Source organism: Angustibacter sp. Root456 (assembly GCF_001426435.1).
Classification (GTDB): domain Bacteria; phylum Actinomycetota; class Actinomycetes; order Actinomycetales; family Angustibacteraceae; genus Angustibacter.
In genome coordinates this window covers 384201-440763 of record NZ_LMER01000020.1, presented here as the reverse complement: position 1 = coordinate 440763, position 56563 = coordinate 384201, and the positions used below count along the sequence as shown (strand labels likewise).

The window sequence follows — 56563 nt, the reverse complement described above, 5'->3', positions numbered from 1 at the left end:
CGTCACCGAGATCGGCGAGCTCGCCGAGCCGCTGCTCAAGCGACTGCCCGGACGGCGCGCGGCGCGGGGCTGAGGCTCAAGTCGGGCCGTGCGCGCGCCGACGTTCCTCAGCATGGTGAGCAGTGACGTCCGGACGCTGTCCGGTGACGTGGGTGGCATCGTCCTGGGTTGGCTGACGCGGCTCACCGTGGTCCTGGCCGTGGTCGCGGTGGTCGCGTTCGACGGCATCTCGATCGTGACGTCGCGCCTGTCGCTCGAGGACACCGGCAACCAGGCCGCGCGCAGCGCCAGCGAGACCTGGCAGAGCACCCACGACATCCGCGCCGCGCTCGCGAGCGCCCAGCGCGCCGCCACCGAGGCCAACGCCGACACCTCCGTGGTCACCGACAGCCTGAGCGTCGACCCCGACGGAACCGCCCACCTCGTCGTCACCCGCGAGGCCAGCACCATCGTCGCGCGGCACATCGGGCCCATGCGCCACTGGTGTGAGCTGCGCGTGCAGGGCGTCGGGAAGAGCACCGCGTGAGCTCAGGTCCGGGGTGCGGCACGGTGCGCAGTCGGCGGGTCGCCGCCCGCTGGGGCGCCGTCGTCGTGTCGGCAGCGTTCGCTGCGGTGACCCTGCAGGTGGCACCGGCCTCGGCCGACCCCGGCGTCGCGCAGCTGCGCCGCCAGGCGGCCGACCTGCGCCGCCAGCTCGACCAGCTCACGGTCGATCAGGGCTTGGCCGTCGAGCGCTACGACGCCGCCCGCGAGGCGCTGATGCAGGCGACCACCGGCGAGGTGGTCGCCTCCACCGCGGTGCTCGACAGCGAGCGCGCGGTGCAAGACAGCGAGGACGTCGCCGCCCGGCGCGTGCGGGCCATCTACCTCAGCGGCGGCCCGATCGGGCTCACCGGCACGATCCTGCACAGCACCTCGCTCGACGACGCGCTCGTGCGCTGGCACGCCGTCGAGACCATCATCCGCTCGGACGGCGAGCGCACGGCCACGCGGCAGGCAGCGGCCCAGCACGAGCGGCAGACCGCGCTGCAGGCCGGCCGGTTGCGCGCCCGGGCGGCGGCCCTCCAGGTCGCCGCAGACCGAGCGGCCGTCGCGGTCACCGCGACCATCGCGCGTCAGCGTGACCTCATCTCGAGGGCCGACGCGCGCGTGGTCGAGCTCGTCGACCAGCAGCGGCGCGAGGCCGAGGCGCGAGCGGTGGCCCAGGCCGCCCAAGCGGCGCGCTCGCTCGGGCTGGGCGGCGTGCTGACCACGGGCGCTCGCGGGCTGGAAGGCCCGTCGTCCGGCAGCACGGCTCTGCCCGACGTCCCAGCACCCAACGCCCTCGCGGCGGCTGCCATCAAGGCCGCAGCCACGCGGCTCGGCCTGCCGTACGTCTGGGGTGCCACGGGGCCCTCCACCTTCGACTGCTCGGGCTTGACCCAGTGGGCGTACGCCCAAGCCGGCGTGCGGCTGCCGCGCACCTCGCGCGAGCAGTACTCGCAGCTCCCGAAGGTGCCGCTCGACCAGCTGGCACCTGGCGACCTGGTGTTCTACGCCGTCGACGTCACGGACCCGGGCTCGATCCACCACGTCGGCATCTACCTGGGCGACGGCCTGTCGTTGTACGCACCGCAGACCGGCAGCGTGGTGAAGATCGGCGCCGTCGGTTACGGCCGCATCATCGGGGCCACCCGCCCGAGCCTGCTCGGGACGTGAAGCGCGCGAGCGCCTCGACCGTCGCGACCGCCCCTCCACCCGCCGTGCAAACCGCCCTTCAACCGTGCCACCCGCGGCCGGGCACCCTACGATGAGCGACGAGGCGGTCACGGGACGTCCGGGCCGCAGGTGGCACCTCGAGGGGAGGCCGACGCTGGACAGGGTGGGACCAGGCAGCTCCCTCGGCGGCCGGTACGTCCTGCGCGAGCGCCTCGAGGACTCCCCGCTGTCGTCCTCGTGGCAGGCGCACGACGACGTGCTCGACCGGAGGGTGCACGTGCGCGCCGTCAGCTCCGACCACCCGCACGCCGCCGCGGTGCTCGACGCAGCCCGACGCGCTGCGGCCGTCGAGGACGCGCGGCTCGTCCGGGTGCTCGACGTCGGGGAGGACGACGCCATCACCTTCGTCGTCAGCGAGTGGCTGCCCGCACCCTCGCTCTCGCACCGCCTGCACGGCGGCCCGCTGCCGCCCTCACAGGCCCGCGCCGTGGTCGGTGAGGCGGCGCTCGCGCTGGAGGCGGCGCGTCACCGAGGGTTGCACCACCTGCGGCTCACCCCCGACCGCGTGCACGTGCTCGACGACGGCACGGTGAAGATCACCGAGCTCGCCACCGCCGCAGCGCTGGACGGCATCGACGTCGGTGACGACGCGGGCAACTCCATGGACGGCGAGCAGGCGACCGCCCTCGACACCCGTGACCTGATCGCTCTGGCCTACGCGACCCTCACGGCCACCTGGCCGTTGCCCACCCCGAGCGACCTGCCGCCAGCCCCTCAGGTCGGCGGGCACCCCGTGCCTCCCTCGCAGATCGTCACCGGCGCGCCCGCCGACCTCGACACGCTCTGCGCGCAGACCTTCGCCGGTGCCGGCGCACCCGACACCCCCGGCGACCTCGCGGGGCAGATCGCGCCCTGGGGTCGTGAGCGCCGCGAGGAGCGGGCCGGCGGGGCCTTCCCGCACCTGCTCGCTCCCACGCCTCGCCCACCACTGCCCACCGCGCCGCCGCTCACCCCGGCCCGGCCCGAGCGCCAGAGCAGCTCGCCCGCCCCGCCGGCGTCGCCCACGCTGAGACTGCCGCCGGCGGCCGCGCCGCCGACGCCACCCACGCCGGCCGCGCCGGCCGCCGAGCCCGTGGCCGAGCCCGTGGCCGAGCCGACGTCGGTGCTGCCGGTGCAGCCCGCTGCTCCCGAGCCAGCCTCGCCCACGGCGCCGGCCGTGCCGCTCGGCGGACTGGACGTGCTCTACGACGACCTCGACCACGAGGACGAGCACCTGACCCCATCGGCTGACCCGCAGGCCCGCAGCCAGACCCGCACGGTGCTCGTGCTGGTGGCGGTGTTCGTCGTGGTCTTCCTCAGCCTCGCCTACTGCGGCCTGCGCGGGCTCGGTGAGAACGCCTTCGTCCCGGCTCCCCACACCCGCTCGAGCGCGTCGTCGTCCTCGACGCCCACGCCCACGCAGTCGACGTCGACCGCGACGACGTCCAGCCCGCCCGCCGGGCCGATCCAGGTCAGCACGGCGTCCGGCTTCGACCCGCAGGGCGACGGTGAGGAGAAGAACGACCTGGCCGCCAAGGCCATCGACGGCGATCCCTCGACCCAGTGGACCTCCGACACCTACAAGACGGCCCAGTTCGGCGGGCTGAAGAAGGGCGTCGGCCTGCTGCTCGACCTCGGCCGACGCGGGCCCGTCACCTCCGTGGCCGTGCGCGTCGGTGCCGGGGGCGGGACGTTCGAGCTGCGCACCGCCAGTGGCGACCAGCTCGACTCCACCGTCCTGGCCGAGGCCACGGACGCGGCAGGCACCGTGACGCTGACGCCCAAGCAGCCGGTCACCGCCGACCGGCTGGTGATCTGGTGCACGCAGGCACCGCAGGTCAGTGGCGGGTTCCGCGTCGAGATCGCCGAGGTGACCGTGCGATGACCGCTCGACCCGTCACCGTCGTGTCGGGCTTGGCGGACGCCGAGCTGCTGGCCGCGCACGTCCAGGGCGATCCCGAGGCGTTCGGCGAGCTGGTACGCCGCCACCGCGATCGGCTCTGGGCCGTGGCGCTGCGCACGCTGGGCGACCGAGAGGAGGCCGCCGACGCCCTGCAGGACGCGCTCGTGTCGGCCTACCGCCGCGCCGAGAGCTTCCGGGGCGAGTCGGCCGTCACGACGTGGCTGCACCGCATCGTCGTCAACGCCTGTCTCGACCGCGTGCGACGGCGCCAGGCCCGGCCCACGGTGGCCCTGCCCGAGCAGGAGCCGGCGGACGCCGTCGACGCCCACGACCGCACCGAGACCGCGATCGACGTCCGCGCTGCGCTGGACCGGCTGCCCGAGCACCAGCGGCAGGCCCTCGTGCTGGTCGACATGCACGCGATGTCGGTGGCCGAGGCCGCCCAGGTGCTCGAGGTCGCTGAGGGCACGATCAAGTCGCGGTGTGCCCGTGGGCGCGCGGCGCTCGCGCAGCTGCTGCGGCCGGGGAACCTCGAGGGCGTCCCTGACGTCCCACCGGTGACGCCTGCGGCTCCCGCACCGGCCGCGGAGCGTCCCCATCCCGGTGACCACGAAGGAGGGCGTGCGTGAACCACCCCGCCCTCGAGTCCTTCGGCGACCTCGACGCGGCAGCGCGTGACCCGCACGTCGCGGCCTGCCCCGACTGCCAGCGTGATCTGCAGACCCAGGTGCAGGTGCGCACGCTGCTGGCGTCGTTGCCTGACCCCGGCCCGACGCCCCCCGACGTCGTCGACCGTCTCGAGGCCACGCTGCGCCGGCTCAGCGCCGAGACGTCGGCCGGACACCCCGAGCAATCGGCCGCCGCGAGCACCGTCGTGCCGCTGGCCCCCGCCCGCGAGCGTCGGCACCGCGGCTGGCTCGCGGTGGCGGCGGCCGTCGTCCTGCTCGGTGCGGGGGGTGCGACGCTCAGCCAGCTGGTGCCTGACGGGGGTCGGGCCGACAGCACGGCAGCAGGCGCGGCCCTGAACGGCACGGCCGAGAAGCGCGTGGCACCGGACGCGGGCCTGCAGGCCACCGCCTCGGGCACCGACTACACCGCCGACCGGCTGGCCACGCAGGTCGACCAGGTCCTGGCCAGCCGCCCGTCCTCCGCCGCGGCCGCGCCCTCCGGGCCGCTCGCCACGCCCGCGGGCGTGGCCGCCTGCCTGGCAGCCATCGGTGCGCCCCGGGCGACGCCCCTGCTCGTCGACGTCGCGCGCTACCAGGGCTCGCCCGCCGCCGTCGTGGTGGTGCCGGCCTCGGGCGGGGGACGCGAGATCTGGGTCGTGTCGACGACGTGCTCGCCCGGAAAGGACGGCACCCGCTACTTCACCCGCACCCGCTGACGGGTTGAGGTCGCCCCGTGCCGCCGGGGCCCCCACGGGGAACATCGGGGCCGTACGATCGCTTGACGCAGGTGCTGTCGCACCACACGCCAGGGCTGCCTCGTCCTGGCCACGACCTTGAGGGAAGGCACCCGTGAACGACGTCCGCAACGTGATCATCATCGGCTCGGGCCCTGCGGGGTACACGGCCGCTGTGTACGCGGCACGGGCCAACCTCAACCCGCTGGTCTTCGAGGGCTCGGTGACCTTCGGTGGCGCCCTGATGAACACCACGGAGGTCGAGAACTACCCGGGCTTCCGCGACGGCGTCATGGGCCCGGAGCTCATGGAGCAGATGCGCGCGCAGGCCGAGCGCTTCGGCGCCGAGCTCGTCACCGACGACGTCGTGGAGGCGCGCCTCGACGGTGACGTCAAGACGGTCGTCACCGGTCGCGGTGAGACCCACCAGGCTCACGCGGTGATCCTCGCCACCGGCTCGGCCTACCGCGAGATCGGTCTGGAGAACGAGAAGCGGCTGTCGGGCCACGGCGTCTCGTGGTGCGCCACCTGTGACGGCTTCTTCTTCCGCGACCAGGACATCGCGGTCGTCGGGGGCGGCGACTCGGCGATGGAGGAGGCGACGTTCCTCACGCGCTTCGCTCGGTCGGTGACGATCATCCACCGCCGCGACGAGCTGCGGGCCTCCAAGGTCATGCAGGAGCGCGCCTTCGCCAACGACAAGATCACCTTCCGCTGGAACAGCGAGGTCGTGGAGGTCGAGGGCGACACCAAGGTCACCGGCCTGCAGCTGCGTGACACCGTCACCGGCGAGCTGAGCCACCTGGGCGTCACCGGCCTGTTCGTCGCCATCGGCCACGACCCGCGCACCGAGCTCTTCCGCGACCAGCTCGACCTGGGGCCCGAGGGCTTCGTCGAGGTCGACGGCCGCAGCTCGCGCACCTCGCTCGCCGGCGTGTTCGCCTGCGGTGACGTGGTCGACCACGAGTACATGCAGGCCATCACCGCCGCCGGCTCGGGCTGCGTCGCCGCCCTGGACGCCGAGCGGTACCTCGCCGACCTGGCCGACCACCCGGTGCCCGAGCGCGAGGAAGTCGTCACCCCCGCCTGACCCCGCAGGCGGCTGTCGTCGCCGCCTGGTATGACTGCTGTGCACCTCACCGACCGGAAGGACCGCCATGGGCTCCCGTGTGACCACTGACGCCACGTTCGACCAGGACGTCCTGGCGAGCGACAAGCCGGTGCTCGTCGACTTCTGGGCGCCGTGGTGCGGCCCGTGCCGCGCCGTGTCGCCGATCCTCGACGAGATCGGCGCCGAGCACGCCGACCGGATCGAGGTCGTCAAGATCAACACCGACGAGAACCCCGCGATCGCCGCGCGGTACGGCGTCACCGGCCTGCCGACGATGAACGTCTACGTCAAGGGCGAGCTGGTCAAGTCCATCACGGGGGCCAAGCCGAAGCCCATGCTCGTGCGCGAGCTGGCCGACTTCATCGGCTGAGCGCGTTCCACGCGCTCGACGTGCCATGACGGACCCCTCGGCGGACCCGAGCGCCCTGATGCGCGCAGGTGATCGCGGCGACGGCGTGCGCGCCGTCCGCGAGCGGCTCGTGGCGGCCGGGGAGCTGCCCGCCTCCGCGGTCGAGGACGACGTCTTCGACGGCACCGTCGAACGCGCCGTGCGCGCGTTCCAGCAGCGCCGCGGCATGCTCGTCGACGGTGTGGTGGGTCCGCAGACCTTCCGGGCGCTCGATGGCGCCCGCTGGCTGCTGGGCGACCGGATCCTGCTGCACACCCCGGGGCACCTCGTGAGCGGGGACGACGTCGCCGCGCTGCAGGACCGGCTGAGCTCGCTCGGCTACCCCTGCGGGCGGGTTGACGGCATCCTCGGCGTCGAGACCGACGAGGCGCTGCGGGACTTCCAGCGTGGCGTGGGTCTGCAGGCAGACGGTGTGGCGGGTCCGAAGACCCTGCGGGCGCTGGCCCAGCTGGGCCGGGCCGTCACCGGCGGCGCGCCTCACGCGCTGCGGGAGGCCGACCGCGTGCGATCGGCCGGCCCCGACCTGCGCGGTCGGCTCGTGGTGCTCGACCCGGGGCACTCCCAGGTCGAGCCGGGTGCGGTCGTCGGCGACGTGCGCGAGGCTGACGTGACGCTCGACCTCGCCCGACGGATCGAGGGCCGGCTCGCCGCGCTGGGCGTCCAGACGGTGCTCACCCGCGGCCTCACGGGCAACCCCACCCAGCTCGAGCGCGCCGAGCTGGCCAACGCGCTCGGAGCCGACCTGCTGCTGTCGATCCACTGCGAGGCCCTCCCCAGCACGCCGCAGGCTCACGGCGTCGCCACCTTCTTCTACGGCAGCCCCGAGGGCGGCAGTGCGTGGTCGGCGACCGGCGAGCAGCTGGCCTCCCTCGTGCAGCGCGAGATCGTGGCGCGTACGGGCCTGCTCGACTGTCGCTCGCACCCACGCACCTGGGACATCCTGCGCGGCACCCGGATGCCCGCCGTGCGCCTGGAAGCCGGCTACCTGTCGCACGAGGCGGACGCCGCCCGGCTGGCCGACCCCGAGTTCCGCGACACCGTCGCCGAGGCCGTCGTGGTCGCCGTCCAACGGGTCTACCTCAGCGACCAGGACGAGGGCGCCACCGGCACGCTCCGCCTCGCCGACGTGCTGGCCCGCGTCCGGGCCCCCTGAGCGCGCCGAGTCTCTGGCTACTCAGCCAGGTGGCCAGAGATCCGGCTGCCTGAAACCCAGTAGGCGAGAAACCCGTTGTGCCCCAACGGTTTTGGCCTGCTAGGGGCCGCTCAGCACGGGCGCGCGCACCGAGCCCAGGATGCGCTCCAGGGCCTGCTCGACGTCCTCGCGCCACGACAGCGTCGTGCGCAGGTCGAGCCGCAGCCGTGGGTGTCGGGGGTGGGGCCGCACGGTCTTGAAACCCACGCTGCGCAGGAAGTCCGCAGGCAGCACGCAGCCACCGGCGCTCTGCAGCCGGGCGCGGTCAGTGGAAGTCTCCCAACCGAAGGCCTCGATCGCCCGCACTCCGCGCCGGGTGAGGTCCTTCGCGACGCCCTGCACCAGCATCCGTCCCAAGCCGCCGCCGGTGTACCCCGCCACCACCCGTCCGGTCATGAGCAGGACCGCGTCGCCGCTCACCGGGGCGGTGGGGAAGGCGATCGATCGCGGCACGAGGTAGGCGGGTGCGTACATCAGGTAGCCGGCCGGCACGTCATCGACGTAGGCGATGCGTCCGACGGAGCCCCAGTCGAGCAGGGCTGCCGACAGCCAGGCCTCCTTCTCGAACGCCGTGTCGCCGGTGCGCTCGGCCTGCTGCGCCGCCACCGGAGCGAGCTCCCAGAAGACGCACGATCGGCACGGCGTGGGCAGGTCGGGCAGCGAGTCCAGGGTCAGCGGCTCCAGGCGACGCCCACTCACCCGACCTCCGCACCGACGCCCGGGGGGACGGGGGCCTGGTAGCTCCCGGCGGGAACGGGGTACCGCCGAGGCAGGACGAGGGCCGCGAGGTAGCCGACCGCGGCACCGGTCAGCAGTCCCCCGACCACGTGACGGGCAATGCGCCAGGCGAGGGCGCGACGCCCGGCGGCCCGGTCGTCGCGGTTGCGGCTGTGCATCCTGCCTCCCCTACGTCGCGCCCCACGGGTTCACCGCTGTGCACCGCCGTGCTCCGCGGTCCGTCGCCGGCCACTGCCGGCCATCAGCAGGGCGCAGCGCGGCGCAGCCCTGGACTGCTCGCATCCTACGACGCGAGGGGTCGCTGCGGACAGACCGTGCCCAGCCGGCGCCGGCTCAGCGCTCCGGCTGGCTGCCTCCACCGAACGCCTCGTCACCCGGAGCCAGCAACGCCACGATGCGGTTGAGGTCCTCGACGCTGGCGAACTCCACGCTCAACCGTCCCTTGCGCCGGCCCAGGGCGATCTGCACGCGAGTGTCGAACCGGTCGGACAGGCGCTGGGCCAGGTCGTCGAGGCCAGCGTGCCGTGAGCCGGCACGCGGGCGCTTGGTGCGCGCGGTGGGTGCGCTGTCACCGCCGAGCGCCACGACCTCCTCGACGGCTCGCACCGACAGGCCCTCGGCCACGATCCGTTGGGCCAACCGCTCGATCGCCGCGCCGTCATCGAGGCCGAGCAGCGCGCGAGCGTGCCCTGCGGACAGGACGCCCGCCGCCACGCGTCGTTGCACCAGCGGGGGTAGCTTCAGCAGCCGGAGCGTGTTCGAGATCTGCGGACGCGATCGTCCGATCCGCTGCGCCAGCTCGTCGTGCGTGCAGCCGAAGTCCTCGAGCAGCTGGTTGTAGGCGGCGGCCTCCTCGAGCGGGTTGAGCTGGCTGCGGTGCAGGTTCTCGAGCAGCGCGTCACGCAGCAGGTCGTCCTCAGCCGTGTCGCGCACGATCGCCGGCACGCGCTCGAGGCCAGCCGCCTGGCTGGCCCGCCAGCGACGCTCACCCATGATGAGCTCGTACTGGTCGGGTGCGCCCGCTACCGGACGCACCACCACCGGCTGCAGGACCCCGATCTCGCGCACCGAGTGCACGAGCTCTGCCATGTCGTCTTCATCGAAGACCGATCGCGGCTGCTTGGGGTTAGGCCGGATCTGGCCGACCAGGATCTCCGCGAAGTGCGCTCCTGGCACCGGCATGAGATCAACGGCGGAGGTTTCACGTGGAACCTCAGTTCCTGTTTCACGTGAAACGGCCGGCTCGGCCTGCTCCACGGTGGTCGACTCCCCCGACGGCGCGTCGGTGGTCTCCGTGGTGGTGCCCGCCGTGGTGTGGGCGCCAGGTTCGGCCTCGGCGACCGGTGCGTCCTTGCCGGGGAAGAACACGTCGACCGGCCGCTGGGTAGCCCCCGAGGAGGGCGGGATCAGCGCCCCCAGACCTCGGCCGAGTCCCCGTCGCTTCTCGCTCACGCGCTCGCTCCCTCTCGTTGCCCGCGTTCTGCCACCTCTTTGGCCGCCTCCAGGTAGGACAGCGCACCGCTCGAGCCGGGATCGTAGGTCATCACCGTCTGCCCGTGGCTCGGTGCCTCCGAGATCCGCACCGACCGCGGGATGCTCGCGCGCAGGACCACCTCGGGGAAGTGCTCGCGCACCTGGTCCGCCACCTCCGCCGACAGCCGCGTCCGGCCGTCGTACATCGTCAGCAAAATGGTCGACACGTGCAGTCGCGGGTTGAGGTGCGCGCGGATCAGCTCGATGTTCTTCAGCAGCTGCGAGAGACCCTCCAGGGCGTAGTACTCACACTGGATGGGGATGAACACCTCTTGCGCGCTGACGAACGCATTCACCGTGAGCAGCCCGAGTGACGGCGGGCAGTCGATGAGCACGTAGTCGATGCGCTCTTCCCCGGCGGCGTCCCTGCTCTCAAGGTAGGCGTTCAACGCCTTGAGCAACCGCGACTCGCGAGCCACGAGCGACACCAGCTCGATCTCGGCGCCGGCCAGGTCGATGGTGGCAGGAGCACACCACAGGTTCTCGATGTCTGGGCACGCCTGCACCACGTCGACCAGGGGCGTGTCCTCGACCAAGACGTCGTAGATGCTGGGCACCTCGCTGTGGTGGTCGATGCCCAGGGCGGTCGAGGCGTTGCCCTGCGGGTCGATGTCGAGCACCAGCACGCGGAGCCCGGACATCGCCAGTGCGGCCGCGAGGTTCACCGTCGAGGTGGTCTTGCCGACACCACCCTTCTGGTTGGCGACGGTCATGATGCGGGTGTGCGTGGGCGCGGGCAGACGCTGACCGTGCAGGACCAGACGGCGCCGCGCATCGTGGGCGACCTCCTGCGCGAGAGGGGTGTCGTCGTCCGCCGTGGGGATGGACTCAGCCAGCTCGGCGGGGTCGAGCCGCACCTCGCGGCGCAACAGCGCGGGCCCGTCCAGCGGCGATGTTTCACGGGAAACATCCGGCCAGCCGAGGGACGAGTGCCGTCCAGGCGCCGGGGGGGTCGAGGGGGCCGGTACGTCAGGCCACCCCAGCCCGCTCTCCTTCCGGGAGGGCGATGCCTCCTGCGCTTCCGTCGTCACGCCAGCCTCCAGGGAAGTCATCTCAACGATCAGTGTCCTCGGCCGGTTCGGTTGATCGGCATCCGGGGGTGCCGACTCCTGCGGGGTGCCAGAGAGTCGGCCGTCGGACCCCGTCTCATCCGCAAGCACCCATCATCCGGCACCCGGCCGACGCCCCGGACCGCGACGCGCTCGGGAGCTGGCACGACCGGCTCGCCCGGGCCGCCCCAGCACCGCGGCGGGATCCGGCACCGTCAGACGAACCACGATCGTGGGGTCGTCCACCAGCCCCGTACCGATCTCGACCACCTCCCCCGTGATCCCCCACCGCCGTAACAGCGCCGCATGGGCGTCCAGCTCAGCGGGCGCGCTGCGCCCCTTGATCGCCAGCATCTCGCCGCCGGGCACCAGCAAGGGAGCGCCCCACCGCACGAGTCGGTCGAGCGGAGCCACAGCCCGCGCGGTGACGAACGCTGCGGTCAGCTCACCCGCCAGGTCCTCGGCTCGCGCCCGGCGCAGCTGCACGTGCTCGAGCGCGAGGTCGGCGAGGACAGTCTGCAGCCAGGTCGCCCGCCGGAGCAGTGGCTCGACGAGGGTCACCACCAGATCCGGACGGCGGACCGCCAGCGGGATGCCCGGTAAGCCGGCGCCTGCACCGACGTCGATCACCGAGGCGCCCGGAGGCAGCAGGTCGCTCAGGAGCGCGCAGTTCAGCAGGTGCCGCTCCCAGAGCCGAGGCACCTCGCGCGGCCCGATCAGCCCGTGACTGACGCCGGTGTCCGCCAGGTGATCGGCATACCGCGAGGCGAGGGCCAAGCGGTCTGCGAAGACCGCACGCGCCGCCTCCGGTGGCGGGGGCGTAGGCGATGCGGGGGGTCGGCCGTCGGGGTGTTCCACGTGAAACGCGGGGATCAACCCGGGAGGACGACGACGTACCGGCGGGGCTCGACGCCCTCGGACTCGGTGGACAGGCCTTCCAGCGCCACGGCGTCGTGAACGACCTTGCGCTCGAACGGCGACATCGGGTCGAGAGCCAGTCGCTCGCCCGTGTCGCGAACCCGAGCGACAGCCTCCTGAGCCTGGGCCACGAGCGATGCGCGGCGGGCGGCTCGATGGCCGGCCACGTCGAGCATGAGCCGGCTGCGCTGACCGGTCTGCGCCAGCACCGCGAGCCGGGTCAGCTCCTGCAGAGACTCCAGCACCTCGCCGTCCCGCCCAACCAGCCGCCGAGGCACGCGGCCCTCGTCGGAGTCCACGATCGCCACCGAAGCGCGGTCGCCGTCGATGTCCACCTCGATGTCGCCGTCGAGGTCGGCGACATCCAGGAGCTTCTCGAGGTAGTCGGCGGCGACGTCACCCTCACGCTCCAGGCGCTCAGCCAGCTCCTCCGTCGTCATAGCGGCCGACGTTTCACGTGAAACAGGCGCCTGCGTCGTCTCGGTGTCGTGCGTCGTCTCGGTGCCGTGCGTCGTCTCGGTGTCGTGCGTCGTCTCGCTCATGGGTACTCCTCTGGGAACGGTCCGGGACCGGGCCGCGTGAGTGCGGCAGGAAAGGGAACGGCGGGCGGCGCTGGGGTCAGCTGCCGGCGTTCGGGCTCTTGGGGGTGCGCTTGCCGCGCGGCGCGCGCTTGGGCTGCTGGCGCTGTCCGGCCGACTGCTCAGGCTCGACGGCCGTGCCACCCTCGGTTGCCGCCTCGACGGCCGGCACCTTCCCGTGCTTGCGCTTGCGCTCGAGCATCGCCTTCTCCGCGGGCGAGCCGGGGGCGGGCATGCGGCGGATCACGTAGAACTGCTGACCCATCGACCACGCGTTCGTGGTGAGCCAGTACAGCAAGACACCGATCGGGAAGTTCACCCCCGAGATCGCGAAGACCAGGGGCAGCACGTACAACAGCAGCTTCTGCTGCTTGGCGAACGGGTTGTCGAGCGCCGCCGCCGGCATGTTCTTCATCATCAGCTGGCGCTGCGTGGTGAAGGTGGTGGCCGACATCAGGATGATGAGCACCACCGTGATGATCTTGGTGTTGATGTTCGTCGAGTGCATGAACGTCGACGACAGCGTCGCCCCGAAGAGCGAGGAGTTGTCGGCCTGCTCGGCGAGCTGGCGAGTCAGCGGGCCGATCGGCTGGGAGTTGCGGACGTACTGGTTGAGGACGCGGAACAGCGCGAAGAAGATCGGCGCCTGCAGGATGATCGGCAGGCAGGACGCAAGGGGGTTGGTGCCCGACTCCTTGTAGAGGGCCATCGTCTCCTGGGTCATCGCCTGGCGGGACTCAGGATCGGTCTTGCCCTTGTACTTCTTCTGGATCTTCTGGATCTCGGGCTGGATCAGCTGCATGCCGCGTGAGGCCTTGATCTGCTTCACGAACAGCGGGATCAGGATGATCCGGATGACGATCACGAGTCCGACGATCGACAGCGCCCAGGTGACGCCCGACGCCTCGGGCAGCCCGATAGCCGACAGGATCCGGTGGAAGCCCACCATGATCCACGCCACGGCGTACTCGAGCGGGTACAGGATCTTGCCCATGCGGTGAGGTCCTTGCTGGCGTCAGGCGGCGGTCGCGGGACCGTCGGCGGAGTGGTCGCCCGGCGCAGGCGCGCTGGACGGAACGTGGGAGTGGACGCGCTTCGGCGCCTTCGGGGGAACGTGGTCGACCCCGCCCGGGTTCCAGGGATGGCACCGACCGAGTCGGCGCACGGCGAGCCACGACCCCTTGAGTGCGCCGTGGCGGCGCAGGGCCGTGACGGCGTACGCGGAGCAGGACGGGTAGAACCTGCACCGTGGTGAGATCCACGGCGAGATGATCAGCTGGTACCCGCGCACGAGCAGCGCGAGCACCGACGCCACCGGCCCGGGACGCTCGGTCTCGCCGTCGCGAACTTCGGTGCTCATCGCGGGGCCACCGCGGGCGACGCACCCAGCACACGCTCGAGGACGCGGTCGACCGAGCGAGCCAGCTCAGCGGAGGTGGCCTCGGCGGCCGCGGGGTTCGCGCGGACGACGAGCAGGCTGCCGGCGGGGAGCAACCCCAGGCGGTCGGCGAGCACCGCCCTCAGCCGGCGCTTGACGCGGGTGCGCACAACGGCACCCCCGACGGCCTTGGACACGACGAACCCCACCCGCGCGTCAACGGGGTCTGGACCCATGCGTGCACTCCGCCTCTCGGCCGGTGACCTCTGCGCCTGTGGCTTCTCGGCATCCACTGCCGCCACGAGCAGGTGCGCGACGACGTGCCGGCTCCCGGCCCGAGTTCCGCGGCGCACCGTCAGCGCGAACTCGTCGCGACGGCGCATGCGGTGCGGGGCGGGCAGCACGCCCGCAACCTCAGGCGGAGAGGGACTCGCGGCCCTTGCGGCGGCGAGCGGCCAAGATGGCGCGGCCGGCGCGGGTCCGCATCCGCAGGCGGAAGCCGTGCGTCTTGGCACGACGACGGTTGTTCGGCTGGAACGTACGCTTGCTCACGGCATCTCCTACGGCTTGCGGTGCTCCCCCCGGGAAGCGTGGGCGTCGGCCACCATCGGACACCAGCACGCGGAGCGTTCGGCACGAGGCCGAACGGGTCGAGCGCGGGCATGCGACAGCGGCCGCCACGAGGGGGACCGCACCACGGTACGGCCCGCTTCGGCTGGGGGTCAAACCGCGAGGCGCGACCGGAGCGACCAGCCTCGTCGAACGACCAACCGAGCATTGTTGCAGAGCGGCGAGGCACGGCTCGGATCCGACACGCCGAAGTCTCCCCCCGTCGGCCTCACCTCGTGTAGCGTCTCGTCGCGGCGTCCGGAGACCACTGTCTCCACCGGCGTCCACAGGCTGTGGATGAACGTGTGGACCACCTGCGTAGAGTGGGTCGCCGCGGCGGCACCCGGCAGCCGTCGGCCGAGGACGAGAGGGGCTGCTCAGGTGCAGGTCTCCGAACCCGACCTGGCCCGCGTCTGGCAGGGCACGGTCGCCGCGCTCGGTGACGCCGGCCTCAACGCCCAGCAGCGTGCCTTCCTGCGCTTGGCCAAGCTGGTGGGTCTCATCGACACCACCGCACTGGTCGCGGTCCCGAACGAGTACACGAAGGACGTCCTCGAGCAGCGACTGCGTGCGCAGGTGGTTGACGCGCTGGGCGCGCAGCTCGAGCGCGAGGTGCTGCTCGCCGTCACCGTCGACCCCTCACTCGCGGCCGACCAGGTGGGCGAGATCACCGTCGAGCACGGCAGCGACAGCACCCACTCCCCGGCGAGCACCGACGCCGACGCGTTGCCCGGGCCCGAGGCGCTCGGCAACGGGTACGCCACCGTCGACGACGACTTCGACCTCGACGAGCCCGTGGCGCCGCGGCCGGCCCTGGCGACGTCCGGTGCGGCCGCCGACGAGGCAGCGGCCTCGCACCTGAACCCCAAGTACGTCTTCGACAGCTTCGTCATCGGCTCGAGCAACCGCTTCGCCCACGCCGCCGCGGTGGCCGTGGCCGAGGCGCCGGCCAAGGCCTACAACCCGCTGTTCGTCTACGGCGAGTCCGGTCTGGGCAAGACGCACCTGCTGCACGCGATCGGGCACTACGCCCGCAACCTCTACCCCGGCGTGCGCGTGCGGTACGTGAACTCCGAGGAGTTCACCAACGACTTCATCAACTCGATCCGCGACGACAAGGCCCAGGCGTTCCAGCGCCGGCACCGCGACGTCGACATCCTGCTGATCGACGACATCCAGTTCCTGCAGGGCAAGGTGCAGACGCAGGAGGAGTTCTTCCACACCTTCAACACGCTGCACAACGCGAACAAGCAGGTCGTGATCACCTCGGATCTGCCGCCCAAGCAGCTGTCGGGCTTCGAGGAGCGGATGCGCAGCCGGTTCGAGTGGGGCCTGATCACCGACGTGCAGCCGCCGGACCTCGAGACCCGCATCGCCATCCTGCGCAAGAAGGCGATCCTCGAGCGGATGACCGCACCCGACGAGGTGATGGAGTACATCGCCAGCCGGATCTCCACGAACATCCGCGAGCTCGAGGGCGCGCTCATCCGGGTCACCGCCTTCGCCAGCCTCAACCGGCAGCCGGTCGACCTGGCCCTGGCCGAGATCGTGCTCAAGGACCTCATCCCCAGCGACGGCAGCCCCGAGATCACCTCGGCGGTCATCATCGGGCAGACGGCGAGCTACTTCGGCCTCACGATCGACGACCTGCAGGGTTCGTCGCGTTCGCGCGTGCTCGTCAACGCCCGCCAGATCGCGATGTACCTGTGCCGCGAGCTCACCGACCTGTCGCTGCCGAAGATCGGTCAGCAGTTCGGCAACCGCGACCACACCACGGTCATGCACGCTGAGCGCAAGATCCGCCAGCTCATGGCCGAGCGTCGCAGCATCTACAACCAGGTCACCGAGCTCACGAACCGGATCAAGCAGCAGAGTCGCTGACCGCGTCGGCTACATCACGTTCTGTAGTTCCCCACCGGGCAGCCGCAGTGGATCCACACGTCATCCACAGGCCGTTTCTCCACACATTGTGGGAAACCCTGTGGATCTGTGGATGCCTTGTGACCCCGTTCACACGCTGTTCCTTCACAGATTGTGAACTCGTCACCCGGCCGGCGCGCAGAGGGCTGCGGATCGCCGGGGAAGGCCCGCGGATGACGTGGATGACCCGGGGATGACATGGATGACTCCGTGGATGACCCCGTGGACGCACCGTGGACGGCCTGTGGATATCGGTGGACGGCCTGCGGACGGCGTCGCTGCGTGCACATCGCGTCCCCGGTCGACGACCGCGCCCTCCACAGCTCGTCAACAGCCCAAATGCCGCGCTGAACTGCACGAACGGGCCCTGATCCACAGCATCCACACGTGCTAAGACGATGATGAGATATCTCTAGGACGAAGAATCCCCACGAACAGCTGGGACGGGCCGATCTGGGGACGAGCGCGCCACCAGGGCACTGACGGGCCCTCGCGGTTCCCCCTGTCACTGCTGCCGGATAGGGTCGCTCCACGCGTGGCAGCACGTCACGTGGTCGACGCACGATGCGTGGAGAGGATCGGTGGCCGGTGAAGTTCCGCGTTGAGCGCGACGTCCTCGCCGAAGCGGTGACCTGGGCAGCACGAGGTCTGCCGACCCGACCGCCGGTGCCCGTGCTCGCGGGCGTCCTGCTGCAGGCCAACGACGACGGCACGCTCGTGCTGTCGGCGTTCGACTACGAGGTGAGCGCGCAGGTCACGGTCGCGGCCGACGTCAGCGAGTCCGGCACGGTGCTGGTGTCCGGGCGCCTGCTCGCAGACATCTCCCGCAACCTGCCGGCACAGCCCGTCGACGTGGTCACCCAGGACTCCAAGGTCTCGGTCACCTGTGGTTCGTCGCGGTTCACCCTGCTGACCATGCCGGTCGAGGACTACCCGGCGCTGCCGCCCATGCCGGAGTCGTCCGGCACCGTCGCCGGTGACGTCTTCACCCTGGCTGTCGCTCAGGTCACCACCGCGGCCGGTCGTGACGACACGCTGCCCATCCTCACCGGCGTCCGGGTCGAGATCGACGGCTCGAAGATCACGCTGCTGGCCACCGACCGGTACCGGCTGGCCATGCGCACCCTGGAGTGGTCGCCCGAGGGCACCGACGCCTCCGCCGTCGCGCTGGTGCCGGCGCGCACCCTCGCCGACACCGCGCGGGCCCTCGGATCCGGCGCGAGCGTCGAGCTCGCGCTCGGCCGCACCGGTCAAGGCGACGGCCTGATCGGCTTCCAGGCCGGCTCGCGGCGCACGACCTCGCGGCTGCTCGACGGTGAGTACCCGAAGGTCAGCTCGATCTTCCCCACGACCAGCGAGGTCACCGCGGTGATCGAGACCGCGACGCTGGTCGAGGCGGTCAAGCGCGTGGCCCTGGTCGCCGAGCGCAACACGCCGGTGCGGCTGCGCTTCTCCCCCGGGGCGGTGGTCATCGAGGCCGGCCAGGGCGACGACGCCCAGGCCAGCGAGCAGCTCGACGCCCTGCTCGAAGGCGAGGAGCTCGAGATCGCCTTCAACCCGCAGTACCTGCTCGACGGGCTCGGAGCCCTGCACCAGCAGTGGGCGCGTTTCGCGTTCACCCAGCCCACGAAGCCGGCGCTGCTCACCGGCCAGGGCGAGCCCGACGCCGCACCGGACGACAGCTTCCAGTACGTGCTGATGCCGGTGCGCCTCGCGGGCTAGCTCCTCGTAAGGTCGACGTGCGGTAACGACGCGCGGCAGCTCAGCGCGGTATCGACGCGACCCGCCCCTCGAGGACGGCGCCAACACAGCAAGGAGCGCAGATGAAGATCGGTCTGGTCGGCCTGGGCAAGATGGGCGGCAACATGCGCGAGCGCCTGCGCGCGGGCGGCATCGAGGTCGTCGGCTACGACCGAAACCCCGACGTCAGCGACGTCGAGTCGCTCGAGGCGATGGTCGCCGCGCTCGAGGCGCCTCGCCTGGTGTGGGTCATGGTGCCGTCCGGTGAGATCACCCGCCAGACCATCGCCGACCTGGGCGATCTGCTCCGCGAGGGCGACCTCGTCATCGACGGTGGCAACTCCAAGTGGCTCGACGACGCCCAGAATGCCGCGCACCTGCACGAGCGCGGCATCGGCTTCGTCGACTGCGGCGTGTCCGGTGGCGTCTGGGGCAAGGACAACGGCTACGGCCTGATGTGCGGCGGCAGCGCCGAGAACGTCGAGCGGGCTATGCCGGTCTTCGACGCGCTGCGCCCCGAGGGCCCGCGCGAGGAGGGCTTCGTCCACGCCGGAGAGGTCGGCGCCGGGCACTACACGAAGATGGTGCACAACGGCATCGAGTACGGCCTGATGCAGGCGTACGCCGAGGGCTACGAGCTGCTGGCCAAGAAGGATCTCGTCACCAACGTGCCGGGTGCGTTCAAGGCGTGGAGCCGCGGCACCGTCGTCCGGTCGTGGCTGCTCGACCTCATGGTGCGCGCCCTCGAGGACGACCCGGAACTCGACCGCATCCGCGGCTACGTCGACGACACCGGCGAGGGCCGGTGGACCGTGCAGGAGGGTGTGGAGAACGCCGTCCCCATGCCGGTCATCTCCTCGGCGCTGTTCGCCCGCTTCGTCTCGCGCCAGGACGACTCCCCCGCGATGAAGGCCGTGGCGGCACTGCGCAACCAGTTCGGCGGGCACGCCGTCAAGGCGGTCGAGGAGGGCCCGTCGGCCCCCGGTTCGCCGTCGCAGTCGGACGCCGGCTGACCGCACGATGACCCGCTGACGCCCAGTGACGACCCGACCCTGACGAACGCGCCGTGCACGTCGCGCACCTGTCGCTGACCGACTTCCGCAGCTACCCCGCGGCCGAGCTCGCGCTCGACCCCGGTGTGACGGCCCTCATCGGACCCAACGGGCAGGGCAAGACCAACCTGGTCGAGGCCGTCGGGTACGTCGCCACGCTCGGCAGCCACCGGGTCGCGCAGGACGCTCCCCTCGTGCGTGCCGGTGCACCGCGGGCCATCGTGCGAGCCTCCGTCGTGCGCGACGAGCGCCCGACGCTGGTCGAGATCGAGATCACCCCGGGCAAGGCGAACCGCGCGCGCATCAACCGGTCTCCGGTGCCGCGCGCGCGAGAGGTGCTCGGCCTGTTGCGCACCGTGCTGTTCGCGCCGGAGGACCTCGCGCTGGTCAAGGGCGACCCCGGTGAGCGACGACGGTTCCTCGACGACCTGCTCGTCGCCCGGGCACCGCGCTACGCCGGCGTGCGACAGGACTACGAGCGCGTCGTCCGTCAGCGCAGCGCCCTGCTGAAGTCGGCGGGGTCGGCGATCCGGCGGGGCCAGGGCGACGTGCGCACGCTCGACGTGTGGGACCAGCACCTGGCCACGGCCGGTGCTGAGCTGCTCGCCGGCCGGCTGCGCCTGGTGGGCGAGCTGGCCGACCCGGTGCGGCGGGCGTACGAGCAGGTGTCGCGCGGTCAGGGCGAGGCCACCTTCACCTACCGGTCGAGCCTCGGTGACGAGCTGCTCGCTGAGGTCGTCGACGCTCCCGGGTGGGGCCGCGAGCTGTTGCAGGCGCGGCTGCTCGAGGCGACGAGCCGGATGCGCGCCACTGAGCTCGAGCGGGGCGTGTGCCTGGTGGGGCCCCACCGCGACGACCTGCAGCTCGCGCTCGGGGCCCTGCCGGCCAAGGGCTACGCCAGCCACGGCGAGTCGTGGTCGTACGCGCTCGCGCTGCGGCTCGCGTCGTACGAGCTGCTGCGCCACGAGGGCGGCGGCGACCCGGTGCTGATCCTCGACGACGTCTTCGCCGAGCTCGACTCCGGGCGCCGTGACCGCCTGGCGGAGCTCATCGTCGACGCCGAGCAGGTGCTGGTGACCGCGGCCGTGCCGGACGACGTCCCCGAGGCGCTGCAGGGGGCTCGGGTCGACGTCATGGCGGGCGAGGTCAGCCGTGTCCGATGACGGCGAGCTCCCCCGACCTGCGGACCTGCCGGTCGAGCCGAGCCCGCACGACCTGACCGACGAGGTCGAGCGCGCGACGATCGCGGCCCGCGAGGCGGTGGCGCGAGCGCGGGCGGCCGCGGCGGCGCGCGGGCTGCGGCCGGGGATGGCGGCCCGACGTCGTCCGCGCGTGGCCGGCGAGTCGCGCTCGAGCGCGCGGTCGGACGACCGCGATCCCCAGTTGTTCGGGGCGGGCATCCAGCGGCTGGTCGCCGACCGCGGCTGGGACGTCGACGTGGCCGTCGGTGGCGTGATGGGTCGGTGGGGCAGCGTCGTCGGCGCGCAGCTGGCTGAGCACTGCACGCCCGAGTCCTTCCACGACGGCGTGCTGGTGGTGCGAGCCGACTCCACGGCGTGGGCGACGCAGGTGCGCCTGCTGGTGCCGACGGTGCTGCGCCGGCTGGCGGAGGAGCTGGGCGAGGGCGTGGTCGAGCAGCTGCAGGTGAAGGGCCCGACGGCGCCGACCTGGCGGCGCGGCTCGCGCACGGTGCGCGGACGGGGGCCCCGCGACACCTACGGGTAGACCCGTGGCGGCACCGGTGCCCGGATGGTCCACATCTGTTGTCCACAGGCTGTGGATCGCGTCGTCGCCGCACGAATCTCGCCGGCTTCGCCGGTGGTGGACGGCGTCAGCAGGGCCGAGCGACGCAGCGGCCGTCTGGGCTCGCTGAACCCCCGCAGGACGTGGGGGGAGTCGTCCTCCCCCACGACATGGCGCCCTAGCGGCCGTTGCAAGCCCACAACACGGCCCTCAGGAGCGCCGCTGGCGGCCGCTGCGGGGTAGGATGACAGCCGAACAACCGCCTCCGACCGTGATGGCGCCCGCGTCCCCGCTCTCAGCCTGGGTCCGACGTGTGCCTGCACCGGCCGGGCTGACCCTGAGGGAGCACGACCTCGTGTCGGATGCCACGTCTGCTGCTGCTTCGCCCGAGCCCGAGGGCACCCCGATCGACCGCGAAGACCTCGTGCCGCTCGACACCGACCGCGAGGCGCCGAGCCTGGCCTCTGAGGGGTCGACGTACGACGCGAGCGCGATCACGGTGCTCGAGGGTCTCGAAGCCGTGCGCAAGCGCCCGGGCATGTACATCGGCTCGACCGGCCCGCGTGGCCTGCACCACCTGGTGTACGAGGTCGTCGACAACTCGGTCGACGAGGCGCTCGCCGGCTACGCCACCCGCATCGACGTGACGCTGCAGGCCGACGGCGGCGTGCGGGTCATCGACGACGGCCGCGGCATCCCCACCGACATCATGCCGGGCGAGGGGCGGCCCGCCGTCGAGGTCGTGCTGACCGTGCTGCACGCGGGCGGCAAGTTCGGTGGCGCGGGCTACGCCGTGTCCGGCGGTCTGCACGGCGTCGGCATCTCGGTGGTCAACGCGCTGTCGCGCCGCCTGGACGTCGCGGTGAGCCAGCGTGGCCACGTGTTCCGGCAGAGCTACGTCGACGGCGTCCCCCAGGCGCCGCTGGAGCAGGGCGAGTCCACCGACCGCACGGGCACGTCCGTGACGTTCTGGCCCAACCCCGACATCTTCGAGACCATCGAGTTCGACTACGAGACGCTGCGCACGCGGTTCCAGCAGTACGCGTTCCTCAACAAGGGCCTGACCATCACGCTCACCGACGAGCGCCCCCAGGAGGCGGGTGCGGAGGCGACCGAGCTCGAGGAGGGCCAGGACCACGAGCCGCGCCACGTGGAGTACCGCTACGACGGCGGCCTGGTCGACTACGTCAAGCACCTCAACAGCAGCAAGCGCGCCGAGGTCGTGCACGCCGACGTCATCGACTTCGAGGCCGAGGACACCGAGCGCCGGCTGTCGGTCGAGATCGCGATGCAGTGGACGGGCGCCTACTCCGACAGCGTCCACACGTACGCGAACACCATCAACACCCACGAGGGCGGCACGCACGAGGAGGGCTTCCGCGCGGCGCTGACCTCGCTGGTCAACCGCTACGCGCGCGAGAAGGGTCACCTCAAGGACAAGGACGACAACCTCTCGGGTGAGGACATCCGCGAGGGCCTCACCGCCGTCGTCTCGATCAAGCTGGGCGAGCCGCAGTTCGAGGGCCAGACGAAGACCAAGCTGGGCAACACCGAGGCCAAGGGCTTCGTGCAGCGCGTGGTCACCGACGGCCTGGGCGACTGGCTCGAGAGCCACCCGAGCGAGGCGCGTGAGGTGATCCGCAAGGCGATCCAGGCCGCGGCCGCTCGCGTCGCGGCCCGCAAGGCGCGCGACGCCACCCGCCGCAAGGGTCTGCTGGAGTCGTCGTCCCTGCCCGGCAAGCTCAGCGACTGCCAGCTCAACGACCCCGAGAAGTGCGAGATCTTCATCGTCGAGGGTGACAGCGCCGGCGGCTCGGCCAAGGGTGGCCGCAACCCGATGACCCAGGCGATCCTGCCGATCCGCGGCAAGATCCTCAACGTCGAGAAGGCGCGCATCGACCGCGTGCTCGGCAACAACGAGGTGCAGGCGCTGATCTCGGCGTTCGGCACCGGCATCGGCGAGGACTTCGACCTGTCGAAGCTGCGCTATCACAAGATCGTGCTGATGGCCGACGCCGACGTCGACGGCCAGCACATCCGCACCCTGCTGCTGACGCTGCTGTTCCGCTTCATGCGTCCGCTGGTCGAGGGCGGCTTCGTCTACCTCGCCCAGCCGCCGCTGTACCGGCTGAAGTGGAGCCAGGGCGCGCACGACTTCGTCTACTCCGACCGCGAGCGCGACGCGCTGGTCGAGGCCGGCCTGGCCGCCGGGCGCAAGCTGCCGAAGGACAACGGCGTCCAGCGCTACAAGGGTCTGGGTGAGATGAACGCCCACGAGCTGTGGGAGACCACGATGGACCCCGACCACCGCGTGCTGCTGCAGGTGAGCCTGGACGACGCGGCCGCGGCCGACGAGTCGTTCTCGGTGCTCATGGGTGAGGACGTCGAGGCACGGCGCTCGTTCATCCAGCGCAATGCCAAGGACGTGCGCTTCCTCGACATCTAGCGCGGACGCCGGCCCGCGCCGCCCGACCGCCGCCCGACCCGTCCGACTCTGACGTCTGACCCTGACGAAGGACCCCCGTGAGCGAACAGCCTCCGACGCCCCCGACCACCGACCGCATCGAGCAGGTCGACCTGCAGCTCGAGATGCAGCGGTCGTACCTCGACTACGCGATGAGCGTCATCGTGGGTCGCGCGCTTCCCGAGGTACGCGACGGTCTGAAGCCGGTGCACCGCCGGGTGCTGTACGCGATGTACGACGGCGGCTACCGCCCCGACCGCGGCTACAACAAGTGCAGCCGCGTCGTCGGTGACGTCATGGGTCAGTACCACCCGCACGGCGACACCTCGATCTACGACACCCTCGTGCGCCTCGCGCAGCCGTGGTCGCTGCGCTACCCGTTGGTCGACGGCCAGGGCAACTTCGGCTCGCCGGGCAACGACCCGGCCGCGGCCATGCGGTACACCGAGTGCCGGATGGCGCCGCTCGCCATGGAGATGGTGCGCGACATCGACGAGGACACCGTCGACTTCCAGCCGAACTACGACGGCAAGACGCAGGAGCCGTTGATCCTGCCGGCGCGCTTCCCGAACCTGCTCGTCAACGGCAGCAACGGCATCGCCGTCGGTATGGCCACCAACATCCCGCCGCACAACCTGCGCGAGGTGGCGTCCGGCGTCCAGTGGTACCTGCAGAACCCGGACGTCGACCGCGAGACGCTGCTCGAGGCGCTCATGGAGCGCATCAAGGGCCCGGACTTCCCCACCGGCGCGCTCATCATGGGCCGGCGCGGCATCGAGGACGCGTACCGCACGGGCCGTGGCTCGATCACGATGCGCGCGATCGTCGAGGTCGAGGAGATCCAGAACCGCCAGTGCCTGGTGGTCACCGACCTGCCCTACCAGGTCAACCCCGACAACCTCGCGCTGAAGATCGCCGAGCTGGTCAAGGACGGCAAGATCGGCGGCATCGCCGACGTCCGGGACGAGTCGTCGTCGCGCACCGGCCAGCGCCTGGTGATCGTGCTCAAGCGCGACGCCGTCGCGAAGGTCGTGCTCAACAACCTCTACAAGCACACCCAGCTGCAGGACAACTTCAGCGCCAACATGCTGGCGCTGGTCGACGGCGTGCCACGCACGCTGCCGCTCGACGGCTTCGTGCGGCACTGGGTCGAGCACCAGATCGAGGTCATCCAGCGCCGGACGCGCTACCGCCTGCGCAAGGCCGAGGAAGAGGCCCACATCCTGCGCGGCCTGCTCAAGGCGCTCGACGCGCTCGACGAGGTCATCGCGCTGATCCGCGCGTCGGCCACCGTCGACGACGCGCGCGAGGGCCTGATGCAGCTGCTCGACATCGACGACCTGCAGGCGCGGGCGATCCTCGACATGCAGCTGCGCCGCCTCGCCGCCCTCGAGCGGCAGAAGCTGCTCGACCGGTTCGAGGAGCTGCAGACGCTGATCGCCGAGTACAACGCGATCCTGGAGTCCCCGGCCCGCCAGCGCGAGATCGTCGGCGACGAGCTCGGCGCGATCGTCGACAAGTACGGCGACGACCGGCGCACCGAGATCCGGCCCTTCGACGGCGACATGTCGATGGAGGACCTCATCGCCGAGGAGGACGTCGTCGTCACGATCACCCGCGGCGGTTACGCCAAGCGCACGCGCGTCGACCAGTACCGCTCGCAGCGGCGCGGCGGCAAGGGCGTGCGCGGGGCGCAGCTGCGCGGGGACGACCTGGTGGAGCACTTCTTCACCACGACGACGCACCACTGGCTGCTGTTCTTCACCAACCTCGGACGGGTCTACCGAGCGAAGGCCTACGAGCTGCCTGAGGGCAGCCGCGACGCCAAGGGCCAGCACGTCGCGAACCTGCTGGCGTTCCAGCCCGGCGAGCAGATCGCTCAGGTGCTCGACCTGCGCGACTACGAGGCCGAGCCGTACCTCGTGCTGGCCACCAAGGCCGGTCTGGTGAAGAAGACGCGTCTGGCCGACTACGACTCCAACCGCAGCGGTGGCCTGATCGCCATCAACCTGCGTGACACCGGGGTCGATGCCGACGGCAACGTCGTGGGCGACCAGCTCGTCGCGGCCCGGCTGCTCTCACCGGACGACGACCTGCTGCTGGTCTCCCGCAAGGGCCAGTCGGTGCGCTTCACCGCCACGGACGAGGCGCTGCGCCCGATGGGTCGAGCGACGTCCGGCGTCACCGGCATGAAGTTCCGCGATGACGACAGCCTGCTGTCGATGGACGTCGTGCGCCAGGGCGAGGACGTCGAGGTGTTCGTCGTGTTCGCCAGCGGTCTGGCCAAGCGGACGCCGGTCGAGCAGTACCGCGTGCAGGGGCGGGGTGGTCTCGGCATCAAGGTCGCCAAGATGTCCGACAAGGGCGGCGACCTCGTGGGCGCGCTGCTCGTGCAGGACGATGACGAGGTGCTCGTCGTCATGGAGAAGGGCAAGATCGTCCGCTCGCGCGTCGACGGCGTCCGGTCGACCGGGCGTGACACGCAGGGTGTGCGGTTCGCGATGCCCGACAAGGGCGACTCCATCATCGGCATCGCCCGCAACGTCGAGCGCGAGGTCGAGGAGGAGGCCGAGGTCGTCGACGGCGTCGACGAGGGCGTTTCGTCCGAGGATGGCGTACCGTCGGACGGTGAGACGGCCGCACCCGCGGCCGGGGACGACGCCGAAGGCGCACCGGGAGGCGAGCAGTGAGCACGCCGGATCACGCGTACGGGTCGGGTACCCGCCCGTTCACGGCGGGTGGCCAGACCGCCACCGCGACGCCTGCGTCGTCCACCAGCGCGCGGCCGGCCGCCGCGGCGGGGGCTCGCCCGGCGCCGCGCGGGCCGCGCAAGGTGCGGCTCACGCTCGGCAAGGTCGACCCGTGGTCGGTCATGAAGATCGGCTTCCTGCTGTCGGTCGCCATCGGCATCGCGCTGGTCGTCCTCGTCGCCGTGCTGTGGATGATCCTCGACACGATGGGCGTGTTCAGCGACGTCAACCGCACGGTGGGCACGGTGCTGGGCTCGTCGTCCGGGTCGACGTTCAACCTGATGGACTACGTCGGCTTCGGCCGGGTCATCTCGCTCGCCACGGTGATCGCGGTGGTCGACGTGTTCCTGCTGACGGCGCTCGCGACTCTCTCGGCGTTCCTCTACAACGTCTGCGCGCAGCTCGTGGGTGGCGTGCAGATGACCCTCACCGACGACTGATCCGGTTTGGGAACAGGGTGCCCGCTGGGGTACCCTCGTGCGGCGCGCAGTGTGCGCCGTTGGGGCCTATAGCTCAGTCGGTTAGAGCGCTTCCCTGATAAGGAAGAGGTCACTGGTTCGAGTCCAGTTAGGCCCACGTCAGCCCGTTCGGGCCCGCGCTCTCGGAGGTGTCCGATGAAGAAGCTGCTGCTCCTCGCCGCCGCAGGTGTCGGTGCCTTCGCCGTCTGGCGCAAGGTCGAGGCCGACAAGGCCGAGCAGAACCTCTGGGCCGAGGCGACCGACGCGGTCTGATGCTTCTCCCCGCGCTTCGGCGCGGACCCGGGGACTGCCCCAGGGGCCATGGCGCAATTGGTAGCGCACCTGCTTTGCAAGCAGGGGGTTAGGGGTTCGAGTCCCCTTGGCTCCACTTCAGGACGACGCGCGCGACCGGTGCCATCGAAGGCACGATGGTGTGGTGATCCCCGCGCGCCTCGTCGACTCACTGCCCGAACGCCTGTGGGCGCCAGGGAACCTCATCGTCCCTCGCTGGGGCGACCGGGTCATCGGTCACTGGCACTTCTGCGTGGGTTCGGGCCACGCCGGTGGGGTGCGCACCATCGAGCGGAACGGGCGAGTCCTGGGTCGGGGAAGGCGCACCTTCTCCTTCTCGGCGCACCGTGATGGTTAGCGCCATCCGACGGAGCCGCTGGTTGAGTTAGTCGTCCTCCCACTGGGACGCCAACCTCCGGCGCAAGAGGTCCACCTGCACCGTTAGCGCCCCCAGAAGCTCTTCGAGGTTCGGCGGCTCCGACGTTCGGAACGACCACGAAACGTCGCCGTCTCGGTCCGGGCACTTGATCAGCGCAAACGTCATGAGCGGCACCTCTCCGTCGTCCAGGGGGTGCAGTCGCTGTCCGGGCAGGACCTGCTCTATGGGAAGCCGCTCGTCAGACATGGAGCCCAGTGTGAGCACTCATGGCCCATGGGTCCGTCATCCGCCGTCAGCCGGGGCCTCGCGGGTGGGCCAGGTCGTAGGCACGGGAGACCTTCTGCGGCACGACCATCCGCCAGGCCTCGACGACGAGCTCGCGGGCCTCGGTAGCGTCCAGCGCCGCGAGGTGGGCGTGGACCCAGTTGAACCGCAGGTCCAACGTCGACGGCAGGTGGAACTTCTGCGGCTCGCTGGCCACGAGCGCCGCTCGCTCCTCTTTCGGGAAGGCGAAGCCCATGACCGTCTCGTCGGCCGAGAACGCGACGTAGACCAGCTGCTTGACGCGGAACTTCAGGCGGCCGTGGACGTACACCTCATACGACCGCTCGAGCTGTTGCCCGAGTGGCCGGACGTCGTCGAGCACCGCCATGCTCGGCCCCCTCTGCCTCCGGTGATGGCACAACCCGTCGCCAGCAGTGATGATGCCCGCATGGGGCAGCTTTCGGAACCACCTCTCTACGCCGCCTTGCGTGCTCTCGCGCAGGATCGGCACCGGGCATTCGCTGTGGCGATCGCGATGGCGGAGATCGTGGAGCCGCTCGGCGAGTTGGCGTCGTTGACACCGGAACCGCTGTCGGAGCTCGCGGGGCGGATCAGGGACGCGACGAACCCCGACCAGGCCACTGCGGAGGCGGCGGTGCTGAGTGCCATCCCCGCCCTGCAGGAGGACGAGGAGCCCGAAGAAAACCCCGCCTGGTTCGCGCTCGGGGCGGTGGTGGCCTGGATCTACGCGGCTGAGTCGTTCGGTGATCCGGCGGGCCAGCGCGTGGTCAACACGTTCGCGCGGGTCGACGACGTGCTGGAGCAGGTCGAAGAGGTCCTGGGCGTGCCGGGCCTGTGCGACCAGTTCTACGGCGCGGCGGCGGATGCCGCCCGAGGCGATGACGCCGCGTTGCGAGCGATGCGCGGGCTCGGTCGGAGCCTGCTCGGGCAGCTCCGTGGTGTCAGCTAGCGGCCGGACCAGCGTCCGGACCCCCGGCTCGTAGGCCGACTCCCTCGCGCGGAGTGTCACATCGCCTTGACCTGTCTCGTCTGTGGGGGTGTAGGCCTGACACCGACGAGGGAGTCGACGATGAAGGTGTTCGTAGCAGGGGCGAGCGGGGCGATGGGGCGCCAGCTGGTGCCGCGGCTGGTACGCGCCGGCGACGAGGTGCACGCCATGACGCGCAGCGAGTCCAAGCAGCCGATGCTGCGTGAGCTCGGTGCGGTGCCGGTCGTGGCTGACGCTCTGGACGCCGAGCAGGTGGCGTCCGCGGTCGCGGCCGCCGAGCCCGACGTCGTCGTCCACCAGCTGACGGCGATCGGGCCGATGGACCTGCGGCACTTCGATCGCGCGTTCGCGCTGACGAACCGGCTGCGCACCGAGGGCACTGACCACCTGCTGTCGGCGGCGCAGGCCGTGGGCGTCCGGCGTTTCGTGGCCCAGAGCTTCTTCGCCGGCTACGACCGCGTGGGGGCGATGGTGAAGTCCGAGGACGACGCGTTCGGGCACACGCCGCCGTCCGGCATGGAGCAGACGGTCGCCGCGATCAAGCACGTCGAGGACGCCGTGCGGGCGGCGACCTGGACCGACGGGCTCGTGCTGCGGTACGGCGGGTTCTACGGCCCGCACACCTCGCTCGGGCCGGACGGCGAGCAGACGGTCGCGGTGCGACAGCGGAAGATGCCCCTCGTGGGTCGCGGCCAGGGGGTGTGGTCGTTCATCCACATCGCCGACGCGGCCGACGCCACCGTTGCGGCCGTTGAGCGGGGGGCGCCCGGCGTCTACAACGTCGTGGACGACGAACCCGCCGCGGTGTCGACGTGGCTGCCCTACCTGGCCGAGGTGCTGGGCGCGAAGAAGCCGTTGCGCGTGCCGGTGTGGCTGGCGCGGATGATCGCCGGGGAGACTGGCGTGGTGATGATGACCGACCTGCGCGGCGCCTCGAACGCCAAGGCGAAGCGAGAGCTCGGCTGGGCGCCGGCCCACGCGACCTGGCGGGACGGCTTCCGGGAGCTGTCGGCTCCGACGTCCCTGCAGATCGGCGCCGCGTGACGGACTGCGAGTCGCTGCTCGCCGACCTCCGGCCGGTGGCCTTCGGCATCGCCTACCGGATGCTCGGCAGCGTCAGCGAGGCTGAGGACGTCGTGCAGGAGGCGCTGCTGCGCGTGCACCGGGCGCTGGAGGCGGGCGAGGAGGTGCGGTCGCCGCGAGCTTTCACGGCGACCGTGACCACGCGGCTCGCGATGGACGAGCTGCGATCGGCGCGCGTACGGCGCGAGCGGTACGTCGGCGACTGGCTGCCGGAGCCGGTGATCACCGACGGGCGGGACGATCCGGCCGAGCAGGCCGTGGCCGCGGACTCACTGTCGCTGGCGCTGCTGGTGGTGCTCGAGAGCCTGTCGCCCGAGCAGCGGGCGGTGCTGCTGCTGCACGACGTGTTCGGCTACGGGTACGGCGAGATCACCGACATCGTGGGCAAGAGCGAGGCGAACGTGCGCCAGCTCGCCGTCCGGGCTCGCCGGCACGTCGAGGAGCGCCGGCCGAGGTTCACCACGACGTCCGAGCGTCGGGCCGAGCTGGCGGAGCGGTTCTTCGCGGCGGCGCGGGAGGGTGACCTCGCGGGGCTGGAGTCGCTGCTGGCCCACGACGTCGTGCTCGTAGGTGACGGCGGCGGCAAGGCGCCGTCGCTCGCCCGCTCGCAGCAGGGGCGGAGCCGGGTGGCGCACACCCTCACGAACTGGCTGGGCGTGCTGCGACGACTTCCGGACGTCGAGATCCGCCTGGCGGAGGTCAACGGCGATCCCGGTGCGCTGTTCTCGGTCGGGGGCCAGCTGTATGCGGTGTGGGCGCTCGACGTCCAGGGCGGTGAGGTCGCCGGCGTGCGGGCGGTCGTCAACCCCGACAAGCTCGCCCACCTGGGCCCGGTAGGTGATGCGAACGCGCTCGTGCAGCAGCTCCGCGCTCGTCCTGGGGACTGAGCGGCCGCCAAGAAATGTGGCCCGTGGTGACGAATATCAGAGCTGCTGTCCTCCGCCCATCCCCAATTGCTTGTCAGAGTCGCTTTTCGCATCTGTCGATGAAAAGCTGCGCTCGTGTCGATCGAGTACAAGCGGTTTCAACGCGCTGTCATCACTCCCGCCGAGAGTGCCGCAAGCCGCAAGGTCGACGAATTGGCGCATCGCCTGCGAGACGCATTGCACCTGGAGTCGATGGCGATCGACGCAGCGCACATCCACGGTGCCAAGAGCCTAGCCATTCAGCAGATCGCGTCGTCGATACTCAAAGATCGCTTGGGGTTCGACGAGGAAGTTCTGCTTACTCGCGAGGATGGAATCGTCTCCCGACCCAGGCCCGACTTCTTTTATCGCCTCGGCCCCCAAACGGGCGTTATCGCCGAGGTCGAACGCGGCGGGACGGTGAATAACAACCACGACCTAAAGGACATTTGGAAGGCGCACATCGCACCGGACGCACAGCACTTGTTCCTCATCGTCCCCAACTCGAACTGGAAACAGGATGGCGGGGCGCGTGAGCGGCCGTACGTACGCGTCTGCCATCGCATGGGTGCCTTCTTCGGTGACTCGCGACGGGAGATAGACGTTCTGACGTGTCACGTCTTTGGCTACGGCCGCCTCGAGTGAAGCTCGGCTCAGCCGGTGGCCCGTGCAGCCGACGCCGTTGACACGCAATGGCCGCACCGGTGTCAGCTCATAGCATCGAGTGCATGAGTGCTTTCGACCTGTCAACACTCACCAACTTCGAGCGCCAGGGGTGGGACTCGCTCACTCGTTCACAGGGCGGCGATTTCTACGGTGCCCTCATGACGGACGACGCGGTGATGGTGCTCGTCAACGGCATGGTGCTCGACCGCGCCACGGTCGCCAGCTCGCTCAACGACTCACCGCCGTGGGACACCTACGAGCTCACTGATGAACGACTCGTGCAGGTCAGCGATGACGTCGCGGCGCTGCTCTACCGCGCCACGGCGACCCGAGCCGGCGACCCCGAGCCGTTCGTCGCGCTGATGACCAGCGTCTACCGGCTGCAGGACGGCGAGCCGCGCCTCGCGCTCTACCAGCAGACGACGATCACCCACTGATGCGTGAGGACGTCGCGCATCACGAGTGGTCCATCGATCAGCGCGAGATCGACCGGCACGTGGCACGCCGGGGACGCGAGCACGCCTACGTCCGGCTCGACCCTCGGACGACGGCACTGGTCGTCGTCGACGTCGTGCCGTTCTTCGTCGAGGAGTCCGCCTACGTGCGCGGAATCCTGCCAAAGGTCAACCGCCTCGCCGGAGCTCTGCGAGCCGAAGGCGGCACGGTCGCCTGGGTCGTGCCCCGCACCACGGCGCCGTCGCCCGTGACGCGCGAGTTCTTCGGGGACCGCGTGGCCGAGCTCTACTCGCAGTCAGGCGGTGCGGGCGCGCCGCGCGAGCGGCTGTGGAGAGGGCTCGACGTCGACCCCGCGGACGTCGTCGTCGACAAGTCCGGCCCCAGCGCCTTCTTCCCCGGAACGTGCGACCTGCACGACCTGCTGGCGGCCCGCGCCATCGCCACGCTGGTCGTCACGGGCACGGTCACCAACGTGTGCGTCGAGTCGACCGTCCGCGACGCGTCGGCCCTTGGCTACCGCGTCGTGCTGGTCGCCGACGGCTGCGCCGCCGTCCGTGACCGCGACCACGACGCCACCCTCCACGTGGTCTACCGCAGCTTCGGTGACGTACGGGCCACCGACGACGTCCTCGCGCTGATCCAGGCCGGTGGCCTTGAGCCCGGCCACGCCGACGTGCTGTGACTGGCTCGCCTTGCTACCTTCTGGCGCGGCACGATCACCAGGTCGGCCGCGTGACAGGGGGGACACCGCATGCACGCCACACGGCTGCTCACCGTCTGCGTCCTGAGCGCGGGCCTGGCGCTGACCGCCTGCTCGGGCACCACGAAGGACGAGGCCAAGGGCGGCAATCCATCCCCGACGTCCACGGCTGCTGGTTCACCCAGTGCCGCGACGTCCGTGGACCCGCAGAAGAACGGCTCGGCCGAGGCCGGCGTCGGCCTGGAGGCCCTCGACCACCCCATCGCCTCGGTGACCGCCAAGACCGGCATGCAGAAGGACCCCACGGCCACGGTGAAGGTCGACCTGCTCGGGTTGAAGCGCAAGGAGAAGCTGGTCGTCCTGACCGCCGCGGTCACCCCGACGACCACGCTCAGTGACCCGCAGAGCCTCTTCCGGGTGCTCGGCTCGAACAGCTGGAGGCCCAGCCTCATCGACACGGTGAACCTCAAGCAGTACTCGGTCGTGCGCGCCGACGGCAGGATCCTGTTGAGCAACGACCTCGTGGTGCGGGCCGGCTCGGGGCAGCCCATGTTCGTGTACGCCGTGTTCGCGGCACCCCCGCCGGAGGTCACCAAGGTCAACGTCCTGTTCTCCGACGCGATCCCGGCGTTCTCCGACGTCCCGATCCAGTGACGAGCCGCCGAATCGCCGCAACCGGGGCGCTCGCGATGGTCCTGCTCGCCTTGCCGGTGGCCGCTTCGGCGTCGGCTGTCGACGATCTGCCCCAGCCCTCGCAAGCCGAGCTGGCCGACTCGGTGCACGACATCGACCTCAACGTGGCGGACATCCGACCCCGCGTCGAGGACGTCGAGACCACGTCGACGGAGGGCGACGAGACGGTCGTCAGCCTGCGATCGGACATCCTGTTCGCCTTCGGGCGCGCCGAGCTGCCGGACGCGGCTTCCGCCAAGATCAAGGCCCTGCTCAGCAGCATCCCGAAGGGCGCACGGCTCAGCGTGTACGGCCACACCGACTCGGTGGGCGACGCCGCCCGCAACCAGTCCCTCTCGCGCGCCCGCGCCGCAGCCGTCGCGGCGGTCGTGCATCAGGCGAGGCCGGACCTGCGCCTCGACGTCCGGGGGTTCGGAGAGTCCCGCCCCGTCAAGCCCAACACCAAGGACGGCAAGGACAACCCCGAGGGCCGTGCCGCCAACCGACGCGTCGAGCTGCGTTATGCCAGCTGAGCGGCCGGGACTGTCGGACCCCGGTGATCCACTCACCTGAGGACCCCGAGGGTGAGGAGCACCCCATGGACTTCAGGATCGAGCTCATCCCGCTGGCCGTGGCGGACGTCGACCGTTCGGTCGCCTTCTACGGCGACGAAGTCGGCTGGAACGTCGACCACGACGTGACCGTCAACGAGGGTCTGCGCTTCGTGCAGGTCACGCCACCCGGCTCCGCCTGCTCGTTCTGCTTCGGTGTGGGGCTGGAGATGATGCCGCCCGGCTCGAAGCAGTTCATCCAGGTGGTGGTTGACGACGCCGACGCCGCCTGCGCCCACCTGCGCGAGCGCGGCGTGGCGTGCAGCGACGTCGACGAGCAGCCGTGGGGCCGGTTCGTGCGCTTCGACGACCCCGACGGCAACCGCTGGGCGCTCCAGCAGATCGTCCGGCCGAGCGGCGCGGCCGGCTCCTGACGTCGAGGTTCACCTGGCGTAGGGGTGACGTGGACACCGGCTCAACTCGCCCCCCGCCTGGCCGATACAGCAGTCATCCACAGACCTGTGCGATATCACATAGCCGCGGCGGCCTCTCAACCTCTGCGCCCACTGGATCGCTGCCGTCGGGGCCGGCGTCCGGAGAATCGAGGAACCCGTGTCCACTGTCCAGCCCGGCGCCGCCACGCTCACGCAGGGCCGCCCGTCAAGGCTCGGCAAACTGCGCGACCTCGGAATCGGCGTCAAGATCACGGGCGTTCTGGGGCTGCTGCTGGCGGTGGCGCTGGTGAACGGCCTCACCGGGGTGTCCGCCGTCCGGGGCCTGCGCGGAGTGCGTGACGGCGAGGTCGGCCGGGCGGTGCCGTACGTGCAGGCCCTCTACACGATCCGGCTCACGGCCAAGTCGATGGCGAACGACGAGCGCGGCGCCCTGCTCACCGGCGACGCGTCGTACGGCGCCGAGATTGCCAAGCGCGAGATCAAGCTGCAGGACGCCATCGCCACCGCGCGGCGGCTCGCACCCGCCGGCAAGGACCGCCAGCAGCTCGACCAGGGCGTCGGGCAGCTCGCAGCCTGGACCGACGTGGTCGACCAGGTGCTCAAGCTGCGCGCCACCGACGCCGCGGGTGCTCGTGAGCTGAGCTTCACCAAGGGCCGTGATCTGCGCAAGACCTACGAGGACACGTTCGACCAGGAGACCCAGCAGGCGGAGAAGTTGCTCACCCAGGGCACCGAGTTCCACGACGGCGTCAGCCGCTCGCAGACCACGCTGGCTGTCACGGTCGCCCTCGGCGTCCTGCTCGCACTGCTGGCCGGCTGGCTGCTGATCCGCAACATCGTCCCCCGGCTGAAGCGTCAGGCGCAGGCCCTGAGCGCCGTGTCGACCGGCGACCTCACCGTGCGCGTGAACGATGACAGCCGCGACGAGATCGGAGCCATGGCGGCTGCTCTCAACACGGCGACCGCGTCAGTGGGCACCGTGGTGCAGGCGATCCGCGACAACGCGACCGATCTCGCCTCCGCAGCGGCGCAGATGTCGTCCACCTCGGAGCAGATCGCGTCCTCGGCCGATGAGTCCTCCGCGCAGGCCGAGGTCGTCTCGGCGGCCGCCGAGCAGGTCTCCCGCAACGCCCAGACGGTCGCGGCGGGCACGGAGGAGATGTCGGCCTCGATCCGCGAGATCGCCCACCAGGCCACGAGCGCAGCGGGGGTCGCGTCGCAGGCGGTCGCCGTCGCGTCGTCCACGTCGTTGACCATGGCCAAGCTGGGTGATTCGTCGACCGAGATCGGCAACGTCATCAAGGTCATCACCTCGATCGCCGAGCAGACCAACCTGCTGGCGCTCAACGCCACCATCGAGGCGGCGCGTGCCGGCGAGGCGGGTAAGGGGTTCGCTGTGGTGGCGGGCGAGGTCAAGGAGCTGGCCCACGAGACCAGCAAGGCCACCGACGACATCGGACGCCGCGTCGAGGCCATCCAGGCCGACACAGCGGCCGCGGTCGCCGCGATCGACGAGATCTCCGAGATCATCGCCCGCATCAACGACACCCAGGTGACCATCGCCTCGGCCGTCGAGGAGCAGACGGCCACCACCAACGAGATGAGCCGCAACGTCGCCGAGGCGGCCACGGGCTCCAGTGAGATCGCCCAGAACATCACGGCGATGGCGCACAGCGCCGTGCAGACGAGCAGCAGCGCGACGGCGACCCTGAGCGCCACCGAGCAGCTGGCCCGCATGTCGGCCGAGCTCGAGCAGCAGGTCGCTCGGTTCCAGGTGTGACGCGCACCAGGCGGTGGGCGTTCGTCCGGCCCACCGCCTGGTTCGTCCGCCCGGACGACACGAGCCACTCCTGACGCAGACGCTGCGCGCGGGGCGCCGCCGCCGGTTACTGTTCAGTAGGTAACCAGAGCAGGGGCTCCGGCAACGGGAGGACCCGTAGGTGGTTCAGGTGAGTCTCGAAGACAGCACCCACGACGTCCGGACGGTCACGATCCACGGGCACGCGCTGTCGTTCATCGACAGCGGCCACGGCTCCGCCGTCCTGTTCATCCACGGCCTGCTGGGCTCGCACCGCAACTGGACCCACCTCGTCGACCGGCTCGACGAGGACCACCGCGTGATCGTGCCCGACCTGTTCGGCCACGGCATGTCCGACAAACCGCGTGGTGACTACTCGCTCGGCGCCCACGCGGCCACGCTGCGCGACCTGCTCGACCGCCTCGACGTCGAGCGAGTCACGCTGGTCGGGCACTCGCTCGGCGGCGGCATCGCGATGCAGCTCTGCTACCTGTTCCCCGAGCGCGTCGACCGGCTCGCCCTCGTCGCGAGCGGCGGCCTCGGCCGCACGGTCAGCCCACTGCTGCGCTCGGCCACGCTGCCCGGAGCCGAGTGGGTGCTGCCGGTGCTGGCCTCGCCCCTGGTGCGCGGCGGCGTCGACACGGTGGGGCGCGCTCTGTCGCTCACCGGGTGGCGAGCCGGCGCCGACGCTCGCATCGCCTGGGAGAGCTTCGCGTCGCTCTCGGACGCCGAGAGCCGGCGCGCCTTCCTCGCCACCACCCGCGCGGTCATCGACACCGGCGGCCAGTCGATCAGCGCCCACGACCGGTTGGCCGAGGCCATCGCCGTGCCCACGCTCGTCGTCTGGGGCGCTCGCGACCGGCTCATCCCCGCCGGTCACGCCGAACGGGCACGGACGGCGTTCACGGACGTCCGCGTCGAGGTGTTCGAGAGCGCCGGGCACTTCCCGCACCTGGAGGAGCCGGAGCGGTTCGCCGCCGTCCTCAACGACTTCATGGCCTGACACCGCAGCGCTCGGCTGAACGACAACGCAGAAGTGGCCCACCCGGACGGTTCCGGATGGGCCACTTGTGCGATGTGGCGCGGCTCGCTCAGCTCTTGGGCGGCGAGGACTTCTTCGGCGCTGCCTTCTTGGCGGCCGAGCCGGGCGGGTTGGTGCTCGGCTCGGTGGGGCGCGGCGCGTCATCGGACGACGAGCTCGCGGACGTGGATGATTCGCCCGACGAGGCGTCCTCGCCCGCGGACTCAGCGATGGCCTCGGCGGCCGCAGCGGAGTCGGGGGTCAGACCCGCGACCTCGGCCTCGCCCGCACCAGGGCCGTCGAGCGTGCTGCTCGCGGCACCCGAGCCGAGCGCGGAGGCACTCGATGACGAGCCCGTCGAGCTCGTGCTGCTGGAGCCGAACGAGGACGTCGACGGGTAGGTGCCGGCAGGCACGGCCCACGGGTCCTCACGCGGCTGCTGCTTCTTGAACACGGCCACGGCGGCGCCCACTGCAGCGACGAGCGCGGAGAACAGCAGGATCTTGCGACCGCGCCGCTTCGGCTTCGCCACGGCGTCGCCCTTGAGCACCGCGACCGCATCGCCACTGCGGGCCTTGGCGGCGGCTCCGGCGGCCGCCGCGGTCGCACCCGCTGCGGCTGCGGCGTTGACCGCCTCCACCAGCCGCGGCAGCAGGTCGTCCACGATCTTGTCGCGCGCCGCGTCGACCGCGGGACTGACCTTGTCGACCGCCGCCTCCACCTTGGGTGCGGCAGCCTCCAGGCTCCGCTCGACGTGCGGCGTCGCCCAGTCCTTGGCGTCGCGGGCCTTCTCCGCGACGACGGGCGCGACCTTCTCGCGCAGGTGGTGGCTGGCTGTCGAGGCGGCGTCCTGAACCTGGGCCTTCGCCTGGTCCGTGCGGCTCTTCCTGAACACGTGCCCTCCCTGAGGTGATCGTGGGTCAGCGACGGCAGACCTGACGGGCCCGTCGCGCCGCGCCACCCATCCTGCCCTGATCTTGGCCCGCGCGCGCCCCGAGTCGACCGGTGCACGGTGCGGAACCGGCCGCACGCCGTGCCAAGATGGCGGCATGAACGTCACGCTGCACACGAACAAGGGCGACATCAACGTCACGCTCTTCCCCGACCACGCGCCCAACACCGTGCGCAACTTCGTCGGGCTCGCCGACGGCACGAAGGAGTGGAAGGACGCCGACACCGGCGAGGCCAAGACCGAGCCGTTCTACGACGGCCTGACCTTCCACCGGATCATCCCGGGCTTCATGATCCAGGGCGGCTGCCCGCGCGGCGACGGCCGTGGTGGCCCCGGTTACACCTTCGACGACGAGATCCACCCCGAGCTGAGCTTCACCAAGCCGTACCTGCTGGCCATGGCCAACGCGGGCAAGGTGGGTGGCAAGGGCACCAACGGGTCGCAGTTCTTCATCACCGTCGAGCCGACCACCTGGCTGCAGGGCAAGCACACCATCTTCGGTGAGGTCGCCGACCAGCCGAGCCGCGAGGTCGTCGACGCGATCGTCGCCGTGCCCACCGGCCCCGGCGACGCGCCCGTCGAGCCCGTGGTCATCGAGCGCGTCACCGTCGACGCCGGCTGAACCGAACCCTGAGGACGAGGCAGGCCGCCCGGTGAGCGACGCGATGCTGCCGGGCGGTGCGCCGTCCGAGACCGGCTCGGAGCCGGTCTGTCCCCGCCACCCCGACCGCGTGAGCTACGTGCGCTGTCAGCGGTGCGAGCGTCCGGTGTGCCCGCAGTGCCAGCGTCCGGCGGCGGTGGGCGTCCAGTGCGTCGACTGCGTCCGCGAGCAGTCGCGCAGCGTGCGGCGGGGACGCACGGTGTACGGCGGTCGCATGAGCGGTGGCCGCCCCGTGGTCACGCTGGGGCTGATCGCCGCCTGCGTCGTCGTCTTCCTGCTGCAGCTCGTGCCGGGCAGCGACATCACGCGGCGCTTCGCCTTCGCGCCCGTGCTCGCGGACGCCGAACCCTGGCGGTTCATCACCTCGGCCTTCCTGCACTCCACCGGCTTCCTGCCGCACATCGCCTTCAACATGCTGGTGCTGTACCAGGTGGGGCCCTACCTCGAGGAGCGGCTCGGACGGCTGCGGTTCCTCGCGCTCTACCTCGTGAGCGCCGTCGGCGGGTCGGTCGGCTTCCTGGCGCTCGCGAACCCGGCCAACCCGTTCTCGTGGAACGCCGGGGTCGTGGGCGCCTCGGGTGCGGTGTTCGGGCTCTTTGGGGCGCTGCTGGTGGTGCAGCGGCACCTCGGCGGCACCAGCCAGGGGCTGCTCGTGATGATCGGTCTGAACTTCTTCCTCGGCTTCGTCATCCCCAACGTCGCCTGGCAGGGCCATCTCGGCGGCTTGGTCACTGGCGCGATCATGGGCCTGGTGATGGTGGCGCCCGTGCCGAGGCACCGGCCGCTCGTGCAGCTCGCGGGGACGATCGGCGTCCTGCTGCTGCTGACCGGCGTCAGCCTCTGGAAGCTGTCCACAGCCGTCGGCATCTGACGGCGGACGCTGCCTCCCGCCGTCCACTGTGGTTATCCACAGGTCTTTCCCCACCCTGGGGACGGAATCACACCCGTGTAAGCAAGTGTCTGGGGAAGATCACTTCACTCGTGGGAGGTCGCTGGGGCACCCCACTGCCATAGGAGTGCAGCAGGGTGCCACCGCGCCCAACAACGGGAGAGGTTGCTCAGCGCCAGCGCGTCGACATCATGAAGCCCGCCATGATCACGCCGAAGCCGATCACGACGTTCCACGGGCCGATCGCCGCGATGGGGTACTGGCTCTGGCTGAGGTAGAACACGACGATGTAGACCAGCCCGATCACCATCAGCGCCACCATCACGGGCGCCCACCACGACGGGCTCTGCTTCTTTCCCGTCGACCGCTGCGGCGGCGGGGTGTAGTCGGGCTTCTTGCGGGCCCTCGACTCGGGCACAGTGACTCCTAGGGTCGGCTGGTCGTCTAGCGTAGTGGGGTGCTGACCGGCCTGCGAAGAGTGCGGCTCTCGCGATGGGGTGTCGCCGCGCCTGTGGTCTTCGCCCTGGCCGGCCTGCTCGCCACCACGAGCGCCCAGACGGCGCGTGGCACCGACCTGCGCTCCGAGGGGCGCACCGACACCGCCGACCTGATCCGCGAGCAACAGCATCGCGCGGAGGTGCAGGAACGGGACGTCGGCCAGCTGCGCGAGCAGGTCGAGCGGCTGTCCAAGCAGGCCGCCCCGGCCGGCTCGGAGCTCGAGCGGCTCACCGAGCGTGCGGCGGCGCTGGCTCCCGCGGCCGGCACCGTCCCCGTGCGCGGCCCGGCGCTGCGGGTCGAACTGGACGACGCCTCGCACGACGGCACGGTGCCCGACGGCTTCGAGCCCGACGACCTGGTCGTGCACCAGCAGGACGTCCAAGCCGTGGTCAACGCGCTGTGGAGCGCCGGTGCCGAGGCCATGATGCTGATGGACCAGCGGGTCATCTCGACCAGCGCCGTACGCTGTGTGGGCAACGTGCTCATCCTGCAGGACCGGGTCTACTCACCGCCGTACCGGATCACCGCGATCGGCGACGTCTCGGCGATGGAGCGGGCGCTCGAGAACTCCGAGGCGTTGCAGATCTACCGCCAGTACGTCGACGCAGTGGGGTTGGGTTACAAGGTGCAACGGCTGGGGACGGTGCGCATGCCTGGCTACGAGGGATCGCTGCTCATGCAGCACGCCACGGTGGTTCGGCAAGCGGAAGTGCGGTGAACGCTCTGCGCACAGCCGCCCGCACCCTGGGCGAGCTGATGGTGACGCTCGGTGTCGTCGTGCTGCTCTTCCTCGTCTGGCAGCTGTGGTGGACCGACATCACGGCCAGCCGCGTGCAGGATCAGCTGACCCACCAGCTGCAGAGCTCCTGGCAGCCGTCGCCGCGCACCGGCTCGACCCCCACGGCCGTCCCGACGAAGCCGGTGGACGACCCGCCTCTGAAGCTCACGGATGGCAAGGCCTTCGCGCTCATCCACGTTCCGCGCTTCGGCCAGAACTACGTGCGCCCGATCATCCAGGGTGTCGAGCTGCCGGTGCTCGACCGCGGCGTCGGCCACTACCCTGACTCGGCCGATCCCGGGGCAGTGGGCAACTTCGCCGTCGCCGGGCACCGCGTCACCTACGGCAAGCCGTTCAACCAGATCGCCGAGCTGCGAACGGGCGACCCGATCGTCGTCGAGACCGCGACGGCGTGGTTCGTCTACCACGTGCAGCGGCACGAGATCGTGACGCCCGACCGGGTCGACGTCGTCGCACCGGTGCCCGAGCAGCCCAAGGCCACCCCCACGAAGCGCATGATGACCATGACCGCCTGCCACCCGATGTTCTCGGCGCGGGAGCGCTACGTCGTCTTCAGCGAGCTGGAGAGCCGGATCCCCAAGACGGCGGGCGTCGTGCCCGACGTCCTGAAGTGAGGAGACTCGCGTGTACGGCTGGATCTGGCACCACCTCCCCGGCCCGGTGCCGGTGCGAGTGCTGCTCAGCGTCGTGCTGCTCGTCGCGGTCGTGGCGGCGCTCTTCGTCTGGGTCTTCCCGGCAGTGGCGCCGTACGCGCCGTTCAACGACGGCACGGTGAACCAGTGATTGACGCCCGACGCGTGCTCGTCGTCGACAACTACGACAGCTTCGTGTTCACGATCGTCGGCTACCTCGCCCAGCTGGGGGCGCAGTGCGACGTGGTGCGCAACGACGAGGTGTCGACGGACACGGCGGCCGCCTACGACGGCGTGCTGCTCTCCCCCGGGCCGGGCACACCCGAGGACGCCGGCGTGTGCGTCGACATGGTGCACGCGTGCGCCGAGCGCAGCCAGCCTCTGCTGGGCGTGTGCCTGGGTCACCAGGCGCTGGGCGTCGCGTTCGGTGCGGTCGTGGGCCGCGCGCCGGAGCTGCTGCACGGTAAGACCAGCCTGGTGCACCACCAGGGCGCCGGCGTGCTCGCGGGTCTGTCCGACCCGTTCACGGCCACCCGCTACCACTCGCTCGCCATCGAGCCAGACACCGTGCCGTCCGAGCTCGAGGTCACCGGGACGACGCCCGGCGGCGTGATCATGGCCGTGCGCCACCGCGACCTGCCGCTCGAGGGCGTGCAGTTCCACCCCGAGTCGGTGCTCACCGAGGGGGGCCACCGGCTCCTGGCGAACTGGTTGGCGACCTGCGGTGACGCCGACGCCGTCGAGCGCTCGCACGGGCTGGCGCCGCTCGTGCGCTCGTGACAGCCACGACCCCGGGGTGAGCCACCCCGGGGTCGTCGCCTGTGATCGGTGCTGCCTCGGGGTCTAGTCCGTCGGTGTCCCCGTGCTCGTGGGCGTGGGCGTGGCGGTCTCGGTGGGTGTCGCGGTCTCGGTGGGGGTGCTCGGTGCCGCCTTGGCGATCACCAGCTCGATCACGGTGCCCTGCTCGACGGTGTCGTTCTGGTGGGTCTGGGACGTCACCGTGCCCTCAGGCTGGGTGCTCACCTCGTACTTCACTGCCTTGACCTTCAGGCCGGCGTCAGTGAGCGTCGTGGTGGCATCGGCCAGCGGCTGACCGATGACGTTCGGCACCTTGACCTTGCCGCTCGCGATCTCGATGGCCACCTTGGTGTCCTTGGCGACCTGGTCACCGGACGACGGGTTGCTCGACATGACCCGTCCCTTCTCCTGCTCGGTGGTGTCGGTCTCGGTGACGTCGCCGAGCTGCAGACCGGCCTGCTCCAGGGCGGCCTTGGCCTGGGCCTTGGTCTTGCCGACCAGGTCGGGCACTCCCACCGACTCCGGCCCCGTCGAGACCACCACCGCCACTGCGGTGCCCTCGTCGACCTGCGCGCCGGACGCGGGGTCCTGCTCGATGATCTGGTCCTGCGGCACGGTGTCGTCGGCGCGGGTGGTCTGCTCGCCGAGCGTGAGGCCCTTGGCCTTGAGGGCCGCGGTGGCCTCCTCGACCGTCTTGCCGCTGAGGTCCGGCACCGCCACCTTCTGCGCCACCGGGGTGTCGGGGCCACCGGATCCGAGCATGCCCGGCAGCACGAGCACCGCGACGGCCAGGAGCGCAGCCGCCAGCAGGCCGAGCAGCACCCACAGGCCGGTGCGGTTCGGCGTGTCGTCGTCGTCCCGGCCGTTGTCGGGCAGGATCGCGGCCTCGGGTACGGCTGCCGGCAGCGTCGTGGTGGCGGCAGCCGCCGGCACGGCACCAAGAGCCTCGGTGGCCGCCCCGGCTGCGGCCGCACCAGCCACAGCGCCCAGCGCCGCGCTGCTGATCCGGCGTCCGGACAGCACGGCGTCGACGTCGTCGCGAAAGTCGTCGGCGGTCTGGTAGCGGCCGCCGCGCTCCTTCTGCAGGGCGTGCAGCACGATCGCGTCGACGGCGTCCGGGACGTCGTCCGCCACCGAGCTGGGGGCGGGCGCCTGCTCGCCGACGTGCTGGTAGGCCACGGCCACGGGCGAGTCCGCGACGAACGGCGGCCGACCGGTGAGCAGCTCGAACATCAGGCACCCGGCCGAGTACAGGTCGCTGCGCGCGTCGACGGTCTCGCCGCGGGCCTGCTCCGGCGAGAGGTACTGCGCAGTGCCGATGACCGCCTGGGTCTGCGTCATCGTCGCCGAGGAGTCCGCGATCGCCCGGGCGATGCCGAAGTCCATCACCTTGACGTCGCCCGTGGGCGTCACCATGACGTTGGCCGGCTTGATGTCACGGTGCACGATGCCGGCACGGTGGCTGTAGGCGAGGGCCGCCAGCACGCCGGACATCACGGTGAGGGCCTCGCGCCACGGCATCGGCCGTCCCGGCGCGGCGAGCTCGCGCAGCGTGCGGCCCTCGACGTACTCCATGACGATGTACGGCACAGGGACGCCGCCCTCGACGGCGGGCTCCTCACCGCTGTCGTAGACCGCGACGATGGCGGGGTGGTTGAGCCCGGCGGCCGACTGCGCCTCGCGGCGGAACCGGGCCTGGAACGAGGGGTCCCGCGCGAGATCGGAGCGCAGCATCTTGATCGCGACCGTGCGCCCGAGCCGGGTGTCGCGGCCGAGGTGCACCTCGGCCATGCCACCGCGGCCGAGCAGGTCGCCGATCTCGTAGCGGCCGCCGAGCAGGCGGGGTGTCGCGTTCACTTCGAGCCCTTCGTCGTCGTGCGGTTCGTGCGGCGGGCAGCGGCCGACGGCCTACTTCTTCTTGCCATGGCCATGACCCTTCCCCGGCTTCTTCTTCGGTCCGGACTGCGTCGCCGGCTGGCTGGAGACGCCGTCGGCGACGCTGAGCGTCACGGTGTCGCCCTGGTTCAGACCGGTGAGCGGCGCCAGGGCCGTCACCGTGCCCCGGGTGCGTGAGCTGCGCACGGTGGCCGTCTTGGTCTTCAGCCCCAGCGCCTCGAGCCGCTTCGACACCGTGGTGGCGCTCTGACCGACGTAGTCGGAGGCCTTCAGCGTGATCGCCGGGGGGGTCGGCGTCGGCGTGCTCGTGGTGGGGCTCGTACTGGGGGTCGGGGTGCGGCTCGTGCTGGGGCTCGGGGGGCGGCTCGCCGTGGCCCCGGCCGCAGGGGTCTGACTCCCGCCCAGCGAGCTGGCGAGCAGGGCGATGAGCACCGCGATCGCGACGATGCCCACCACGCCGAGCACCAGGGGACGCCCGAGCGGCAGTTCGCTGACCACCTGGGTGGCCCCGGTGATCGCCCGCGAGGTGCTCGTGCGTGCGGCGGCCATGACGGCGGTGGGCTGAGTCGCCGGCGCGGCGGCGCGCTTGCGTTCGCCCCGTGCGGGCTTGTCGACCCAGGCCTGCCGGATCGCCGAGTTCAGCCCGGCGCCCAGGGCCGTGCCGAACGCCGCCGCGCTCACCGGACGGTCGGCGGGGTCCTTGGCCATGGCGCGCAGCACCTGGTCGGCGACCTGCGGCGGGATGTCGTCCGGCAGCGGCTCGGGTGGCTCGTTCACCTGGGCCAGGGCGGTGGCCACCACGGTGTCGGCGTCGAACGGGCGGCGCCCGGTGAGCGCCTCGTACGCCACCACCCCGAGCGCGTAGAGGTCGCTGCGCGGCGTGGCCGGGCGCCCGAGCGCCTGCTCGGGCGAGAGGTACTGGGCGGTGCCGACGACCTCACCGGTGCGGGTGATGGGCACCTGGTCGCGGGCGCGGGCGATGCCGAAGTCGGTGATCTTGACCTGGTCGTCGGCGGTGAGCAGCAGGTTGGCGGGCTTGACGTCACGGTGCACGACGCCGGCGTCGTGCGCTGCCTGCAGCGCCGCCGCAGCCTGTTGGATCAGCGGCACGGCCATCGCGGTGGGCAGGGCGCCCTCACGCTTGATCCGGTGTGAGAGCGCCTCGCCCTCGACGAGCTCCATGACGAGGAACGCGGTGCCGCCGTCCTCGCCGTAGTCGTAGACCGACGCGATGCCCGGGTGCGACAGCGACGCCGCGTGGCGCGCCTCGGCGCGAAAGCGCTCGAGGAACGTCTCGTCGTCGGCGTACTCGCGGCGCAGGAGCTTGACGGCCACCTCGCGTCCCAGCACGCCGTCGCGGGCGCGCCACACCTCGCCCATGCCGCCGCCGGCGATCCGCGACGTGAGCTCGTAGCGTCCGCCGACGCGCAGGCCGGGCTCGGGGTGGGAGGCGGTCATCGCAGCACCGCCTCCATCACGGCCTTGGCGATGGGCGCCGCGATCTTGCCGCCGAAGGCCTCGTTGCCCGCCTTGCCGCCGTCCTCGACGACCACGGCCACCGCCACCTTGGGGTCGTCGGCGGGTGCGAAGGAGGTGAACCAGGCGTGCGGCGGCAGGCCCTTGCCGTGCTGGGCCGTGCCGGTCTTGCCGGCGACCTTGATGCCGGGGATCTGCGCCCTCGTGCCGGTGCCCGCCTCGACGACCCGCACCATCATGCGCGTCAGCTGTGCCGCGACGTCGGGGCTAACGGCTCGGCTCAGCTGCTGTGGGTCGGCCTGGTCGATGACGTCGAGGTCGGGGCTGCGCACGGTCTGCACCATGTACGGCGACATCACCACGCCCTGGTTGGCGATGCCGGCGCTGACCATGGCCATCTGCAGGGGCGTCACGCGCACGTCGTACTGGCCGATGGCCGCCTGCGCGCTCTGCGGGGGGTTCATGTCCTGCGGCACCTGGCTGGGCGTCACCGGCATCGGCACCGTGAGCCGGTCGCCGAAGCCGAACTTCTGGGCCTGCTCGCGCAGCGCGTTGCCACCCAGCTGGAGGCCGAGGTAGCCGAACGCGGTGTTGCACGAGATCTGCAGGGCCCGGGTGAGGTCGACCTTGCCGCCGGGGCCGCACGCACCGCTGAAGTCGTTGGGCAGGTCGGTGCTCGTCAGCGGCAGGTCGAGCGAGGGCGGCCCGGGGATGACGGAGTTCTCGTCGTACTTGCCGCTCGAGAGGGCCGCCGCTGCCGTGACGATCTTGAACGTCGACCCCGGCGGGTAGAGGTTGCCACCGATCGCCCGGTTGACCAGCGGGTCGCCGTCAGCGGAGTTGAGCTCCTTGTAGGCCTTCGACACCGCTGCGAGGTCGTGGCTCGACAGCCGGTTCGGGTCGTACGTCGGGTGGCTGACCATCGCGAGGATCGCGCCGGTGCGCGGGTCGAGGGCGACCACGGCACCGCGCTGGTCGCCGAGCGCGTCGGCCGCCGCCTTCTGCACCTTCGGGTCGATGGTGAGCTCGACCGAGGCACCCTGCGGCGCGCGGCCGGTGAGCACGTCGACCACGCGGCGGTAGAACAGCGCGTCCGAGGAGCCGGAGAGCAGGTCGTTCTCGGCCCGCTCGATCCCGGCACCGGCGCCGTACACGAAGGAGTAGTAGCCCGTGACGTGCGAGTACAGCTCGGGTTCGGAGTACTTGCGGACGTACTTGAGGTCGTCGTCACTGGGCACGGAGCGGGCGATGGGCCGCCCGCTCACCAGGATCGGGCCGCGCTCGCGGCTGTAGCTCTCGAGCAGCGTGCGCCGGTTGTTCGGCTTGTCACGCAACGACGCCGCCTGGACGTACTGGATGTACGTCGACGACAGCAGCAGGCCACCGAAGAGCACGAGCACGACGGCGGCGAGCCGGCGGATGGGCGCGTTCACCGCAGCTTCACCACCTCGGTGGGCGCGTCATCACCCGTCAGCACGTCCGCGCGGACGACCGGGGCCGGGCGCCGCGCCTGGTCGCTGATGCGCAGCAGCAACCCCAGGATCGCCCAGTTCGCGATGAGCGATGACCCGCCGGCCGACAGGAACGGCATCGTGAGGCCGGTGAGCGGGATCAGCCGGGTGACGCCGCCGACCACCACGAAGCACTGCAGCGCCACCGTGAACGCCAGGCCGGTGGCGAGCAGCTTGCCGTAGCCGTCGCGGACGCCGATCGCCGTGCGCAGGCCCCGCTCGACGAACAGCAGGTAGAGCAGCAGCAGCGCGAACAGGCCGACCAGCCCGATCTCCTCGGCGAAGGAGGGGACGATGAAGTCGCTCTCGGCGTAGTAGGTGAGGTCGGGACGCCCGCGGCCCAGCCCCGTGCCCAGCAGGCCGCCGTCGGCCATCCCGAACATGCCGCGCACGAGCTGGTCGCTGACCTCCAACGCCTTGCTGGAGAACGGGTGCAGCCACAGCAGCACGCGCTGTTGCACGTGCCCGAAGAGCAGGTACGCGACGTAGGAGCCCGCGACGAACATCGCCAGGCCGATCGCGATCCAGCCCTTGCGCTCGGTGGCGACGTAGAGCATCGCGACGAACAGGCCGAAGTACAGCAGCGACGAGCCGAGGTCGCGCTCGAACACGAGCACCGCGAGGCTGAAGCCCCACGCCACGAGGATCGGGCCGAGGTCGCGACCGCGAGGCAGCGAGATGCCGATGAACCGGCGCCCGACCAGCGCCAGGGAGTCGCGCGCCTGCACCAGGTAGCCGGCGAAGAACATGGCCAGGCAGATCTTCGCGATCTCACCGGGCTGGAACGACAGCGGCCCAACGCCGACCCAGATGCGTGAGCCGTTGATGTTCTTGCCGATCACCGGCAGCAGCGGCAGCAACAGCAGCCCGACACCGGCGGCCAACGCGGTGTAGGTGTACCGCTGCAGTCGCCGGTGGTCGCGCACGAACCACAGCACGGCGAGGCACAGCACGACCCCGACGGCCATCCACAGCAGCTGACGGGCCGCCATGCCACCGCCCGTGCGCTGCTCGGCGAGGTCGAGCCGGTGGATCATCACCAGGCCCAGGCCGTTGAGCACGGTGGCGATCGGCAGCAGCACGGGGTCGGCGTACGCGGCGCGCCACCGAAGCAGCAGGTGCACGGCACCCACCAGCACGATCAGCCCGAGCCCGTAGGTGAGCAGGCTCGGAGGCAGCGTGCCGTCGACGGCGAGGCCGACGTTCGCGTAGGCCAGCAGCACGATGCCGACGGCGAACACGAGCAGCACCAGCTCGACACCACGGCGGGTGCGGGGCACGACGGTGGTGACGACCGACATCAGCCCACCTGCACGCAGTCGCTCGGGGCCGGCGCGTTGGCGCTCGCCGTGGGACTGGCCGTCGGGGTCGGCGTCAGGCTGGGGGCGCTCGACGCGGTCGGGAGCGCCGAGGCGCTCGCGGTGGGGTTCGGGGTGGTCGTGGGCGTGGTCGTCGGCGTGGTCGTCGGTGTCGCGGACGGCGTGGGTGTGCTCTGCGAGCAGGCCTGCGTGCGCAGCTCGCTCACCTTGTCGCGGGCGGCGCCGAGGTCAGCCACGGTGATCCCGCCACGCACCTGCTCGGCGGAGTACTCCGGCAGCTGGTCGAGCGTGACGTCCTGCCGCTCGTAGACGTGCGACATCCGCACCGGCCCGATGTCCTGCGGCAGCCCGCGGTAGATGGCCACGTTCTGGCCGGCCGCGCCCACGAAGTACTGCTGCTGGCTCCACGCGTACGCCGCGTACCCGCCGGCGCCGAGGACGGCAGCCACCACGAGCGCGGCGAGCACCCGCAGGGTCCACCGCCGGCTGGAGGCAGGGGGTCCAACCGCGGGCTCGTCGACGTCGTCGTCGGCTGCGGGCTGCGGACGGGTGAGTGCGGCTGCCTTGGCGGCTGGCGACTGCGGCTGCGAGGTGCTGGCGGCGGCGCGCACGGCGGCCGATCCCACGGTCTCGGGCACCGAGCTCGGCGGGGCGTCGGCGGCGTCGACCACGTGCGCGACGACGCAGGTGATGTTGTCGGCCCCACCACCGCGCAGGGCCAGGCTCACGAGCGCCTCGGCGCAGGCGCCGGGGTCGTCGTGCTCACCCAGCAGCTCGGCGAGCGTCTCGTCACGGACGACGCCGGTGAGCCCGTCGGAGCACACGACGTAGCGGTCGCCCACCCGCGTCTCGCGCACGGACAGGTCGGGTTCGTCGTCCGGGTGGCCGGTGAGGACGCGCGTGATCACCGAGCGTTGCGGGTGACGCTCGGCCTCCTCCTCGGTGATGCGGCCCTCGTCGACGAGGCTCTGCACGAACGTGTGGTCGTGGGTGAGCCGCGTGAGTTCGCCGTCGCGCCAGCGGTAGCACCGCGAGTCGCCGATGTGCGCCATCGAGATGCGCTGACCGTGCAGCACCACGGCCGTCGCCGTGGTGCCCATGCCGTGCAGCGTCGGGTCGCCCGCGGCACGCTCGCGCAGCTCGGCGTTGGCTTCGTGCAGCGTGCGCTCGAGCTGGGTCAGGGCGTCACCGCCGTGCGACTCCCCGTCGAGGGCGACCAGCCGGCCCAGCGCGATCGAGCTCGCGACGTCACCGGCGGCGTGACCGCCCATGCCGTCGCAGACGGCGAGCAGGTGCGGCCCGGCGTAGCCGGAGTCCTGGTTGTTGGTGTAGCGACCGAGCCCGATGTCCGAGCGCGCCGCGAACCGGAAGGCCATGGGCATCGGCGGCTACCTACGCAGCTCGAGGACCGTGGTGCCGATCCGCAGGGTGGAGCCCACCTGCAGCTTCAGCGGCGAGGTGAGGCGTTGGGTGCCGGAGAACGTGCCGTTGGTGGAGCCGAGGTCCTCGACGAACCACTCACCGTTCTCCGGGTAGATGCGTGCGTGGCGGCCGGACGCGTAGTCGTCGTCGAGGACGAGCGTCGACTCCGGGTTGCGCCCGATGAGCACGGAGTTCTGGCCCAAGGTGATCGTGGTGCCCTTGAGCGGCCCCTCGGAGACCAGCACGTGCGACGGCGTGCGCCGGCTCGTGCGCTGCCCGCGGCGGCCGGACGGGCCGGACGGGGCGGACTGGGGCCCGGGCGCCGGGCGTGGTGCGCTGCGTTGGCTGACCTTCGTGCCGAACAGGTCTCCGCGCAGCACGCCCACGACCGAGAACACGAACACCCACAGGACTGCGAGCAGTCCCAGCCGGACGACGGTGACGGTGAGCTCGCTCATCGTTCTCCGCTGCGGTAGACGGCACGGGTACGGCCGAGCATGATCGTCGACCCCTCGACCAGCTGCGTGGCGGTGATGCGCTGGGTGTCGACGAAGGTGCCGTTGGTCGAGCCGAGGTCGCGCACGGAGGCGACCAGGTGCGGACCGTCGGCGGTCACCCGGATCTCGGCGTGCTTGCGGCTCACACCCGGGTCGTCGAGCACGATGTCGGCGTCGTCGCCCCGGCCGATCACGGTGATGCTCCCGACGAGCGGGTACGCCTGGCCGTCGACGTCCAGCCACGGACGCCTGGCCGGGGTGGTCTGCGTGACCGGGCCCGGGTCGGCGTGCATCGGGGGTCGCAGCACGCCCGGGCCGGTCTCGGGATCGCGGGGGATCGGTGCGGGTGAGGGACCGCGCTCGGTGCGTCCCTTCACGGTGGCTGCCCGCACCCGGAAGACGCCCGTGTCGAGGTCGGGCACCTCCTCGAACTCCACCGTCACCGGGCCGACGAAGGCGTAGCCCTGCTGCTCGGCGTGCTCGCGCAGGTTGGCGGCGAACTCCTCGGCCAACGCGTCGGCGTAGTCGTAGAGGCGGTCGTGGTCGGTGGACCCGAGCTCGACGACGAAGGCATTGGGGACGAGCGTGCGGCCACGGCCCACGACCGCGGCCCGGTCGTCGGCGGCGCGTCGCAGGGCGCTCGCGATCTCGACGGGCTGGACCTCGGAGCGGAACGCCTTGGCGAACGCGCCGTTCACGGCTCGCTCGATGCCCTTCTCGAACCGGTCGAACACCCCCACGCAGCACCTCCTTCGCGCTCGCTCACTGACTGGGACGACCGCGGATCGGGCTGACCGCCGCCGGGCGCGGCGCAGCGTCCAGTCGCGGGCGCTGGCCTGGCCTGCGCTCAATCCTAGCCGGGGACAGGATCATCGCCCGTCCGTGCTAGCCTGAGCGGCGAACTTCGGGGCTCGGTCACGGCTGGGCGAACGAAGTTCATGCGCGAGTGGCGGAACGGCAGACGCGCTGGCTTCAGGTGCCAGTGTCCGAAAGGGCGTGGGGGTTCAAATCCCCCCTCGCGCACGCACAGCCCCGGCGGCCAGCCTCTGGTCCCGGGGCTTTTCGCTGCCCTGACGCTGATCACGTTCAGTGGGCGACACTCCGCTTGCCGAGGGTTGTACCCCTCGACAAGCGGGAGCAACCCTCGACATGGTCACCGGCGAGCAGCTCAGTGGCCGCGGTCGCACACAAGCCGCAAGGGCGAGCCACATCCGGCCATTGCAGTGCGCGACGGGAGGATCGACGTCTCGCAGGTGATGCCGGTGTGACGGCCGGTCGGCGTCCTGCAGCCACGGCCATCGCTGCGACAGCTCTCGCGCGGCGATCCATGACCGGTAGGGCTGCTGGCGGTCGCGTCAGCGCTCGTCGTCCCACGCGACCGCACTGATCTTCCAGCCCGAGCCGATGCGCACGAACTGCATCGTCTTGCCGCCGGCGCCGGTCACCGCCACGCCACCCTCGGTCCAGGCCTTGGCGTACGTGCACCAGTGATGCGCCACGTCGCCGTACACCTGGGTGGTGCCGGCCACCTCCCACTCACGGAAGCCAGCGATGCGGCTGCTGGTCAGCAGCTCACGGCGGGGCGCGATGAACTCGGCGACGTCGTAGGTGGTCACCGCGCCACAGGTGCGCACGATGAGCGCCTCCGGCAGGAACAGGCCGGCCAGCTGGTCGAGGCGCGCACTCAGGTCCGGGCCCTGCGTGAACGCGGCGAAGAAGGTCCGGACCAGGTCGTCGATCGCGCGTTCGTCGTCGGTCACGTGGAGCGGGGTCACGAGAGGCGGCGAGCGTCGCGGATTCTCTGCAGCTCGGCCCGCTGGTCGGGCGTCAACGGCGGCAGCACGCAGAACTCGTTGCCCTCCGGGTCCGACATCACGACCCATGCGACGTCGTCCGGCTGCCCGACGTCCACGCGGTCAGCCCCGAGGGCGATGAGCCGGGCGACCTCCGCGTCCTGGTCGTCGGGTCGAAGGTCGAGATGGAGCCGGTTCTTGCCCGCCTTGGCCTCCGGGACACGATTGAACAGCAGGTCCGGGACCACGCCGTCCTCCAGCGAGCCCTCGGGTGGCTCGAGCACCACCCCCGCGTCGGAGTCGCGCGTGCGGCGCCAGCCCAGCGCCTGCTGCCAGCACGTGGCAAGCGTCTGCGGGTCGGCGGCGTCGATGTCGAGGCACTGAACGGCGAGTCCCATCGGCAGACCGTCGCAGCCGGCGGCACTGCGCCGCAACGCATTTGCTCTCNCGCGAACGGCAGGGTCGGCTGCGCCCCGTGGGCGAACGGCCAGCGCGGCTCGCCCCCGCCACGACAGCCAGGTGGCCGCGACGACGCGCTCAGAGCTCATCGGACGGCGAGCTGACGGGGGCACCCGGTGATCAGATCCAGATCGTAGGGGTCGTCGCCGTGGCCTATAAGGTTGTACATTGCACGACGCAATGCCTGGCCGCCGAGATGAGGAGCCCATGGACGCCGTCACCGCCCCACCCCAGCCGGTGAACGAAGCAGTGCGGACCTACGCACCAGGAAGCCCCGGCGCGGCCGCCCTGCGCCGCGAGCTGGACTGTCTGGCCTCCGGCAGCCATGACGTGGGCCCTGTCATCGACGGGCGCGTCGAGCACGTCAGCGACGAGCGACTGACGGTCACCCAGCCGCACGAGCGGCACACGCGGCTGCTCACGGCCTCCGTCACGAGCCCCGACCAAGCGGTGCGGGCCATCGACTCCGCGGTGAACGCGGCGGCCGCGTGGCGCGAGGCGCCGTTCGACACCCGGGCGGCCGTCCTGCTGAAGGCCGCTGACCTGCTCTGCGGCCCGTGGCGCGCGCGGATCAACGCGGCCACGATGCTCGGGCAGTCGAAGTCCGTGCACCAGGCGGAGATCGACGCCGCCTGCGAGCTGGCCGACTTCTGGCGTTTCAACGTCCACTTCGCCCGCCAGATCCTCGCCGAGCAGCCGCTCGCCAGCTCGCCCGGCACGTGGAACACCCTCGACCACCGGCCCCTCGAGGGCTTCGTCTACGCCGTCACCCCCTTCAACTTCACGGCGATCGCCGGCAACCTGCCCACGGCACCCGCGCTGATGGGCAACGCCGTCGTCTGGAAACCGGCGACCACCCAGCTGCTGGCCGCCGACCTGACTCTGCAGCTGCTCACCGAGGCCGGCCTGCCGCCGGGCGTCATCAACATGCTCCCCGGGCCCGGGCCCGAGGTCTCCGATGTGGTGCTGTCCGACCGGCGGCTGGCCGGGATCCACTTCACCGGGTCGACCGAGGTGTTCCGTCAGCTCTGGAAGCAGGTGGGCACCCGGCTCGACACCTACTCGTCCTACCCGCGGCTGGTCGGCGAGACCGGCGGGAAGGACTTCGTCGTCGCCCACCCCAGTGCGGACGTCGACCGGCTCCGCACCGCGCTCGTGCGCGGGGCCTTCGAGTACCAGGGCCAGAAGTGCTCGGCCGCCTCCCGCGCGTTCATCCCCGCGAGTGTGTGGGCGCGGCTGAAGGACGCCCTGGTCGACGACATCCGTAGCATCGCCATGGGCGACGTGCGTGACTTCAGCACGTTCATGGGTGCGGTCATCGACCAGCGCGCCTACCGGCGCCTCACCGAGGTGCTCGACCGGGCCCGGCACGACCCCAGCATCGAGGTGCTGGCGGGTGGTGGCTACACCGACCGGGTCGGCTGGTTCGTCGAGCCCACCCTGCTGGTCGGCACCGACCCGACCCACGAGGTGTTCCGGCGCGAGTTCTTCGGCCCGATCCTGTCGGTCCACGTGTACGACGACGGCGCCTACGACGACGTCCTGGCGCTCGTCGACTCCGGTAGCCCCTACGGCCTGACGGGCGCGGTGTTCGCCCGCGACCGGGCGGCCGTCGACACCGCCCGGCAGGCTCTGCGATTCGCTGCCGGCAACTTCTACGTCAACGACAAGCCCACGGGCGCAGTCGTCGGTCAGCAACCGTTCGGCGGGGGGCGCGCGTCGGGTACCAACGACAAGGCCGGGTCGGCGGAGAACCTGCGTCGCTGGACGTCGACGCGCACCATCAAGGAGACGTTCGTCGCCGACACGGACTACCGCTACCCGCACATGGCGCCCGCGGCGGCCGAGCGCACGGGGGGATTCGCACCGTGATGCTCCAGGGCCCGACCAGCGCACACCCGGACGTCGAGCACTGCCTCTGCGGTGAGGCCCTGCGACCGTGCATCACCTGCGCGCAACCGCGCTGCTCGCGGTGCGACCCCTACCGCAGCGAAGACTGCCTGCGCGACCTCCAGGCGTTGAACGCCGCCGCTGCGGTGGCGCCAGCCCAGGGTTGAGCCGCAGGGACACCCTCTTCGTCCACAGATTTCCGGAACGTCATTGACGACTCGGCCTGGCTCAGTAGCATGTCACATGTGATCGAGCCAACGACTGAGACGACGGCGATCCCCTCTGAGGGAGACGAGGCAGAAGCGTCGACGCAGCTGCACACCGGCAGCCACGACCTGCCGGTCAGTGCGGCGCTCGAGCGCTTCATGGCCGACGACTGGGCCACCCCGGCGACGCCGGATGGCGGGCCGCGTGAGGTCGCTGTCTGGGCGGCCAAGCGGCGCTCGCGGCTGTCCGAGCAGTTCGCGGGTGAGCGCGTCGTCGTGCCGTCGGGCTCGTACCTGGCCCGGTCGAACGACCAGGACTTCCGGTTCCGCCCTCACTCGGACTACGTCTGGCTCACCGGAGACCAGACGTCGGACTGCGTGCTGGTGCTCGAGCCCACCGCCGGTGGCCACGACGCGATCCTGTTCCTGCGCCCCCGAGCCGAGCGTGAGGTGTCGCAGGAGTTCTGGCGCGACCGGCAGTACGGCGACTTCTGGGCGGGCCGACGTCCCTCGCTGGCGGAGTCGATGGCCGAGCTGGGCATCGAGTGCCGCCACGTCGACGAGCTGCCCGGCTTGCTGCGCAGCCCAGCGCCGACCCGAGTACGACGCGGGGTCGACGCGCGGGTGGAGGCGGCGGCCGGCGACGTCCGATCTCGCGCCAGCCTCAGCCAGGCCAGCCTCGACGGCCTCGACCAAGAGCTGGCGGCGACGCTGTCGGAGCTGCGGCTGGTGAAGGACCCGTTCGAGCTGACTCAGCTGCAAGCGGCCGTCGACAGCACGATCCGAGGATTCCGAGACGTCGTCGCGGAGCTGCCCGCCAGCCGAGGGCTGGAGCGTGGCGAGCGGTGGATCGAGGGCACCTTCTGGCGACGCGCGCGGCTCGAGGGCAACGACGTCGGCTACACCAGCATCGTGGCCGGCGGACCACATGCCACGACGCTGCACTGGATCGCTAACGACGGTGCCGTTCGCGACGGCGACCTGTTGCTCCTGGACATGGGTGTGGAGACCGACGAGCTCTATACCGCCGACATCACGCGCACGCTGCCGGTGAGCGGGAGGTTCACGCCTCTGCAGCGCGAGCTGTACGAGCTCGTGCGCGCGGCGCAGGACGCCGGCATCGCGGCCGTGCGCCCCGGCGCTGCCTTCCGCGACTTCCACCACGCGGCGATGAACGTGATGGCGCACGGCCTGGCCGACCTCGGCCTGCTGCCGTGCTCGGCCGAGCAGGCCCTCGACCCCAGCTCGACGATCTACCGCCGCTGGACCCTCTGCGGCACCGGCCACATGCTCGGGCTCGACGTCCACGACTGCGCACAGGCCCGCGCCGAGCAGTACCTGGACGGCGAGATCCAGCCCGGTCACGTCCTCACCGTCGAGCCCGGGCTGTACCTGCAGGCCGACGACCTGCGACTTCCCGAGCACCTGCGCGGCATCGGCATCCGCATCGAGGACGACCTCGTCGTCACCGATGACGGCGCCCGCAACATGTCCGCCGGTCTACCCCGCAGCCCCGACGCCATCGAGGCGTGGATGGGTGAGCTGCTGCCCTGACCGTCTCCGGCGAACGTCCGGTGACCGCTCTACACCAACCCGATCAGGATGGAGTGCCCATGCAGATGCCCCGTGCGGTCGTACGCGGAGGGAGCCTGGCCGCAGCGGCAGCGCTCGCGCTCGTCGGCTGCAGCAGTCAAGGGAAGACAGGGTCGTCCGATGCGTCGGGCGACAAGGCCCGCACCGGTGGCACGCTCACGATCCTGTCGCTCAACCAGCAGCTCGACCACGTCGACCCGCAGCGCACCTACACCGGCGAGGACATGGCGTTCCTGTCGGGCTTCCTCACCCGCACCCTGACCGCCTACAAGATCAGCGCGGACAACAAGGCCGCCGGCGAGCTCGTGGGCGACCTGGCCACCGACACCGGTAAGGCC

Annotated in this window: 60 protein-coding genes, 3 tRNA genes and 1 pseudogene (1 of these 64 running past the window's edge); 41 read left to right on the top strand and 23 right to left on the bottom strand. The window is 71.3% G+C overall.

Annotated elements, in window-relative coordinates; translation table 11 throughout:
- The 9 genes from murJ to ASD06_RS16835 all read left to right on the top strand — a co-directional run.
- Positions 1–73, top strand: partial view of a murein biosynthesis integral membrane protein MurJ gene (murJ, locus tag ASD06_RS16875; RefSeq protein WP_200942275.1) — the 3' end only. It extends 1574 nt beyond the left edge of the window; only the last 73 of its 1647 coding nucleotides appear in the window; its start codon lies off the left edge, out of view; it ends in the stop codon at positions 71–73.
- 15 nt (positions 74–88) lie between these two features.
- Positions 89–526, top strand: a complete 438-nt coding sequence (locus tag ASD06_RS16870; RefSeq protein ID WP_056680334.1) for a hypothetical protein — start codon at positions 89–91, stop codon at positions 524–526.
- The gene (locus ASD06_RS16865) at positions 523–1698 is read left to right on the top strand and encodes an NlpC/P60 family protein (RefSeq protein WP_157371770.1); all 1176 of its coding nucleotides are present in this window, start codon (positions 523–525) and stop codon (positions 1696–1698) included. The genes ASD06_RS16870 and ASD06_RS16865 overlap by 4 nt, the downstream gene beginning before the upstream one ends.
- A gap of 163 nt (positions 1699–1861) precedes the next feature.
- Positions 1862–3622: a protein kinase family protein gene (locus tag ASD06_RS16860; RefSeq protein WP_056680330.1), complete on the top strand. Its 1761-nt coding sequence runs from the start codon at positions 1862–1864 to the stop codon at positions 3620–3622.
- Positions 3619–4269 carry an RNA polymerase sigma factor SigM gene (sigM, locus tag ASD06_RS16855; protein WP_082538155.1) on the top strand — a complete coding sequence of 217 codons (651 nt, stop codon included), beginning with the start codon at positions 3619–3621 and terminating at the stop codon, positions 4267–4269. The genes ASD06_RS16860 and sigM overlap by 4 nt, the downstream gene beginning before the upstream one ends.
- Positions 4266–5024 carry a hypothetical protein gene (locus tag ASD06_RS16850; protein ID WP_056680329.1) on the top strand — a complete coding sequence of 253 codons (759 nt, stop codon included), beginning with the start codon at positions 4266–4268 and terminating at the stop codon, positions 5022–5024. Before sigM ends, ASD06_RS16850 begins: the two co-directional genes overlap by 4 nt.
- Before the next feature lie 133 nt (positions 5025–5157).
- Complete coding sequence (gene trxB, locus ASD06_RS16845) at positions 5158–6132, top strand: thioredoxin-disulfide reductase (protein WP_056680327.1); 975 nt, start codon at positions 5158–5160, stop codon at positions 6130–6132.
- Positions 6133–6199: 67 nt separating this feature from the next.
- Positions 6200–6523, top strand: coding sequence for a thioredoxin (trxA, locus tag ASD06_RS16840; RefSeq protein WP_056680325.1), 324 nt, complete (start codon positions 6200–6202; stop codon positions 6521–6523).
- Between the two features lie 25 nt (positions 6524–6548).
- A complete protein-coding gene (locus tag ASD06_RS16835) occupies positions 6549–7715 on the top strand; it encodes an N-acetylmuramoyl-L-alanine amidase (protein WP_056680323.1) in 1167 nt (388 codons plus the stop codon).
- A gap of 99 nt (positions 7716–7814) precedes the next feature.
- On the opposite strand, the gene ASD06_RS16830 is transcribed toward ASD06_RS16835, so the two are convergent.
- The 10 genes from ASD06_RS16830 to rpmH form a co-directional block, all read right to left on the bottom strand.
- Positions 7815–8453 (bottom strand): hypothetical protein, encoded by a 639-nt coding sequence (locus ASD06_RS16830; protein WP_056680320.1) that lies wholly within the window; start codon positions 8451–8453, stop codon positions 7815–7817.
- Positions 8450–8650, bottom strand: coding sequence for a hypothetical protein (locus tag ASD06_RS16825; RefSeq protein ID WP_056680317.1), 201 nt, complete (start codon positions 8648–8650; stop codon positions 8450–8452). The genes ASD06_RS16830 and ASD06_RS16825 overlap by 4 nt, the downstream gene beginning before the upstream one ends.
- 175 nt (positions 8651–8825) lie before the next feature.
- Positions 8826–9944 (bottom strand): ParB/RepB/Spo0J family partition protein, encoded by a 1119-nt coding sequence (locus ASD06_RS16820; RefSeq protein WP_056680314.1) that lies wholly within the window; start codon positions 9942–9944, stop codon positions 8826–8828.
- On the bottom strand, positions 9941–11077 hold the full coding sequence (locus tag ASD06_RS16815; RefSeq protein WP_082538154.1) for a ParA family protein: 1137 nt from the start codon (positions 11075–11077) through the stop codon (positions 9941–9943). Before ASD06_RS16815 ends, ASD06_RS16820 begins: the two co-directional genes overlap by 4 nt.
- A 111-nt stretch (positions 11078–11188) precedes the next feature.
- A complete protein-coding gene (rsmG, locus tag ASD06_RS16810) occupies positions 11189–11851 on the bottom strand; it encodes a 16S rRNA (guanine(527)-N(7))-methyltransferase RsmG (protein ID WP_056680311.1) in 663 nt (220 codons plus the stop codon).
- Between the two features lie 95 nt (positions 11852–11946).
- Positions 11947–12534 (bottom strand): R3H domain-containing nucleic acid-binding protein, encoded by a 588-nt coding sequence (locus tag ASD06_RS16805; protein ID WP_056680309.1) that lies wholly within the window; start codon positions 12532–12534, stop codon positions 11947–11949.
- 76 nt (positions 12535–12610) lie between these two features.
- Entirely contained in the window at positions 12611–13564 is a 954-nt protein-coding gene (gene yidC, locus ASD06_RS16800; RefSeq protein WP_056680306.1) for a membrane protein insertase YidC, read from the bottom strand.
- Positions 13565–13585: 21 nt separating this feature from the next.
- A complete protein-coding gene (gene yidD, locus ASD06_RS16795; protein ID WP_056680302.1) occupies positions 13586–13930 on the bottom strand; it encodes a membrane protein insertion efficiency factor YidD in 345 nt (114 codons plus the stop codon).
- Positions 13927–14352: a ribonuclease P protein component gene (gene rnpA / locus ASD06_RS16790; RefSeq protein ID WP_056680299.1), complete on the bottom strand. Its 426-nt coding sequence runs from the start codon at positions 14350–14352 to the stop codon at positions 13927–13929. Before rnpA ends, yidD begins: the two co-directional genes overlap by 4 nt.
- Positions 14353–14362: 10 nt before the next feature.
- Complete coding sequence (gene rpmH / locus ASD06_RS16785; protein WP_056680296.1) at positions 14363–14500, bottom strand: 50S ribosomal protein L34; 138 nt, start codon at positions 14498–14500, stop codon at positions 14363–14365.
- A gap of 354 nt (positions 14501–14854) precedes the next feature.
- On the opposite strand from rpmH, the gene dnaA reads away from it, so the two are divergent.
- The 11 genes from dnaA to ASD06_RS16735 all read left to right on the top strand — a co-directional run bounded on the left by dnaA (position 14855) and on the right by ASD06_RS16735 (position 27072).
- Positions 14855–16438: a chromosomal replication initiator protein DnaA gene (dnaA, locus tag ASD06_RS16780; RefSeq protein WP_082538152.1), complete on the top strand. Its 1584-nt coding sequence runs from the start codon at positions 14855–14857 to the stop codon at positions 16436–16438.
- Between the two features lie 627 nt (positions 16439–17065).
- Positions 17066–18199, top strand: a complete 1134-nt coding sequence (dnaN, locus tag ASD06_RS16775; protein WP_056680293.1) for a DNA polymerase III subunit beta — start codon at positions 17066–17068, stop codon at positions 18197–18199.
- Positions 18200–18249: 50 nt separating this feature from the next.
- Entirely contained in the window at positions 18250–19230 is a 981-nt protein-coding gene (gene gnd, locus ASD06_RS16770; protein WP_255354515.1) for a phosphogluconate dehydrogenase (NAD(+)-dependent, decarboxylating), read from the top strand.
- A gap of 53 nt (positions 19231–19283) precedes the next feature.
- The gene (recF, locus tag ASD06_RS16765; protein ID WP_056680290.1) at positions 19284–20432 is read left to right on the top strand and encodes a DNA replication/repair protein RecF; all 1149 of its coding nucleotides are present in this window, start codon (positions 19284–19286) and stop codon (positions 20430–20432) included.
- On the top strand, positions 20422–20994 hold the full coding sequence (locus ASD06_RS16760) for a DUF721 domain-containing protein (RefSeq protein WP_235502375.1): 573 nt from the start codon (positions 20422–20424) through the stop codon (positions 20992–20994). The genes recF and ASD06_RS16760 overlap by 11 nt, the downstream gene beginning before the upstream one ends.
- Positions 20995–21436: 442 nt before the next feature.
- Positions 21437–23458, top strand: a complete 2022-nt coding sequence (gene gyrB / locus ASD06_RS16755) for a DNA topoisomerase (ATP-hydrolyzing) subunit B (protein ID WP_056681184.1) — start codon at positions 21437–21439, stop codon at positions 23456–23458.
- Positions 23459–23535: 77 nt separating this feature from the next.
- Positions 23536–26166, top strand: coding sequence for a DNA gyrase subunit A (gyrA, locus tag ASD06_RS16750; RefSeq protein ID WP_056680289.1), 2631 nt, complete (start codon positions 23536–23538; stop codon positions 26164–26166).
- Positions 26163–26666 (top strand): DUF3566 domain-containing protein, encoded by a 504-nt coding sequence (locus tag ASD06_RS16745; protein WP_056680286.1) that lies wholly within the window; start codon positions 26163–26165, stop codon positions 26664–26666. The genes gyrA and ASD06_RS16745 overlap by 4 nt, the downstream gene beginning before the upstream one ends.
- A gap of 62 nt (positions 26667–26728) precedes the next feature.
- A tRNA-Ile gene (locus ASD06_RS16740) sits at positions 26729–26802 on the top strand.
- A gap of 38 nt (positions 26803–26840) precedes the next feature.
- The gene (locus ASD06_RS19720) at positions 26841–26957 is read left to right on the top strand and encodes a DLW-39 family protein (protein ID WP_235502374.1); all 117 of its coding nucleotides are present in this window, start codon (positions 26841–26843) and stop codon (positions 26955–26957) included.
- Positions 26958–26999: 42 nt separating this feature from the next.
- A tRNA-Ala gene (locus ASD06_RS16735) sits at positions 27000–27072 on the top strand.
- 288 nt (positions 27073–27360) lie between these two features.
- On the opposite strand, the gene ASD06_RS16725 is transcribed toward ASD06_RS16735, so the two are convergent.
- Positions 27361–27600: a hypothetical protein gene (locus ASD06_RS16725; protein ID WP_157371768.1), complete on the bottom strand. Its 240-nt coding sequence runs from the start codon at positions 27598–27600 to the stop codon at positions 27361–27363.
- Between the two features lie 46 nt (positions 27601–27646).
- Positions 27647–28006, bottom strand: coding sequence for an MmcQ/YjbR family DNA-binding protein (locus ASD06_RS16720; RefSeq protein WP_056680278.1), 360 nt, complete (start codon positions 28004–28006; stop codon positions 27647–27649).
- 60 nt (positions 28007–28066) lie between these two features.
- Here ASD06_RS16720 and ASD06_RS16715 point away from each other — a divergent pair, with 60 nt between their 5' ends.
- The 11 genes from ASD06_RS16715 (at position 28067) to ASD06_RS16665 (ending at position 36916) form a co-directional block, all read left to right on the top strand.
- The gene (locus tag ASD06_RS16715; RefSeq protein ID WP_056680276.1) at positions 28067–28588 is read left to right on the top strand and encodes a hypothetical protein; all 522 of its coding nucleotides are present in this window, start codon (positions 28067–28069) and stop codon (positions 28586–28588) included.
- A gap of 120 nt (positions 28589–28708) precedes the next feature.
- Positions 28709–29671: an NAD(P)-dependent oxidoreductase gene (locus ASD06_RS16710; protein WP_056680272.1), complete on the top strand. Its 963-nt coding sequence runs from the start codon at positions 28709–28711 to the stop codon at positions 29669–29671.
- The gene (locus ASD06_RS16705; RefSeq protein ID WP_082538150.1) at positions 29668–30597 is read left to right on the top strand and encodes an RNA polymerase sigma-70 factor; all 930 of its coding nucleotides are present in this window, start codon (positions 29668–29670) and stop codon (positions 30595–30597) included. The genes ASD06_RS16710 and ASD06_RS16705 overlap by 4 nt, the downstream gene beginning before the upstream one ends.
- Positions 30598–30711: 114 nt before the next feature.
- Positions 30712–31260: a hypothetical protein gene (locus ASD06_RS16700; protein WP_056680269.1), complete on the top strand. Its 549-nt coding sequence runs from the start codon at positions 30712–30714 to the stop codon at positions 31258–31260.
- A gap of 83 nt (positions 31261–31343) precedes the next feature.
- Positions 31344–31718, top strand: coding sequence for a nuclear transport factor 2 family protein (locus ASD06_RS16695; RefSeq protein ID WP_056680266.1), 375 nt, complete (start codon positions 31344–31346; stop codon positions 31716–31718).
- A complete protein-coding gene (locus ASD06_RS16690; RefSeq protein WP_056680263.1) occupies positions 31718–32419 on the top strand; it encodes a cysteine hydrolase family protein in 702 nt (233 codons plus the stop codon). The genes ASD06_RS16695 and ASD06_RS16690 overlap by 1 nt, the downstream gene beginning before the upstream one ends.
- Before the next feature lie 69 nt (positions 32420–32488).
- Positions 32489–33091, top strand: coding sequence for a hypothetical protein (locus ASD06_RS16685; RefSeq protein ID WP_056680260.1), 603 nt, complete (start codon positions 32489–32491; stop codon positions 33089–33091).
- Positions 33088–33642, top strand: coding sequence for an OmpA family protein (locus tag ASD06_RS16680; RefSeq protein ID WP_157371767.1), 555 nt, complete (start codon positions 33088–33090; stop codon positions 33640–33642). Before ASD06_RS16685 ends, ASD06_RS16680 begins: the two co-directional genes overlap by 4 nt.
- Positions 33643–33707: 65 nt before the next feature.
- A complete protein-coding gene (locus tag ASD06_RS16675) occupies positions 33708–34094 on the top strand; it encodes a VOC family protein (RefSeq protein WP_056680254.1) in 387 nt (128 codons plus the stop codon).
- 178 nt (positions 34095–34272) lie between these two features.
- Positions 34273–35895 carry a methyl-accepting chemotaxis protein gene (locus ASD06_RS16670; RefSeq protein WP_056680251.1) on the top strand — a complete coding sequence of 541 codons (1623 nt, stop codon included), beginning with the start codon at positions 34273–34275 and terminating at the stop codon, positions 35893–35895.
- Between the two features lie 169 nt (positions 35896–36064).
- Positions 36065–36916: an alpha/beta fold hydrolase gene (locus ASD06_RS16665; RefSeq protein WP_056680248.1), complete on the top strand. Its 852-nt coding sequence runs from the start codon at positions 36065–36067 to the stop codon at positions 36914–36916.
- Between the two features lie 88 nt (positions 36917–37004).
- On the opposite strand, the gene ASD06_RS16660 is transcribed toward ASD06_RS16665, so the two are convergent.
- Complete coding sequence (locus tag ASD06_RS16660) at positions 37005–37829, bottom strand: hypothetical protein (protein WP_056680245.1); 825 nt, start codon at positions 37827–37829, stop codon at positions 37005–37007.
- A 154-nt stretch (positions 37830–37983) separates the two neighbouring features.
- Here ASD06_RS16660 and ASD06_RS16655 point away from each other — a divergent pair, with 154 nt between their 5' ends.
- A complete protein-coding gene (locus ASD06_RS16655) occupies positions 37984–38508 on the top strand; it encodes a peptidylprolyl isomerase (RefSeq protein WP_056680242.1) in 525 nt (174 codons plus the stop codon).
- A gap of 31 nt (positions 38509–38539) precedes the next feature.
- Positions 38540–39418, top strand: a complete 879-nt coding sequence (locus tag ASD06_RS16650; RefSeq protein ID WP_200942274.1) for a rhomboid family intramembrane serine protease — start codon at positions 38540–38542, stop codon at positions 39416–39418.
- Between the two features lie 187 nt (positions 39419–39605).
- On the opposite strand, the gene crgA is transcribed toward ASD06_RS16650, so the two are convergent.
- Positions 39606–39854 carry a cell division protein CrgA gene (gene crgA, locus ASD06_RS16645; RefSeq protein ID WP_056680239.1) on the bottom strand — a complete coding sequence of 83 codons (249 nt, stop codon included), beginning with the start codon at positions 39852–39854 and terminating at the stop codon, positions 39606–39608.
- Between the two features lie 39 nt (positions 39855–39893).
- Between crgA and ASD06_RS16640 the strand changes: the two genes are divergently transcribed.
- Genes ASD06_RS16640 through ASD06_RS16630 form a run of 4 tightly spaced genes read left to right on the top strand, consistent with a single transcriptional unit; the run spans position 39894 to position 42145 of the window.
- On the top strand, positions 39894–40652 hold the full coding sequence (locus tag ASD06_RS16640; RefSeq protein WP_200942270.1) for a DUF881 domain-containing protein: 759 nt from the start codon (positions 39894–39896) through the stop codon (positions 40650–40652).
- Positions 40649–41347 (top strand): class E sortase, encoded by a 699-nt coding sequence (locus ASD06_RS16635; RefSeq protein WP_235502373.1) that lies wholly within the window; start codon positions 40649–40651, stop codon positions 41345–41347. The genes ASD06_RS16640 and ASD06_RS16635 overlap by 4 nt, the downstream gene beginning before the upstream one ends.
- 10 nt (positions 41348–41357) lie before the next feature.
- On the top strand, positions 41358–41516 hold the full coding sequence (locus ASD06_RS19465) for a hypothetical protein (protein WP_200942269.1): 159 nt from the start codon (positions 41358–41360) through the stop codon (positions 41514–41516).
- Entirely contained in the window at positions 41513–42145 is a 633-nt protein-coding gene (locus ASD06_RS16630) for an aminodeoxychorismate/anthranilate synthase component II (RefSeq protein ID WP_056680236.1), read from the top strand. The genes ASD06_RS19465 and ASD06_RS16630 overlap by 4 nt, the downstream gene beginning before the upstream one ends.
- A gap of 63 nt (positions 42146–42208) precedes the next feature.
- Here the strand turns inward: ASD06_RS16630 and pknB are convergent, their stop codons facing one another.
- The 7 genes from pknB to ASD06_RS19855 are packed head-to-tail and all read right to left on the bottom strand — an operon-like array spanning position 42209 to position 51024.
- Complete coding sequence (gene pknB / locus ASD06_RS16625) at positions 42209–44020, bottom strand: Stk1 family PASTA domain-containing Ser/Thr kinase (RefSeq protein WP_056680233.1); 1812 nt, start codon at positions 44018–44020, stop codon at positions 42209–42211.
- A 51-nt stretch (positions 44021–44071) separates the two neighbouring features.
- Complete coding sequence (locus tag ASD06_RS16620) at positions 44072–45517, bottom strand: protein kinase (RefSeq protein ID WP_056680230.1); 1446 nt, start codon at positions 45515–45517, stop codon at positions 44072–44074.
- The gene (locus ASD06_RS16615) at positions 45514–46968 is read right to left on the bottom strand and encodes a penicillin-binding protein 2 (RefSeq protein ID WP_056680227.1); all 1455 of its coding nucleotides are present in this window, start codon (positions 46966–46968) and stop codon (positions 45514–45516) included. The genes ASD06_RS16620 and ASD06_RS16615 overlap by 4 nt, the downstream gene beginning before the upstream one ends.
- Entirely contained in the window at positions 46965–48347 is a 1383-nt protein-coding gene (locus ASD06_RS16610) for an FtsW/RodA/SpoVE family cell cycle protein (protein WP_056680224.1), read from the bottom strand. The genes ASD06_RS16615 and ASD06_RS16610 overlap by 4 nt, the downstream gene beginning before the upstream one ends.
- Positions 48347–49747 (bottom strand): PP2C family serine/threonine-protein phosphatase, encoded by a 1401-nt coding sequence (locus ASD06_RS16605; RefSeq protein ID WP_056680221.1) that lies wholly within the window; start codon positions 49745–49747, stop codon positions 48347–48349. Before ASD06_RS16605 ends, ASD06_RS16610 begins: the two co-directional genes overlap by 1 nt.
- 6 nt (positions 49748–49753) lie before the next feature.
- Positions 49754–50245: an FHA domain-containing protein gene (locus ASD06_RS16600; RefSeq protein ID WP_056680218.1), complete on the bottom strand. Its 492-nt coding sequence runs from the start codon at positions 50243–50245 to the stop codon at positions 49754–49756.
- Positions 50242–51024, bottom strand: a complete 783-nt coding sequence (locus ASD06_RS19855; protein ID WP_056680215.1) for a DUF3662 and FHA domain-containing protein — start codon at positions 51022–51024, stop codon at positions 50242–50244. Before ASD06_RS19855 ends, ASD06_RS16600 begins: the two co-directional genes overlap by 4 nt.
- Before the next feature lie 200 nt (positions 51025–51224).
- On the opposite strand from ASD06_RS19855, the gene ASD06_RS16590 reads away from it, so the two are divergent.
- A tRNA-Leu gene (locus ASD06_RS16590) sits at positions 51225–51307 on the top strand.
- 332 nt (positions 51308–51639) lie between these two features.
- On the opposite strand, the gene ASD06_RS16585 is transcribed toward ASD06_RS16590, so the two are convergent.
- Positions 51640–52044, bottom strand: coding sequence for a DUF4440 domain-containing protein (locus ASD06_RS16585; protein WP_056681170.1), 405 nt, complete (start codon positions 52042–52044; stop codon positions 51640–51642).
- Between the two features lie 11 nt (positions 52045–52055).
- Entirely contained in the window at positions 52056–52475 is a 420-nt protein-coding gene (locus ASD06_RS16580; protein ID WP_056680212.1) for a VOC family protein, read from the bottom strand.
- A 268-nt stretch (positions 52476–52743) separates the two neighbouring features.
- Here ASD06_RS16580 and pruA point away from each other — a divergent pair, with 268 nt between their 5' ends.
- From pruA to ASD06_RS19200, 3 genes and pseudogenes are all read left to right on the top strand, one after another.
- Positions 52744–54408: an L-glutamate gamma-semialdehyde dehydrogenase gene (gene pruA, locus ASD06_RS16575; RefSeq protein ID WP_056680209.1), complete on the top strand. Its 1665-nt coding sequence runs from the start codon at positions 52744–52746 to the stop codon at positions 54406–54408.
- Between the two features lie 254 nt (positions 54409–54662).
- Positions 54663–56186 (top strand): aminopeptidase P family protein, encoded by a 1524-nt coding sequence (locus ASD06_RS16565; protein WP_082538149.1) that lies wholly within the window; start codon positions 54663–54665, stop codon positions 56184–56186.
- Between the two features lie 59 nt (positions 56187–56245).
- A pseudogene (locus tag ASD06_RS19200) lies at positions 56246–56563 on the top strand (ABC transporter substrate-binding protein); the annotation flags it as partial.

What these genes read in the sequence shown, in the direction of transcription:
- ASD06_RS16690 (WP_056680263.1), top strand. Translation starts at nt 31,718, where the DNA reads ATGCGTGAGGACGTCGCGCATCACGAGTGGTCCATCGATCAGCGCGAG.
- ASD06_RS16725 (WP_157371768.1), bottom strand. Translation starts at nt 27,600, where the DNA reads ATGTCTGACGAGCGGCTTCCCATAGAGCAGGTCCTGCCCGGACAGCGA.
- ASD06_RS16610 (WP_056680224.1), bottom strand. Translation starts at nt 48,347, where the DNA reads ATGTCGGTCGTCACCACCGTCGTGCCCCGCACCCGCCGTGGTGTCGAG.
- ASD06_RS16805 (WP_056680309.1), bottom strand. Translation starts at nt 12,534, where the DNA reads ATGAGCGAGACGACGCACGACACCGAGACGACGCACGGCACCGAGACG.
- ASD06_RS16580 (WP_056680212.1), bottom strand. Translation starts at nt 52,475, where the DNA reads ATGGGACTCGCCGTTCAGTGCCTCGACATCGACGCCGCCGACCCGCAG.
- ASD06_RS16815 (WP_082538154.1), bottom strand. Translation starts at nt 11,077, where the DNA reads ATGACTTCCCTGGAGGCTGGCGTGACGACGGAAGCGCAGGAGGCATCG.
- yidC (WP_056680306.1), bottom strand. Translation starts at nt 13,564, where the DNA reads ATGGGCAAGATCCTGTACCCGCTCGAGTACGCCGTGGCGTGGATCATG.
- ASD06_RS16600 (WP_056680218.1), bottom strand. Translation starts at nt 50,245, where the DNA reads ATGAGCGAGCTCACCGTCACCGTCGTCCGGCTGGGACTGCTCGCAGTC.
- ASD06_RS16685 (WP_056680260.1), top strand. Translation starts at nt 32,489, where the DNA reads ATGCACGCCACACGGCTGCTCACCGTCTGCGTCCTGAGCGCGGGCCTG.
- dnaA (WP_082538152.1), top strand. Translation starts at nt 14,855, where the DNA reads ATGAACGTGTGGACCACCTGCGTAGAGTGGGTCGCCGCGGCGGCACCC.
- ASD06_RS16825 (WP_056680317.1), bottom strand. Translation starts at nt 8,650, where the DNA reads ATGCACAGCCGCAACCGCGACGACCGGGCCGCCGGGCGTCGCGCCCTC.
- ASD06_RS16675 (WP_056680254.1), top strand. Translation starts at nt 33,708, where the DNA reads ATGGACTTCAGGATCGAGCTCATCCCGCTGGCCGTGGCGGACGTCGAC.
- sigM (WP_082538155.1), top strand. Translation starts at nt 3,619, where the DNA reads ATGACCGCTCGACCCGTCACCGTCGTGTCGGGCTTGGCGGACGCCGAG.
- ASD06_RS16720 (WP_056680278.1), bottom strand. Translation starts at nt 28,006, where the DNA reads ATGGCGGTGCTCGACGACGTCCGGCCACTCGGGCAACAGCTCGAGCGG.
- ASD06_RS16620 (WP_056680230.1), bottom strand. Translation starts at nt 45,517, where the DNA reads ATGACCGCCTCCCACCCCGAGCCCGGCCTGCGCGTCGGCGGACGCTAC.
- ASD06_RS16655 (WP_056680242.1), top strand. Translation starts at nt 37,984, where the DNA reads ATGAACGTCACGCTGCACACGAACAAGGGCGACATCAACGTCACGCTC.
- ASD06_RS16605 (WP_056680221.1), bottom strand. Translation starts at nt 49,747, where the DNA reads ATGCCCATGGCCTTCCGGTTCGCGGCGCGCTCGGACATCGGGCTCGGT.
- ASD06_RS19720 (WP_235502374.1), top strand. Translation starts at nt 26,841, where the DNA reads ATGAAGAAGCTGCTGCTCCTCGCCGCCGCAGGTGTCGGTGCCTTCGCC.
- trxA (WP_056680325.1), top strand. Translation starts at nt 6,200, where the DNA reads ATGGGCTCCCGTGTGACCACTGACGCCACGTTCGACCAGGACGTCCTG.
- ASD06_RS16715 (WP_056680276.1), top strand. Translation starts at nt 28,067, where the DNA reads ATGGGGCAGCTTTCGGAACCACCTCTCTACGCCGCCTTGCGTGCTCTC.
- ASD06_RS16695 (WP_056680266.1), top strand. Translation starts at nt 31,344, where the DNA reads ATGAGTGCTTTCGACCTGTCAACACTCACCAACTTCGAGCGCCAGGGG.
- pruA (WP_056680209.1), top strand. Translation starts at nt 52,744, where the DNA reads ATGGACGCCGTCACCGCCCCACCCCAGCCGGTGAACGAAGCAGTGCGG.
- ASD06_RS16710 (WP_056680272.1), top strand. Translation starts at nt 28,709, where the DNA reads ATGAAGGTGTTCGTAGCAGGGGCGAGCGGGGCGATGGGGCGCCAGCTG.
- ASD06_RS16835 (WP_056680323.1), top strand. Translation starts at nt 6,549, where the DNA reads ATGACGGACCCCTCGGCGGACCCGAGCGCCCTGATGCGCGCAGGTGAT.
- yidD (WP_056680302.1), bottom strand. Translation starts at nt 13,930, where the DNA reads ATGAGCACCGAAGTTCGCGACGGCGAGACCGAGCGTCCCGGGCCGGTG.
- ASD06_RS16565 (WP_082538149.1), top strand. Translation starts at nt 54,663, where the DNA reads ATGTCACATGTGATCGAGCCAACGACTGAGACGACGGCGATCCCCTCT.